Annotated in this window: 49 protein-coding genes and 1 tRNA gene (1 of these 50 only partly in view); 21 read left to right on the top strand and 29 right to left on the bottom strand. The window is 72.7% G+C overall.

Annotation, left to right across the window (positions count from 1 at the left end):
- Positions 1-215: 215 nt before the first annotated feature.
- The gene (locus tag VT52_RS24500) at positions 216-1,265 is read left to right on the top strand and encodes a 1-phosphofructokinase family hexose kinase (RefSeq protein ID WP_167377738.1); all 1,050 of its coding nucleotides are present in this window, start codon (positions 216-218) and stop codon (positions 1,263-1,265) included.
- 221 nt (positions 1,266-1,486) lie between these two features.
- Positions 1,487-1,978 (top strand): CBS domain-containing protein, encoded by a 492-nt coding sequence (locus VT52_RS24495; RefSeq protein ID WP_053055558.1) that lies wholly within the window; start codon positions 1,487-1,489, stop codon positions 1,976-1,978.
- A 44-nt stretch (positions 1,979-2,022) separates the two neighbouring features.
- On the opposite strand, the gene VT52_RS24490 is transcribed toward VT52_RS24495, so the two are convergent.
- The 9 genes from VT52_RS24490 to VT52_RS24450 all read right to left on the bottom strand — a co-directional run bounded on the left by VT52_RS24490 (position 2,023) and on the right by VT52_RS24450 (position 11,185).
- Positions 2,023-2,502 (bottom strand): hydrogenase maturation protease, encoded by a 480-nt coding sequence (locus VT52_RS24490; RefSeq protein WP_046422960.1) that lies wholly within the window; start codon positions 2,500-2,502, stop codon positions 2,023-2,025.
- On the bottom strand, positions 2,499-3,851 hold the full coding sequence (locus VT52_RS24485; RefSeq protein WP_046422957.1) for a Ni/Fe hydrogenase subunit alpha: 1,353 nt from the start codon (positions 3,849-3,851) through the stop codon (positions 2,499-2,501). The genes VT52_RS24490 and VT52_RS24485 overlap by 4 nt, the downstream gene beginning before the upstream one ends.
- A 25-nt stretch (positions 3,852-3,876) precedes the next feature.
- The gene (locus VT52_RS24480; RefSeq protein WP_046422956.1) at positions 3,877-4,728 is read right to left on the bottom strand and encodes an NADH-quinone oxidoreductase subunit B family protein; all 852 of its coding nucleotides are present in this window, start codon (positions 4,726-4,728) and stop codon (positions 3,877-3,879) included.
- A 1-nt stretch (position 4,729) separates the two neighbouring features.
- Entirely contained in the window at positions 4,730-5,548 is an 819-nt protein-coding gene (locus VT52_RS24475; protein ID WP_046422954.1) for an FAD/NAD(P)-binding protein, read from the bottom strand.
- The gene (locus VT52_RS24470; protein ID WP_046422953.1) at positions 5,545-6,723 is read right to left on the bottom strand and encodes a 4Fe-4S dicluster domain-containing protein; all 1,179 of its coding nucleotides are present in this window, start codon (positions 6,721-6,723) and stop codon (positions 5,545-5,547) included. The genes VT52_RS24475 and VT52_RS24470 overlap by 4 nt, the downstream gene beginning before the upstream one ends.
- A gap of 334 nt (positions 6,724-7,057) precedes the next feature.
- Positions 7,058-7,459, bottom strand: coding sequence for a cyclic nucleotide-binding domain-containing protein (locus tag VT52_RS24465; RefSeq protein ID WP_107481430.1), 402 nt, complete (start codon positions 7,457-7,459; stop codon positions 7,058-7,060).
- A 327-nt stretch (positions 7,460-7,786) separates the two neighbouring features.
- Positions 7,787-10,117, bottom strand: coding sequence for a heavy metal translocating P-type ATPase (locus VT52_RS24460; RefSeq protein WP_107481428.1), 2,331 nt, complete (start codon positions 10,115-10,117; stop codon positions 7,787-7,789).
- 372 nt (positions 10,118-10,489) lie between these two features.
- Positions 10,490-10,563, bottom strand: a tRNA-Pro gene (locus VT52_RS24455).
- 85 nt (positions 10,564-10,648) lie between these two features.
- Positions 10,649-11,185, bottom strand: coding sequence for a hypothetical protein (locus VT52_RS24450; protein ID WP_046429224.1), 537 nt, complete (start codon positions 11,183-11,185; stop codon positions 10,649-10,651).
- A gap of 131 nt (positions 11,186-11,316) precedes the next feature.
- Between VT52_RS24450 and VT52_RS24445 the strand changes: the two genes are divergently transcribed.
- The 3 genes from VT52_RS24445 to VT52_RS24435 all read left to right on the top strand — a co-directional run bounded on the left by VT52_RS24445 (position 11,317) and on the right by VT52_RS24435 (position 14,001).
- On the top strand, positions 11,317-11,661 hold the full coding sequence (locus VT52_RS24445) for a cupin domain-containing protein (RefSeq protein WP_071387652.1): 345 nt from the start codon (positions 11,317-11,319) through the stop codon (positions 11,659-11,661).
- Positions 11,662-11,779: 118 nt separating this feature from the next.
- Positions 11,780-12,928: a Gfo/Idh/MocA family protein gene (locus VT52_RS24440; RefSeq protein WP_276207968.1), complete on the top strand. Its 1,149-nt coding sequence runs from the start codon at positions 11,780-11,782 to the stop codon at positions 12,926-12,928.
- 68 nt (positions 12,929-12,996) lie between these two features.
- Positions 12,997-14,001 (top strand): Gfo/Idh/MocA family protein, encoded by a 1,005-nt coding sequence (locus tag VT52_RS24435; RefSeq protein WP_071387651.1) that lies wholly within the window; start codon positions 12,997-12,999, stop codon positions 13,999-14,001.
- A 23-nt stretch (positions 14,002-14,024) separates the two neighbouring features.
- Here VT52_RS24435 and VT52_RS24430 read toward each other — a convergent pair whose 3' ends face one another.
- The 6 genes from VT52_RS24430 to VT52_RS24405 form a co-directional block, all read right to left on the bottom strand.
- Positions 14,025-14,219, bottom strand: a complete 195-nt coding sequence (locus tag VT52_RS24430; RefSeq protein ID WP_046429038.1) for a hypothetical protein — start codon at positions 14,217-14,219, stop codon at positions 14,025-14,027.
- A gap of 129 nt (positions 14,220-14,348) precedes the next feature.
- Positions 14,349-14,825, bottom strand: coding sequence for a nucleotidyltransferase domain-containing protein (locus VT52_RS24425; protein WP_079175227.1), 477 nt, complete (start codon positions 14,823-14,825; stop codon positions 14,349-14,351).
- Between the two features lie 12 nt (positions 14,826-14,837).
- Positions 14,838-15,740 carry a sugar phosphate isomerase/epimerase family protein gene (locus tag VT52_RS24420; RefSeq protein ID WP_071387650.1) on the bottom strand — a complete coding sequence of 301 codons (903 nt, stop codon included), beginning with the start codon at positions 15,738-15,740 and terminating at the stop codon, positions 14,838-14,840.
- 2 nt (positions 15,741-15,742) lie between these two features.
- Positions 15,743-16,639 (bottom strand): ATP-binding cassette domain-containing protein, encoded by an 897-nt coding sequence (locus VT52_RS24415; RefSeq protein ID WP_071387649.1) that lies wholly within the window; start codon positions 16,637-16,639, stop codon positions 15,743-15,745.
- A gap of 3 nt (positions 16,640-16,642) precedes the next feature.
- On the bottom strand, positions 16,643-17,716 hold the full coding sequence (locus VT52_RS24410; RefSeq protein WP_071387648.1) for an ABC transporter permease: 1,074 nt from the start codon (positions 17,714-17,716) through the stop codon (positions 16,643-16,645).
- Positions 17,716-18,735: a sugar ABC transporter substrate-binding protein gene (locus VT52_RS24405; RefSeq protein ID WP_071387647.1), complete on the bottom strand. Its 1,020-nt coding sequence runs from the start codon at positions 18,733-18,735 to the stop codon at positions 17,716-17,718. The genes VT52_RS24410 and VT52_RS24405 overlap by 1 nt, the downstream gene beginning before the upstream one ends.
- A gap of 539 nt (positions 18,736-19,274) precedes the next feature.
- Between VT52_RS24405 and VT52_RS24400 the strand changes: the two genes are divergently transcribed.
- The 9 genes from VT52_RS24400 (at position 19,275) to VT52_RS24360 (ending at position 27,959) form a co-directional block, all read left to right on the top strand.
- The gene (locus VT52_RS24400) at positions 19,275-20,468 is read left to right on the top strand and encodes a cytochrome P450 (RefSeq protein WP_167377737.1); all 1,194 of its coding nucleotides are present in this window, start codon (positions 19,275-19,277) and stop codon (positions 20,466-20,468) included.
- A 37-nt stretch (positions 20,469-20,505) separates the two neighbouring features.
- On the top strand, positions 20,506-21,636 hold the full coding sequence (locus VT52_RS24395) for an acyl-CoA dehydrogenase family protein (RefSeq protein ID WP_046428848.1): 1,131 nt from the start codon (positions 20,506-20,508) through the stop codon (positions 21,634-21,636).
- Positions 21,637-21,691: 55 nt separating this feature from the next.
- On the top strand, positions 21,692-22,942 hold the full coding sequence (locus VT52_RS24390) for a GNAT family N-acetyltransferase (RefSeq protein WP_071387645.1): 1,251 nt from the start codon (positions 21,692-21,694) through the stop codon (positions 22,940-22,942).
- The gene (locus VT52_RS24385; RefSeq protein WP_046428216.1) at positions 22,929-23,396 is read left to right on the top strand and encodes a type II toxin-antitoxin system RatA family toxin; all 468 of its coding nucleotides are present in this window, start codon (positions 22,929-22,931) and stop codon (positions 23,394-23,396) included. The genes VT52_RS24390 and VT52_RS24385 overlap by 14 nt, the downstream gene beginning before the upstream one ends.
- Positions 23,393-24,673 (top strand): aspartate aminotransferase family protein, encoded by a 1,281-nt coding sequence (locus VT52_RS24380; protein WP_079175226.1) that lies wholly within the window; start codon positions 23,393-23,395, stop codon positions 24,671-24,673. Before VT52_RS24385 ends, VT52_RS24380 begins: the two co-directional genes overlap by 4 nt.
- A 47-nt stretch (positions 24,674-24,720) precedes the next feature.
- A complete protein-coding gene (locus tag VT52_RS24375) occupies positions 24,721-24,981 on the top strand; it encodes an acyl carrier protein (RefSeq protein WP_046429417.1) in 261 nt (86 codons plus the stop codon).
- Complete coding sequence (locus tag VT52_RS24370) at positions 24,978-26,228, top strand: beta-ketoacyl-[acyl-carrier-protein] synthase family protein (RefSeq protein ID WP_071387644.1); 1,251 nt, start codon at positions 24,978-24,980, stop codon at positions 26,226-26,228. Before VT52_RS24375 ends, VT52_RS24370 begins: the two co-directional genes overlap by 4 nt.
- Positions 26,229-26,256: 28 nt before the next feature.
- Positions 26,257-27,273 carry an SDR family oxidoreductase gene (locus VT52_RS24365; RefSeq protein WP_071387643.1) on the top strand — a complete coding sequence of 339 codons (1,017 nt, stop codon included), beginning with the start codon at positions 26,257-26,259 and terminating at the stop codon, positions 27,271-27,273.
- Between the two features lie 104 nt (positions 27,274-27,377).
- The gene (locus tag VT52_RS24360; protein WP_240509862.1) at positions 27,378-27,959 is read left to right on the top strand and encodes a GNAT family N-acetyltransferase; all 582 of its coding nucleotides are present in this window, start codon (positions 27,378-27,380) and stop codon (positions 27,957-27,959) included.
- 21 nt (positions 27,960-27,980) lie between these two features.
- Here the strand turns inward: VT52_RS24360 and VT52_RS24355 are convergent, their stop codons facing one another.
- Together VT52_RS24355 and VT52_RS24350 are read right to left on the bottom strand one after the other, a co-directional pair.
- Entirely contained in the window at positions 27,981-29,201 is a 1,221-nt protein-coding gene (locus VT52_RS24355) for an ATP-grasp domain-containing protein (protein WP_053055670.1), read from the bottom strand.
- Between the two features lie 66 nt (positions 29,202-29,267).
- Positions 29,268-30,584, bottom strand: coding sequence for an MFS transporter (locus VT52_RS24350; protein WP_071387641.1), 1,317 nt, complete (start codon positions 30,582-30,584; stop codon positions 29,268-29,270).
- 112 nt (positions 30,585-30,696) lie between these two features.
- Here VT52_RS24350 and VT52_RS24345 point away from each other — a divergent pair, with 112 nt between their 5' ends.
- Positions 30,697-31,596, top strand: a complete 900-nt coding sequence (locus VT52_RS24345; RefSeq protein WP_071387640.1) for a phytanoyl-CoA dioxygenase family protein — start codon at positions 30,697-30,699, stop codon at positions 31,594-31,596.
- A 102-nt stretch (positions 31,597-31,698) separates the two neighbouring features.
- Here VT52_RS24345 and VT52_RS24340 read toward each other — a convergent pair whose 3' ends face one another.
- From VT52_RS24340 to VT52_RS24310, 7 genes are all read right to left on the bottom strand, one after another.
- Positions 31,699-32,817 (bottom strand): GNAT family N-acetyltransferase, encoded by a 1,119-nt coding sequence (locus tag VT52_RS24340; protein WP_143070910.1) that lies wholly within the window; start codon positions 32,815-32,817, stop codon positions 31,699-31,701.
- Positions 32,818-32,866: 49 nt separating this feature from the next.
- A complete protein-coding gene (locus tag VT52_RS24335) occupies positions 32,867-34,036 on the bottom strand; it encodes a GNAT family N-acetyltransferase (RefSeq protein ID WP_071387639.1) in 1,170 nt (389 codons plus the stop codon).
- Between the two features lie 50 nt (positions 34,037-34,086).
- Complete coding sequence (locus VT52_RS38135) at positions 34,087-34,638, bottom strand: P-loop NTPase family protein (protein ID WP_167377736.1); 552 nt, start codon at positions 34,636-34,638, stop codon at positions 34,087-34,089.
- Positions 34,635-35,447: an HAD family hydrolase gene (locus VT52_RS24325; RefSeq protein WP_071387637.1), complete on the bottom strand. Its 813-nt coding sequence runs from the start codon at positions 35,445-35,447 to the stop codon at positions 34,635-34,637. Before VT52_RS24325 ends, VT52_RS38135 begins: the two co-directional genes overlap by 4 nt.
- Positions 35,444-36,139 (bottom strand): hypothetical protein, encoded by a 696-nt coding sequence (locus tag VT52_RS24320; protein ID WP_143070909.1) that lies wholly within the window; start codon positions 36,137-36,139, stop codon positions 35,444-35,446. The genes VT52_RS24325 and VT52_RS24320 overlap by 4 nt, the downstream gene beginning before the upstream one ends.
- 23 nt (positions 36,140-36,162) lie before the next feature.
- Positions 36,163-37,965, bottom strand: a complete 1,803-nt coding sequence (locus VT52_RS24315) for a B12-binding domain-containing radical SAM protein (RefSeq protein ID WP_053055499.1) — start codon at positions 37,963-37,965, stop codon at positions 36,163-36,165.
- Positions 37,966-38,052: 87 nt separating this feature from the next.
- On the bottom strand, positions 38,053-39,045 hold the full coding sequence (locus VT52_RS24310; RefSeq protein WP_046420933.1) for a thymidylate synthase: 993 nt from the start codon (positions 39,043-39,045) through the stop codon (positions 38,053-38,055).
- 290 nt (positions 39,046-39,335) lie between these two features.
- Here VT52_RS24310 and VT52_RS38130 point away from each other — a divergent pair, with 290 nt between their 5' ends.
- The 4 genes from VT52_RS38130 to VT52_RS24290 are packed head-to-tail and all read left to right on the top strand — an operon-like array spanning position 39,336 to position 42,623.
- Positions 39,336-40,145, top strand: coding sequence for a hypothetical protein (locus VT52_RS38130; RefSeq protein ID WP_046420931.1), 810 nt, complete (start codon positions 39,336-39,338; stop codon positions 40,143-40,145).
- Positions 40,142-40,927 carry an energy-coupling factor transporter transmembrane component T family protein gene (locus tag VT52_RS38125; protein ID WP_046420929.1) on the top strand — a complete coding sequence of 262 codons (786 nt, stop codon included), beginning with the start codon at positions 40,142-40,144 and terminating at the stop codon, positions 40,925-40,927. Before VT52_RS38130 ends, VT52_RS38125 begins: the two co-directional genes overlap by 4 nt.
- A complete protein-coding gene (locus VT52_RS24295; RefSeq protein WP_046420926.1) occupies positions 40,924-41,793 on the top strand; it encodes an energy-coupling factor ABC transporter ATP-binding protein in 870 nt (289 codons plus the stop codon). Before VT52_RS38125 ends, VT52_RS24295 begins: the two co-directional genes overlap by 4 nt.
- On the top strand, positions 41,790-42,623 hold the full coding sequence (locus tag VT52_RS24290) for an energy-coupling factor ABC transporter ATP-binding protein (RefSeq protein WP_046420924.1): 834 nt from the start codon (positions 41,790-41,792) through the stop codon (positions 42,621-42,623). Before VT52_RS24295 ends, VT52_RS24290 begins: the two co-directional genes overlap by 4 nt.
- Positions 42,624-42,845: 222 nt before the next feature.
- Here the strand turns inward: VT52_RS24290 and VT52_RS24285 are convergent, their stop codons facing one another.
- Together VT52_RS24285 and VT52_RS24280 are read right to left on the bottom strand one after the other, a co-directional pair.
- Complete coding sequence (locus VT52_RS24285; protein WP_046420922.1) at positions 42,846-43,793, bottom strand: pyridoxamine 5'-phosphate oxidase family protein; 948 nt, start codon at positions 43,791-43,793, stop codon at positions 42,846-42,848.
- 86 nt (positions 43,794-43,879) lie between these two features.
- The gene (locus tag VT52_RS24280; protein WP_240509861.1) at positions 43,880-44,584 is read right to left on the bottom strand and encodes a hemerythrin domain-containing protein; all 705 of its coding nucleotides are present in this window, start codon (positions 44,582-44,584) and stop codon (positions 43,880-43,882) included.
- 247 nt (positions 44,585-44,831) lie between these two features.
- Between VT52_RS24280 and VT52_RS38120 the strand changes: the two genes are divergently transcribed.
- On the top strand, positions 44,832-45,008 hold the full coding sequence (locus tag VT52_RS38120) for a hypothetical protein (RefSeq protein ID WP_167377735.1): 177 nt from the start codon (positions 44,832-44,834) through the stop codon (positions 45,006-45,008).
- Positions 45,009-45,047: 39 nt separating this feature from the next.
- On the opposite strand, the gene VT52_RS24275 is transcribed toward VT52_RS38120, so the two are convergent.
- Together VT52_RS24275 and VT52_RS24270 are read right to left on the bottom strand one after the other, a co-directional pair.
- A complete protein-coding gene (locus VT52_RS24275; RefSeq protein ID WP_240509860.1) occupies positions 45,048-48,056 on the bottom strand; it encodes an AfsR/SARP family transcriptional regulator in 3,009 nt (1,002 codons plus the stop codon).
- A 219-nt stretch (positions 48,057-48,275) separates the two neighbouring features.
- Entirely contained in the window at positions 48,276-49,178 is a 903-nt protein-coding gene (locus VT52_RS24270; protein ID WP_046420917.1) for a LysR family transcriptional regulator, read from the bottom strand.
- Between the two features lie 99 nt (positions 49,179-49,277).
- Here VT52_RS24270 and VT52_RS24265 point away from each other — a divergent pair, with 99 nt between their 5' ends.
- Positions 49,278-50,021 carry an SDR family oxidoreductase gene (locus VT52_RS24265; protein ID WP_046420916.1) on the top strand — a complete coding sequence of 248 codons (744 nt, stop codon included), beginning with the start codon at positions 49,278-49,280 and terminating at the stop codon, positions 50,019-50,021.
- Positions 50,022-50,228: 207 nt separating this feature from the next.
- On the opposite strand, the gene VT52_RS24260 is transcribed toward VT52_RS24265, so the two are convergent.
- A protein-coding gene (locus VT52_RS24260; protein ID WP_046420913.1) for a phospholipase D-like domain-containing protein crosses the window boundary here: on the bottom strand, positions 50,229-51,551 show its 3' portion. Its footprint extends 291 nt past the window's final position; the window shows 1,323 of its 1,614 coding nt (coding positions 292-1,614); the start codon falls outside the window, past its right edge; the stop codon is at positions 50,229-50,231.

The raw sequence follows: 51,551 nt of genomic DNA, 5'->3' as shown, positions 1-51,551 counted from the left end.
TGCGCGACGTCGCCGAGAACCGCCGACTCGGAGACGTCACCACCCTCACCGACTCCAGCGTCATGGACCTCATCCAGGCCGAACTCCCCACCACCCCCAGCGAGGACTGACCGGGGCGGCAGCCCGCCCGGCCCCGCGCGTGCCGGGGGGCCGGGCGGGCGAGCGGCGCGTCCACCGGCATGCGGCCGACGGCGGACTGTTCCAGCATGGAAGGCGTGCCAAGGAGTACGGGCGAACCGCCGTCCCGCGCCGCGGCCGGCGGCACCGGCGGTACGAGGGACCCGCGGCGTGCCGAGGGGCCGTCGATCCTCACTCTGACGATGAACCCCGCCGTGGATCTGTGCTGGGAGGTCGAGCACCTGGTGGGCGTCGGGAAGAACCGTGCCCGGGTCAGGTCGGTGAGCGCCGGGGGCGGAGGGATCAACGTCGCCCGTGACGTGCTGCGGTTCGGAGGGCGGGCCACCGCCGTGCACACCGCCGGAGGCGAGGTCGGCCGGCGCCTGGACCGGCTGCTGGACGAGGAGGGTGTCGACCACGTCGCCGTCGGGATCGACGGCGAGACCCGTGAGGCGCTCGTGCTGTTCGAGGCCGGGTCGCGTCGCAGCTACCACGTCGTGCCGCCCGGACCGCGGCTCCTGGCGCAGGAGGGCCGACGGTGCCTCGACGTGCTGGGGCGGGCCGCCGGCGGATTCAGCTACGTCGTGGCCAGTGGCAGTCTGCCCGCGGGGCTGCCCGGGGATTTCTACGCGGCCGTCGCCCGCCGGGTGAAGGAAGCCGGATCGCGGCTGGTCCTGGACACTTCGGGGCCGGCGCTGCGCGGAGCGCTCGCGGAGGGTGTGTTCCTGCTCAGGTGCAACCGGAAGGAGGCCGTCGGCCTGCTGGGCCGGGAGGTCCGCGACTTCGACGACGCGCGGGCCGTCAACGAGCGCGTCCTCGCCGCCGGGCCCACCGAGATCGCCGTCACCGCCCTCGGCGGACTGGGCGCGCTGTGCTCGACCGGCCAGGGGCATACGGAGTTGTACGCGCCACCGCTGCCCGGCGAACCACTGAGCGACGCCGGGGCGGGGGACAGCATGGTGGCCGCCCTCGTCGTACGGCTGGCCTGCGGCGACGACCCCGTCAGCGCCTGCGCGCTGGGAGTGGCCACGGCTGCCGCGTCGATGCTCACCCCCAGTACGGAGCCCTTCGACAGGTCGGTGGCGCAGGCTCTCCGGCCCGAGGTGAGGACCAGGTTCCAGGAAGGCGCGCGGACGGATCGGGACTGAGGAGTCCAGCGGCGGGAGCGACGGGCCGCGGAAGTGCTCCGGGACCCGTTCCGGGCCCTTCCGAAGGGGGCGCGGGCCCGGCGACCGGCCCTGGGTGGACCCCGTCCGGCCCATGGCAGGGCGCGCCCGGCCGGGGAACGTGGAAGAGCACGGCGAGCTTCGGCGGCGCCGCGGCCGTACACGGTCAGGTCGGCCGGGGCGCCCGGTACAGGGAGGCAGCGGTGGAAGAGCGACCCGCGGTGCGCAGCCTGATGGACGCCGCACCGTACTCGATCAACGAGGACGAGAGCGTGCTGATCGCCTGGGAGGTCATGGAGAGATCCGAGCAGCGCCATCTGCCCGTGGTGCGCCAGAACGGTTGTTGCGCCGGGCTCCTGGAGCGTGCGGAACTCGCCGTCGTCTGCGCCGGCCCGGCCTCGGAGCTGTCCCGGCGCAGGGTGTGCGAGCTCGTCCACGAGCGCCGGACGGCGACCGTCCAGCCGGAGGACTCCGTCGCACGGGCCGCGGCCGTCATGACGACCGAACACCTCGACGCCCTGCCCGTCACCGACCGGCACGGACGACTGGTCGGCCTGCTCACCGCGCGGGCCTACGTCGCCTTCGCCGCCGGTATGCCCGGCCGGACCAAACCGCCCGCCGAGGGTCCCGCACGATCCGCCCTGTCCGGGCTGCCGCCCCACCGCGCGAGGGACCACGGGATCGTCATCCCCTGACCCCTCTGGCGGCAGCGTGGGGCGCGCCTCCGCCGCCCGGTCCCCTACCGCGCGTGGTCCCGCTCGTGAGCGCGTCGCACGGACGCGGCGACCCGGCCGATCAGCTCGGGCAGGGCGGTTCGCACCGCTTCGCTCATGGGTGCGCCGAGTCGGGTGTCGGCGACCTCCATGACGTGCACCACGAGCCTCGGCGGCAGCAGGTCCAGGGCTTCTGCGAGGGCGAGGCACTCCCCCAGTCCGAAGGCGTGCGTACTCGCCGTCCCCGCGGGTCGGGACGCCGCCTCCGCCGCCGTGAGCGTGTGCAGCTCCCCCGGCCTGCCCGGCCTGGCCCGGAGGGCTTCCACGACGACCGCCGTGTCCGCGCCGCGCCACAGTTCGAGTACGCGCGCGAGTTCACCGTCACTGACCGCGAGGACGGTTCCGTCGGGAACACGGCCTCGCAGGGCGTCCACCGCCGCGGGACCGACTCCGTCGTCGCCGCGCAGGGGGTTGCCCACACCGATCACCACGACCCGGCCGCTCATGTGCGTTCCACGGTCACATCGAGGAAATGGGCGGCGCAGGAGATGCAGGGATCGTGGTTGCGGACGGCCCGTTCGCACAGCCCGGTGAGCTCCTCGTCGTCGGGGGCGGGCCCGGCCCGGTCCAGGCGCGACTGCACGGTCCTGCGCACGTCCTCCTCGATGGCCGTCTGGTTCTGCGCCGTGGGCGCGACGATGCGGGCCTCGGTGACGGTGCCGTCCTCGGCGAGCGCGTAGCGGTGGTACAGCAGGCCCCGGGGTGCCTCGGTGGCCCCGAAACCGGCGCCCTCGCGTGGCGGGACCTCGACGGCCGGCCGGCCGGGGCGTTCGTATCCGTCGATGATCCGCAGGCCCTCCTCGACGGCCTGTACCACCTCGACGGCCCGTACGACGATGCTGCGGAAGGGGTTGTCGCAGCGGGCGCCGGCGGCCGGGTCGCCCAGGCCGGCCGCCCGCGCCGCCTCGGCGGCCACGGGGTGCAACCAGCGGCCGTTGACCGCGTAGCGGGCCAGCGGGCCGGTGAGGTGACGGCGGCCGTCGAGCGTGGCCGTGAGGGCGGTGGAGTGGGGCACCTGCCCTTCCACGACGTGCCGTTCGAAGTCGGGGAGGGGGAACCGGCGCAGCGCCGGGCCGTGGCCGTCGCCGGGGACGGTCATGACCGCCGGGGTTCCTGAGTCGATGGCGTAGCGGCCGGGGTCACGCAGGGCGAGGAGGTCGTGGTCGCACATCCCGTCGGGGAACTCGAACGCCGCCACCCAGCGGACGGTTTCCAGCGCGTCGTCCCGGGCCTGCCGCAGCCGCTCCGCCAGCGGCCGGAGTTCGTCCGGCCGCGGGGTCCGGTAGAAGCCGCCGGTCCGGACGTTGACCGGATGGACGGGACGGCCGCCGAGCTGTTCGAGGATCGCGTTGCCGGTCTGTTTGAGGCGCAGGCCGCGCTCGACCGCGGCACGCCGGCCGCGGGCCAGCTCCACGACGTCGGCGCACCCGAGGAAGTCCGGGGCGTGCAGCAGGTAGATGTGCAGGGTGTGGCTCTCGATCCACTCCCCGCAGTACAGCAGGCGGCGCAGTTCCGCGAGGGGCCCGTCCACCTGGACACCGCAGGCGTCCTCGATCGCCCGGCAGGCGCTCATCTGGTAGGCGACCGGGCAGATGCCGCAGATGCGAGCGGTGATGTCGGGAGGCTCGGTGTGGCCCCGGCCGGCCAGCAGTGCCTCGAAGAAGCGCGGCGGTTCGTAGATGCGCAGCCGCGTCCCGGTGACCCGGTCCCCCTCGACGCTCAGGTGGAGGGCGGCCTCGCCCTCCACCCTGGCCAGCGCGTCCAGCCGCAGGACGCGGGTGCCACGACGGTTCATGCGAGCCTTTCCGGCCGGGGGTCCGTCAGGCCGGAGGAGGACCTCGCCGATCCTCGGCCGCGAGGTCGGGTACGGGTGCATACTCCGGTGACGCGGCGTTGAAGGTGCGGAAGACACGCTGGATGTCACGCTCGCTCATCCCGTCGCGCCGCAGCTGAGCGACCATCGAGGGCAGGTCGGGCTGGTCCGAGGGTCCGAAGCAGCCGTAGCAGCCGCGTCCGTAGACGGGGCAGAGGGCGCCGCACCCGGCGTGGGTCACCGGGCCCAGACAGGGGGTGCCGTGGGCGACGGTGACGCAGGTGGTACCGCGTCTCTTGCACTCGAAGCAGACGCTCTGGCCGGAGATCCGGGGCGCGCGTCCGGCCAGGTACGCGGTGACGACTTCGATGAGCTGGCGACGGTCGATGGGGCAGCCGCGCAGTTCGAAGTCGACCGGTACGTGGGCGGAGATCGGCGTGGAGGTGCTCAGCGTGGCGATGTACCGCGGCTGCGCGTAGACCGCGGCGAGAAAATCCTCGACGTCGGCGAAGTTGCGCAGTGCCTGGATGCCGCCCGCGGTGGCGCAGGCCCCGATGGTCACCAGATACCGGGACATGCGGCGGATGTGCCGGATCCGCCCGATGTCCTCGGCGGTGGTGATCGACCCTTCGACCAGGGAGAGGTCGTACGGTCCCCGCCCCTGGAGCCGGGCGCGCTCCCGGCCGGCTCCCTCGACCGGGGTCATCTCCAGGAAGTGGTCGATCCGCACCCGTTCGGTGAGGCCGAGGAGTTCGTCCTCGCAGTCCAGGAGGGTCAGCTGGCAGCCGTCGCAGGAGGCGAACTTCCACACCGCGAGCGTCGGCCGTGGGTCGGTGGGCGGTCCGGGGCGGGTGGCCATGTCACATCTCCCTCACCAGAAGCAGCCGTGCCGCGCGGTCGTAGCCGACCACCGGCCCGTCACGGCACAGCAGGAGCGGGCCGAGCTGGCAGTGCCCGCAGTGGCCGGTGCCACAGCGCATGTTCCGCTCCAGGGACACCTGTACGCGGTGCGGGGCCAGCCCACGCGCCACGAGATCGCGGGCGGTGTGGCGCATCATCACCTCGGGTCCGCACACCAGGGCATGGGTGCGTCCGGGGTGCGGATCGAGGTCGTCCAGGAGGGCGGTGACCACACCCACCGCGCCCCGCCAGCGCGGACCGGACCGGTCGACGGTCACCGCCACCCACGCCGATTCGCCCCAGCCGGCGAACTGGTCCCGGTAGATCAGGTCGGCCGGGGTACGGGCGCCGGCCAGGACCGCGAGCCGGCCGTACGCATCCGGTCGCCCCAGTACTTCCTGGATCACCGGTCGCAGCGGAGCCAGCCCGATGCCGCCGGCGACGACCAGTACGTCGTGGCCGGCCGCCGCGTCGAGGTCCCAGCCGGTGCCGTACGGCCCCCTGAGCCCGACGGTGTCACCGGGGCGCAGCCGGTGCAGCGCGGACGAGACGGCTCCCACCGCGCGGACCGTGTACACGAGCCCTCCGTGGGCGCCGCGCAGGGAACTGACCGAGATGGGGACCTCGCCCACTCCGAACGCGTAGATCATGGCGAACTGCCCGGGTGCGAAGGGCGGGAGTTCCGCTCCGGCCGGTACCAGCTCGATCGACCGGGTGTCGTCGGTCTCCTCCCAGGTGCCGGCGACGTGGTACGGCAGCGGGGGCGCCACGGTGCTCATGACGGCTCCGGCGTCGGCTGCCCGGACCGCGTCCAGTCGTGCAGGGCGGCCGCCTCCTCGGTGATGTCGATGCCCACGGGGCACCACACGATGCAGCGTCCGCATCCCACGCAGCCGGACGATCCGAACTGGTCGTACCAGGTGCCGAGTTTGTGGGTCAGCCACTGCCGGTAGCGGCTGCGCGCGGAGGCACGGACCGGGCCACCGTGGAGGTTGGAGAAGTCCAGGTCGAAGCAGGAGTCCCACAGGCTCCAGCGCTCCGCGTGATCGCCGGTGAGGTCGGTGACGTCCTCGGTGGTGGTGCAGAAGCAGGTGGGGCAGACCATGGTGCAGTTGCCGCAGGTCAGGCAGCGCCCGGCGACGTCGTCCCAGCGGGGCGCGTCGAGCGTCCGGGCCATCAGTTCCCGCAGGTCGGTCTCGGGCATGGACCGGCCCATGCGGTCCGCGGCGGCGGCGACGCCCGCGCGGGCCGTCCGCCGGGTTTCCGGGTCGGCTGGACGAGCGGGCAGTTCGGCCAGGATCTCCGCGCCTTCCCGGCTTCCGGAGCGGACCCAGAACCGGTGGCGGTCCGCATCGACCACCTCGGTCATCACCAGGTCGTACCCAGGGCCCGTCGCGGGTCCGGTGCCCATCGAGACGCAGAAGCAGGTGGCTCCGGGCTCGGTGCACTCGACCACGATCAGCAGGGCGCCGGAGCGCCGTCCGGCGTAGCCGGGATCGCGGTACGCGCCGCCGGTCAGTACCCGGTCCTGGACCGCGATGGCCCGCAGGTCGCAGGGGCGCACCCCCAGGAAGGCGTACCGGGGCGGCGCGACCCGCTCGGCCGTGACGACCAGCTCGCCCGCCACCCGGTCGGCGGTCCACTCGCGCACCCGCGGCGGGTGCAGGAAGGGCTTCCAGGACTGGGGGCCCGCCGCGTGGGCGAAGGCCGCGCCGTCCGCGCGTTCCCGCAGCCGGTACCGGCCCGCCTCCAGTTCCACCCCCCATCCGTAGGGCAGCTCGTCGGCGGAGCCCAGTTCCGCGAGCACGATCGCGCCTTCCCGCACGGTGGGTCCCACGGGCGTGAATCCGCGCCGGATCAGCACGTCCACGAGCGCCGCCAGACCGTCCTTGCCCATGACGAGCCCGTCGGGCCCGGACGGCCGGGAGGCGTCCACATCGGCGTCGGCCCTCATGACCGGCCTCCTTCAGCGCAGCGCCGCCGTCCCCCGAGCCCACCATCGCAGGATTTCCGGTACGACGTCGCGCCGAGACGGCCGTGCGGGCGCGCACGCGGGCGGTGCCGGACCTCCCGCGACCCTCGCGGGCCGCGACGGCGGGTTCCGCCGGGGCTACGCGCCGGCCGTGCCGCCGTGCCGTCGCAGGGCGGCACGGCGGCGCGGGACGGCCGGATCCGCACCGACGCGTCAGGCCACCCGTGCGGCGGACTCCCGCCGTGCCGCGCCGGGCCGTGCGGCGTCGCGGACGGTCCGCTCACCGTCCGCTCACCGTCACCGTGGGGGACGGGGGTCACGGCCCCGGCCCCGTCTCCCCCGGTCCGTACAGATCGAGGAGACGTGTCCGGGTCGCGCGCAGACGGTGCCCGATCGTCTCGGCGACCAGGGTGACCAGTGCGAGGCCGAGGTCCGGATGCGCGGCGCACAGTTCGCCGACCGCGGCGGCGTCGAACTCCCACGCCGTCACCGGGTCCCTCGTCTCCGCTCCGAGATGCCACTGCCGTGGTGGGCACAACCAGGACCAGCCGAGGAGCATGCCCGCGCCGACCGTCTCCACCACGGCGGGGCCGCGTCCGGGAACGTGGATGTCGAGGGCGACCGTACCGGTGCGGATGATCCAGAAGCGGTCGGCCACCCCGCCCTCCTCGAACACCCGGGTGGCACCAGGGTATTCGGCCTCGCGCGCGAGACGCATGAGCCGCTCCCGGTGCTCCGGCGACAGGGCCGCGAGGAGACCGGGCGAAGGCTCGGGGTGCGCGCGGGCGATCACCGCGGAGCCCGCTTCCGCCTGGCTCCACGGGGTGGCGCGTGGACGCGCCGGTCCCCCGTACGGCCTCGCGAGGGGTCGCTCATCCTCGCTCCTCTCGGGTCCGGCCTCCGGCCCGAAGCCCCTTGAGCCACGGCACGGGCCCGCACGGTGCGCGGCCTGCCCGCAATATACTGACAGGACGTCAGATATCGTTCGTAGGCGGACCGGCACCGAACCGTGTGTCCCGCCCGGCGGGCGCTCTCCTGCCATCGTTCACGGCGCGAGGGAGAAGTAGTTCTCCTCCTCCTGGGTGAAGTGCAGGCGCAGGACGGTGTTCAGGCCGTAGAGGCAGGAGCGCAGGTCGTCGAGTTGCTCCGGGGAGAGGCCCGCACCCTCGTGGGCCAGTCGCAGGTGGATGGCGATCCGGCGGGAGAGGCGTTCGATCTCGGTGTGGGCGCGGCTCATGGTGGCGGTGGCCTCGGGACCGCCGAGCGTCGGGGCGAGGGCGGGGTAGAGCTCGTGTTCCTCGGCGTACTCGTGCGGCAGCAGCCGCTCGCTCAGCAGCCGGTGTGTCTCCTCCACGGCCGCCAGAGCCGTCGGGCCGGAGCTGTCGGAGAGGCGGTCGGCAGCGTCGCGTACTGCTTCCAGGACGTCCTGGAGGTCGTCGTGTTCGGCGGCGAAGCGGTGGATGAGGGCTTCGGCGACCGGTGTGAGGGCGGGCCGCGCGGCCTGGTCGACGCGCAGTGCGCGCAGGGCGTTGAGGATCACGGCGATGTCGATGCCCTCCTGGAGCAGGGCGCCGGCGGCGGGCGGGAGAAAGCCGAAGGCGGCCGCGGCCATGGCGGCCAGGGACATCAGCATCCCGCCGAATGCGCTCTGGACGGCGATGCGCCGGGCCCGCTGGGCGATGGTGACGGCGTCGGCGAGGCGGTCGACACGGTCGGTGGTCAGGACGACGTCGGCGGCTTCGGAGGAGGCGGTGGAGCCGCGGGCGCCCATGGCGACGCCGATGTCGGCGGCGGCGAGGGCGGGGGCGTCGTTGACACCGTCGCCGACCATCACGGTGACGGCGTGCTCGCGTTCGGCGCGGACGGCGGCGACCTTGTCAGCTGGTGTGAGTTCGGCGCGGACGTCGTCCAGGCCGAGGACGGCGGCGACCTCGTGGGCCGGTGCGGCGCGGTCTCCGGTGACCATCAGCAGCCGTTCGATGCCTGCCGCGCGCAGGTGGCGCAGGGTGCGTGGGGCGTCGTGGCGCAGAGGGTCACGCAGGAGCAGGGCGCCGGTCAGGTGTCCGTCGACGGTGAGCCAGGCGACGGCCGCGCCGTCCAGCAGCGCGCGGGTGTCGGCCGCCTTCGCCCAGTCCGGCCTGGCGGTCGCAGCCCCTGTACGGCCGATCGAGATCTGGTGCCCGTCCACGGTCCCGGTGGCGCCCCGGCCCGGCTCCTCGGTGACGTCCGCCGGATCCGAGAGCGTCAGTCCGCGTTCCCGGGCGGTGTCGACTATCGCCTGGGCGAGGACGTGCGGCGAGTACTGGTCGAGCGAGGCCGCCAGACGCAGGACCTCCGCCGGCTTGATGTCGGGCGCGGCGATCACGTCGAGGACGCGAGGGCGACCGCGGGTGAGGGTGCCGGTCTTGTCCAGCAGGAGCGTACGTGCGCGGCCAAGATTCTCCAGCCCGCCACCGTCGCGGATGACGACACCGAGGCGGGAGGCGCGGGAGAGGCCGGAGACGATGGCGACCGGAGCGGCCAGCAGCAGCGGACAGGGCGTGGCGACCACCAGCACGGCGACCGCGCGCACGGCGGAACCGCTGATCAGCCAGGCCAGTCCCGCCACCACGAGCGAGAGCGGCAGGAACCACGCCGCGTACCTGTCGGCCAGCCGTACGACGGGCGCGGACTCGGCGCCGGCCTGCTGCGCCAGCCGCACGATCCCGGCGTAGGTGCTGTCCTGCTCGGTGGCGGTGGCGCGCAGTTCGAAGGCGCCTCCGGCGTTGACCACGCCGCTGCGTACCAGCTCGTCGCGAGCACGCTCGACCTGGAGGGACTCCCCGGTGAGCACCGACTCGTCGAGAGCCGCGGCGGGGCTTTCCACCCTGCCGTCGACGGGGACGACCTCGCCGGGGCCGACGACGAGCAGGTCACCGACGGCGACGTCGCCGAGCGGTACCGTGGTCACCCCGGCGTCGGTGCGGCGTCGCGCGAAGCGCGGCGCGTGTTCCAGCAGGGCCCGCAGGTCGTGGGAGGCACGTCGCTGGGCCGCCGCTTCCAAGGTGCGCCCGGTCGCGAGCATCAGGGCGATCAGCGCGCCGGCCAGGTACTCGTGCACGGCCAGGGTGCCGCCCAGCGCGAGGACCGCGATGAGATCCACGCCCGCGCGTCCATGCCGCAGTGCGGAGACCACCCATCCCACCGCGGGGAGCACGGCGGCCAGGGTGCCCAGGCCCCACAGGAGGTCGGCGATGTCGCCGGCCCCCGTGAGCCAGGCGACGCCGCCGGCGGTCAGGGCCGCCGCGGTGACGGCCAGGAGAGCGGGTTCGAGCCGTGACGAGACGACCGCCGAGGTCAGGCGGCGCAGCTGGGCGGTGAACGTGCGGTGGGTCATGACGTACCTCGGTCCTCCGGCGCGGCGGTCGTCCCCCCCGATCGTCCCTCCTCCAGCACATCGCGCCACCGGGTGTCGGCGAGAGAGGACCTCCGGCCCTGGTTCAGGGCCATACAGACGGTGCCGGTCGGTGTGGAGGGCAAGGCGGGGGCGGGCGGCTACGGCTTGGCGGGCGTGGGCGCAAGATCACGACCGCCGACGCGGCGCTCTCGGCCCGCTCGAGCGTGGGACGCGCACCACGCACCTGCCGAGTCCGGTCGTGGTCACTCGCTGACGCCGGTCGAGGCCGCCGGTCCCAGGCGGGCCCCGGAAAAGATCAAGGGCCGGTTTCGGATGCTCCCGAAACCGACCCTGAACTGCGACTCTCTCAAGTCGGGACGACAGGATTTGAACCTGCGACCCCTTGACCCCCAGTCAAGTGCGCTACCAAGCTGCGCCACGTCCCGTTGCGGCCTCACGCACTGTCTCGCGTGATCACGCACGTCAACACTACCGTATGCGCGCGGGTGCCCCGCGACATCGCGGGCGGGGTCACTTGATGAGGGCGTTGGCGACGACCACGACCAGGCCGAGGAGGGCGTCGCCGAGGCCCATGAGGACGGCGGCGGGCCAGGGGCGGGCCGCCCGGCGGGCGGTGGTCAGGCCCAGGGTGAAGAGGATCAGGATGTTCAGGGTGAAGGCGGGGTATTCGACGCCCTTGGCCGGCCACCATCCCCAGCCCGCGCCCGCGAGCAGGAAGACCGTCGGCAGTACGGCCACCACCAGCGGCCACTCGTTGCGCAGGGCGCGCAGGCCGTCCCAGCGGCGGTGCGGGGCGCGCTCGGCGATGTAGTGGGCGTAGCCGTGGGCCAGCGCGGAGGCGAGGGAGGTCACCAGCAGCCAGAGGGCGTCGTAGCGGCGGGTCGCGGGCGTGCTGGCGCCGTAGCGGGTGAGGGCGGCGACCATCGAGCTGGCGAGGACGGCGCCGTACACCCCGCCGAAGAGGAGCGCCTCGCGGGTGCTGTGCCCGCCGGGGCGCGACCCGTCGTCCACATGCCCGTGGGCGTCCGCCGCGGTCGAGTCGGCCATGTCTTCCACGATCACCCCCGCCCCGCGCCCCCGCCAGTCAGCGCGGCCCGACGAAGTGTCCTCCGACCAGGTCCGATGCCCCACACTCTGTCCACGGCGGCCGGGGCACGGGCCCCGTTAGGGTCGGGCCCATGACGCACAGCTTCGCGCTCCACATCCCCGACGCCGACCTCGAACCCGACCCCCTCGATCCCGGGCAGATCGTCTCCGGGAACCCCGAGGTCACCGGGAAGGTGGTCTGGGAGTCGGCGGACGGCCGCCAGATCCGCGGGATCTGGCAGATCACCCCGGGCGTGGTCACCGACACCGAGGCGGACGAGCTGTTCGTCGTGATCAGCGGCTCCGCCACGATCGACTTCGAGGACGGCCCGACGCTGCGGGTCGGACCGGGTGACATGGCGGTGCTGCGCGCGGGTGACCGTACGACCTGGACCGTGCACGAGACGCTCCGCAAGGCGTACGCCATCAATCTATAGGGGGCGATTCCGGCATCCGGCCCGTTCGGGGCGTTGACAGCACCGCCATGTCAGGACAAAGGTGGCCGGGCGGGGTGATGGGCCGGCTCCGCGGCGCTGACGCGGAGAGGCGGGCAGGGTGGAGGAACTGGGTGTCGCCGTCGTCGGGTTCGGCTGGATGGGCCGGGTGCACACCCGGGCGTACGCCCGTCTCCCCCATCACTACCCCCGGCTTCCGCTGCGGCCGCGGCTGATCGCGGTCGCCGACGAGGTGCCGGGCCGGGCCGAGGAGGCCGCCGGGCAGTTCGGCTTCGCCACCGCGACCCGCGACTGGCGGGAGGTGGCCGCCGACGCCCGGGTGCGGGCGGTCAGCGTCACCGCGCCGAACTTCCTGCACCGCCGGATCGGGGTGGCGATGGCCGAGGCCGGCAAGCACCTGTGGATCGAGAAGCCGGTGGGGCTGTCCGCCGGGGACGCCCGCGCGGTCGCGGACGCCGCCGCACGGGCCGGTGTGCAGGGCACGGTCGGTTTCAACTACCGAAACGCGCCGGCCGTGGAGACCGCCCGGGATCTGATCGCGGCGGGCGAGATCGGTGCCGTCACCCATGTGCGCATCCGGCTGTTCAGCGACTACGCCGCCCATCCCGACTCCGCGCTGACCTGGCGCTACGAGCGGGAACGCGGCGGCAGCGGGGTGCTCGGCGACCTCGCGTCGCACGGCGCCGACCTGGCCCGTTTCCTGCTCGGCGACATCACCGCGCTGATCGCCGACACCACGGTCTTCGTTCCCGAGCGCGCCCGCCCGGCCGGCGCCACCGCCGGTCACACCCTCACCGACGGCGGCGAGCGCGGACCCGTGGAGAACGAGGACTACGTCGGCTGCCTGCTGCGCTTCGCCTGCGGCGCGCGGGGTGTCCTGGAGGCCTGCCGGGTCTCGGTCGGCGAGCAGAACGCCTACGGCTTCGAGGTGCACGGCACCGCCGGCGCGGTGATCTGGGACTTCCGGCGGATGAACGAACTGGCGGTCAGCCGGGGCACCGCCTTCCGGGACCAGCCGGTGAGCACGGTGTACGCCGGACCGGGCGACGGGGAGTTCGCCGCGTTCCAGCCGGGCGCGGCCAACGCGATGGGCTACGACGACCTGAAGGTCATCGAGGCACACCGGTTCCTGCGCTCGATCGCAGAAGGCACGCCGTACGGCGCGACGCTCACGGACGCGGTGCGCGGCGCGGTCGTCCTGGACGCGATGGCCGAGTCCGCCGCCACCGGCAACTGGGTCGATGTGTAGGCGGGCCGTACGGCACCTCCCGGCGTCCCGTCCCCTTTCGTACGAACCCCTCAGGAGCGGCAACGGTCATGCGTATCGGAATCCTCGGCCTCGGCCGCATCGGCGTCTTCCACGCCGAGACCCTCTCCGGGCTCGACGTGGTCGAATCGCTCGTGTTCGCCGATCCGTTCGCGGAGGCCGCGAAGGCCGCCGCCGAGCGGTTCGGGGCACGGCTCGCAAAGTCGCCGGGGGCGCTGCTGGCCGCCGGGGTGGACGCCATGGTCGTGGCGGCGGCCACGGACGCCCATCCCGCGCTGATCCGGGCCGGTGTGGCGGCGGGTGTCCCGGTCTTCTGCGAGAAGCCGGTGGCCCGCACCATGGCGGAGGGCGTGGCGGTGCGCGACAGTGTGCGCGGCAGCGGGGTGCCGATCCAGATCGGCTACAACCGCCGCTTCGACGCGGGCTTCGCCGCCGCGCGGGCAGCCGTACGCTCGGGCGAACTGGGGGCGCTGCACACCGTGCGCTGTACGACGCTGGATCCCGCGCCGCCTCCGGCCGCGTACGTCGCCGCCTCCGGTGGCATCTTCCGGGACTGCTCGGTGCACGACTTCGACATCATCCGGTGGGTGACGGGGCGCGAGGTCGCCGAGGTGTACGCGGTCGGCGGCAACCGGGGCGCCGGCCACATCGCACGGGCCGGCGACGCCGACACCACGGGCGCGGTCCTCACCCTGGACGACGGCACGATCGCGATGGTGTCCAACTCCCGCCACAACGGGCGGGGTTACGACGTCCGCATGGAGCTGCACGGCTTCGCCGACGCCCTCGCCGTGGGCCTGGACGACCAGTTGCCGCTGCGCTCGGCCGAGCCCGGGGCCGTCTTCCCGTCCGGCACCCCGCACACCTTCTTCATGGACCGCTTCGCCGACGCCTACCGGGCCGAACTCACCGCCTTCACCGAGGTGGTGGCCGACACCAGGCCGTCCCCGTGCACCGTCGAGGACGCCCTGGAGGCGGGCTGGATCGCCGAGGCCTGCACGCTCTCCCGCGCCGAGCACCGCCCGGTGGCGGTCGCGGAGGTGCGGCAGGCCTGACGGGCGCGGTACCGGGACCTTCGTCAGCCGCAGTACCGCACCAGCCACTCGTCCGCGTGGTACCGGTCGCGGGCCGGGTCCGGCAGGGTCGCCGGGCTGGTCTCGACCGTGTCCTCGGGACGTATCCGCTCGGGCAGGGTGCCGAAGCGCTCCCGGCGCCGGGCCGCCGCCTCGGCGGTGTCCTGCTCCGTCTTCCGGATTTCCGTACGGTCCGTCATCCTTGTCCTCCCGTCTGCGCGGGCGCCCCCGTTCATCTCCACAACGCCCGCGTGCCTCCCGTTGGTTCCCGGCCGCGCCTGGCCTGAATCCGTCAGGGTTGCGCAGGAACGCCGCCCGGCCCGGTGGGGTCAGGGCCGGCAGTGCCGGACCAGCCCGGCGAGGATGCGCGAGGGGTCGTACAGCGTGAGCGCGCCGTCGGCGACGACACGACGGGTGCCGGGGTCGACGGGATCGGTCCGCGCCCACCGCGGGCCGCCGATGCCGAACTCGACCTCCAGACCCGGGGCCAGGGTGTAGCGCCGCTCGGTGACGGGGCCCCAGGCGCGGGTGCGGACCAGGTCGCCGAGGCCGAGTCCGCCGGCCCGGCCGGCCCACGGGGCCGCGGCATCGGCGAGGTACGGCGCCGGATCGGTCGTCAGCAGTACGACGTCCACGTCGGAGTCCACGCGCGCGGCGCCGCGCGCGTAGGAGCCGACGAGGAGGAGGCCGACGATGTCCTCGCGGGTCGCGGCCCACTTGGTGAGGCGGTCGAGGAACCCCTGCACTTCGCGCAGGCGTTCGGGTGGGACGCCGGTCTGGTCCGGCAGCCGCTCGGTCCCGGCCACGTCTGTCACCCCTCATGCCCCGCAGGACCGCAGAAACCTTCGCGTCCGCTCCGCGATCGGCAGCGGCTTGTCCGGCGCGCAAGGGTACATGTCCTGTTCCACGATGGCGAAGAGATCGACACCCAGCTTCTGCGCCGCCTCCAGTACCGGCCGCAACTCCGGTACACCGTGCGGCGGTTCGCTGAACACGCCGCGCGCCACGGCGGGACCGAACGGCAGTTCCCGCGCGACGACCTCGGCGAGAACGACCGGGTCGACCTGCTTGAGGTGCAGATAGCCGATGCGCTCGCCGTACGTCTCGATCAGCCTGACGCTGTCGCCGCCGCAGTAGGCGTAGTGGCCGGTGTCCAGGCAGAGGCCGACCGAGGCGGAGTCGGTCGCGTCGAGGAAGCGTTCGACATGGGCCTCGGTGTCGATGTGGGTGTCGGCGTGCGGGTGGACGACGATGTCGAGTCCGTACGTCTCCTTCACCTGGCGGCCCAGCCGCTCCATGCCCCGCGCGAGGTGCCCCCACTGCCCGGTGGTCAGCTCGGCGGGCTCCAGGATCTCGGCGGTCCTGTCGTCGCGCCAGAAGGACGGGATCACCACGAGGTGCCGCGCGCCCGTCGCCCGGGTGAGCGAGGCGACCCGGGAGACGTGGGCCCAGGTGTCCGCCCAGACGCCGGGGCCGCGGTGCAGGCCGGTGAAGACCGTTCCCGCCGAGACCTTGAGGCCGCGGCGGGCCACCTCCTCGGTGAGCCGGGCGGGGTCGGTGGGGAGGTAGCCGTAGGGGCCGAGTTCGATCCAGGCGTAACCGGCCTCGGCGACCTCGTCCAGGAAGCGCTCCCAGGGCACCTGCCGCGGGTCGTCGGGGAACCAGACGCCCCAGGAGTCGGGGGCGGAGCCGACCCGGATGCGGTCGAGGTCGTGCGGCATGATCAGGTGGTCCCTTCGGGGAAGGTGTCGCCGAGGCCCTCGGGCACCGCGTCGAGGTCCACACCGTGCACCTGCGACAACTCGTGCTTGAGCGTGGCGAGTTCGGCGCCGCCGGCCATGTGGTCGGTCAGCTGGTCGAGAGTGGTGTCGCAGCGTTCGGCGGACAGCTCCAGGGTGCCGAGGCGCAGCACGCTGAAGTGGTCGCCGACCATGTAGGCGTGGTGGGGGTTGTGGGTGATGAAGACGACTCCGAGGCCGCGCTCGCGGGCGGCGGCGATGTACTTGAGCACCACGCCGGACTGTTTGACGCCGAGCGCGGCGGTGGGTTCGTCCAGGATGAGGACGCGGGCGCCGAAGTGGACGGCGCGGGCGATGGCCACGCACTGGCGCTGGCCGCCGGAGAGGGTGCCGACGGGCTGCTCCAGGTCGTCCAGGACGATGCCCATGCGGCGCAGTTCCCGGTCGGCGGTCTCCTTCATGCGGGGGATGTCCAGGCGGCGCAGCGGCCGGCGGCCCCGGGTCAGCTCGGAGCCGAGGAAGAAGTTGCGCCACACCGGCATCAGCGGGACGGTGGCGAGGTCCTGGTAGACGGCGGCGATGCCCTGGTCGAGGGCGTCGCGCGGGGTGCCGAAGCGCACCGGGCGGCCGTCGACCAGGAAGTCGCCCTCGGTGTGCCGGTGCAGCCCGGAGATGATCTTGATGAGGGTGGACTTGCCGGCGCCGTTGTCGCCCAGCACACAGGTCACCCGGCCGGCCCGCACGACGAGGTCGACGCCGTACAGGGCGCGGACGTTGCCGTACGACTTGCCCGCCCGGCGCAGTTCGACCAGGGGGGTGTCCTTCGGGGCGGGGGCGCCGGGGAGGGCGACGCCGGGGATGCCCGTTCCGTCGTGGTTCATGGGTTACCTCCGGGTCGCCGTACGCCGTACCCACAGATTGATCAGGACGGCGCCGAGCAGCATCACGCCGAGGAACGCCTTGAACCAGTCGGGGTTCCAGCCCGCGTACACGATGCCCTGGTTGACCATGCCGAACATGAAGGCGCCGAACAGGGAACCGATCGCGCTGCCGTAGCCGCCGGTGAGCAGGCAGCCGCCGATGACGGCCGCGGCGATGTAGATCAGCTCGTTGCCGACGCCCTCGCCGGACTGCACGGTGTCGAAGGAGAACAGGTTGTGCATGCCGACGAACCAGGCGCCGAGGCCGACCAGCATGAACAGGGTGATCTTGGTGAACCGCACCGGGACACCGACCGCGCGGGCGCTGTCCTGGTCGCCGCCGACGGCGAAGATCCAGTTGCCGTACCTGGTGCGCAGCAGCACCCAGGTGGCGAGGGCGGCGAAGACCAGCCACCACAGCACGGTGATCCTCACCTGGACGCCGGCGACGTCGAAGGAGGAGGCGAAGACCTTCTTCGCCTGGCCGAAGCCGTCCATGTCGCTGACGTCGTCGGTGGCGACGTTGCCGGTGACCAGCTTGGTGACGGCCAGGTTCACGCCCTGGAGGATGAGAAAGGTGCCGAGGGTGACCAGGAAGCTGGGCAGTCCGGTGCGCACCACCATCCAGCCGTTGAGGGCGCCGACGGCGAGCGAGGCGGCCAGGGCGGCGAGCACGCCGGTCCACACGTTCAGGGTCAGCTGGTAGCTGAGCATGCTCGCGGTGAGGGCCGAGGTGATGACGGCGACGCCGCAGGACAGGTCGAACTCGCCACCGATCATCAGCAGCGCCACGGGCAGCGCCATGATGCCGATGGTGGAGGACTGGTAGAGGACGGTGGCCATCGAGCCGCCCTGGCGGACCGCGGGCGCGGCGATCAGGAAGAAGACGAGGACGGCGACGGCGCCGAGGAAGACGCCCACCTCGGGCCGGGCCAGCAGCCGCAGCGCGGGCGGCCGCCGGGTCGTTCGGCCGTCCCGCGGGCCGGCCCCGGGTGCGGGCGCCGGCGGTGCGCCGACGGTCCGGCCGCCCCCGCTCATCAACGGGTCCCCTTCGCGGCGAACCCGGCCACCTCGCCGACGTCGGACCTGTCGACGAAGGCCGGCCCGGTGAGCACCGGCGCCACCCCGCCGCCGCTGTAGTTCCCGTTGTACTTGTAGAGCCAGAGCGCGTCGACCGCCAGATAGCCCTGGAGGTACGGCTGCTGGTCCACGGCGAACTCGACGCTCCCGTCGCGCACGGCCGTCACGAGGTCCTTGTTCAGATCGAAGGTGGCCACCTTGGCCTTGCTACCCGCATCGTCCACCGACCGCACGGCGGTGGCGGCGAACGGAGCACCGAGGGTGACGACCGTGTCGATCGAGGTGTCCTGCTTCAGCTTCGCCGTGATGGTCGCCCGCACGGAGGGCATGTCGGCGCCGTTGACGTACAGCGTCTCGGTGGTGCCCTCGAAGGTCTTCCTCAGTCCGTCGCAGCGCTGGGTGAGACCGACGTTTCCCTGCTCGTGGACGACACAGACGACCTTTTCGGCGCCGGCCGTGTTCAGCTTCCTGCCGAACGCCTCCCCCGCCACGCTCTCGTCCTGCCCGAAGAACTCCAGCAGGCCGAGCCGCTTCCAGTCGGCCAGTCCGGAGTTCAGGCCCACCACCGGGATGTGCGCCCGCTCCGCCCTGGCGAGCACGCTCTTGAGGGCGTCCGGCTTGGCCAGGGTGACCGCGATGCCGTCGACCTTCTGGTCGACCGCGTTCTGCACCAGGTTCGCCTGGTTTCCCGCGTTCGGGTCGGCCGAGTAGACGAGTTTGATGTTGTCCTTGGCCGCGGCCGCCTCGGCACCCTTGCGGACGGTGTCCCAGAAGGTGTCGCCGGGCGCCTGGTGCGTGACCAGGGCGACGGTCATCCGGGGGGTGTCCGCCTTGCCCGCGGCGGCGTTCGCCTCGGCCTGTTCGGCCTTCTTGCCGCCGTGGCCGCTGGAGCAGCCCGTGAGGGCGAGCGCCGCGGCGGCGACCACGGCCACCAGCGGCACCGACGTGCGCGAGCCCGAGCGAGAAGAGCGATCCATCGTTCTTTGCACCTCACTGTGCGTGCGACGGGAAGAGCGCTGTTGCGTCGGGACGCGATACAAGTCCCCACCGGAGCCACTGTCAATACTTTGTCCAGACATAGTCACGCGGCCAGGTCCGGATGTCCGCACAAATCGCCCACGCACGAGGACGGCGCCGGACGGCGGCGACCGCCTCGCGCTCCAGCGGCAGTTCGCCGTACGGGCTGACGCTCGGCTCGAACAAGGGGTGAACTCCGGGGACACGGCAAAGCCCCGATTCACCGTTCACAGCCCCCAGGTTATCCGCACACAAAGCCCGCTTATATGACTTCCAAATTCGCCCTCTTCACCACCCGGTTGCACCCCGGGGTGGTGAAGAGGGCGCATATTTCGCACCTCTCGTGCGATCCGGCCAGAGGTGGATCATAATTGGCCGCAGAATTAACCGGCATGGCCGCCGGACCAGCTGAGGGACATACTGGCGACGTGCCACTCCGCTCCCGGACCGGATGGCCGGAAAGGCCGCAACGGTGGATTCGGAAACACTGCTTTCGTCGATGTTCACGGCCGAGGGGAAGGAAGACCCTTATCCGGCCCTGGCCGAACTGCGCCGTATCGCCCCCGTCTATTACCACGAGGAGCTCGACACCTACTTCCTCACCCGGTTCGCCGACTGCCAGCAGGTCCTGAGCGACCCGTCCTGCCTCACTCCCGATCTCACCTGGTGCGAAACGGAGTTGCCTGACTGGCGGGACCATCCGGCCGCCGTGTTCTTCTATTCCTCCCTGCTGCGCGCCAACGGCACCGACCATGTACGGCTGCGGCGGCTGGTCGCCGACCGGTTCAGCGCCCGCCGGGCCGCCGTCCTCGCGGAGCGCATCGAGGACACCACCGCGGAGCTCCTCGACCGGTTCGCGGACGCCACCCGCGACGGCGGCGCGGCCGACTTCCAGGAGCTGGTGGGATACCCGCTGCCGGTGGCCGTCGTCGGCGACCTGATCGGGGTCCCGCGCGCGGACCAGGACCGCTTCCACCACTACGGGCAGGACGCCAGCAGGCTGCTGGAGCCGGTGCGCACCGACGAGGACTGGAAGCGTGCCGACGAGGCCGTGACCGCCCTGCGCGGGTACTTCGCCCGGCTGGTCGCCCTGCGCCGCCGCCGGCCCGCCGACGACCTGGTCTCCGCGCTGCTCGCGGTGTGCGAGACCGACGACGGCAGACTCGGTGAGAGCGAGCTCCTGGACATGCTGCTGCTGGTCTTCGTGGCCGGCTTCGAGACGACCACCAGCCTGCTCGGCCTGACCGTGCACGCCCTGCTCAGCCATCCCGGCCAGCTGGCGCTGCTGCGCGAGGACCCCGCCCTGGTGCCCAACGGCGTCGAGGAGTCCCTGCGCTGGGACACGCCGGTGCGGATGACGGAGCGGATCGCCACCCGCCCGCTGACCGTGGGCGGCGTCGCGATCCCCCAGGGCGGCAACATCACCACCGTGCTCGCCGCCGCGGGCCGCGACCCCGCCCGGCATCCGGACCCCGACGCCTTCGACGTGCTGCGGCCCGACATCCGGGTGCTCAGCTTCAGCGCGGGCGCCCACTACTGCCTGGGCGCGGCCCTGGCCCGCGTCGAAGGCGCCGCCGTGGTACGGCAGTTGCTGGCGCGCTTCCCCCGACTGGCCCACGCCCGGCGCCCGGTGCGCCGGGACAGCGTCAGTCTGCGGGCCTTCACCCGGCTGCCCCTCGTCACCTCAGGCTGAGCAGCCCCGCCGGCCCCGGCCCACAGAAGGGACGTCCGTGAACTTCCTGCAGACCGAACGCGCCGTTCTCGACCGGCTGCTCCCCGGCCTGGACTCCGCGCTCGCCGCCCATCCGCTGACCGATCTGGAGCGCGCGCCGAGCCCCGCGATCCAGGCGTTCCGCGAGGCGGGCGGCCCGGGGCTGCTGGTGCCCGCGGAGCACTCCGGTGCCGGTGCCACCGCGCTCCAGGCGGTCCGGGCGCAGCGAGCCGTCGGCGCCCGCTGTCCGTCCCTCGCGGTCGCCACCACCATGCATCACTTCTCGGTCGCCGGCCTGGTGGAGACCGCCAGGCGCGGCACCGGCATGGAGGGCCTGCTGCTGACCGCCGTCGCCGGGGAACGGCTGCTGGTGGCCTCCGGGTTCGCCGAGGGGAACACCGGCCAGAACATCCTGCGCCCGCACATCAGGGCCGAACAGCGGGACGGACGGGTGGTGCTGAACGGCTGCAAGAAGCCGTGCAGCCTGTCCCGTTCGATGGACCTGCTCACCGCCTCCGTCACGCTCACCGGCGAGGACGGGGTGGCACGTCTCGCGGTCGCGGTCGTACCGGCTAAGACCCCGGGGCTCACCGTGCGGCCGTTCTGGGGCAGTCCGGTGCTGGCGGGGGCCGAGAGCGACGAGGTGGTGCTGACCGAGGTGGAGCTCGACCCGCAGATGCTCGTCGCCACCGAGGTCACGGCCGACGCGGTGCCCGACTCGCTCAATGTCGCGGGCTTCCTCTGGTTCGAACTGCTGCTGACCGCCGGGTACCTGGGGGTGATCAGCGCCCTGGTCGAACGGGTGCTGACGAGGCCCGGCGGCTTCGGCGGCGATCCGACGCCGTTCCTGGTCGACGTCGAGGCCGCGATGCTCGCCGTGGAGGCCGTGGCGATGGCCATGGAGAGCGAGGCATGGGACGACACGCTTCTGGTGCGGGCGCTGCACGCCCGCTACGCGGCGCAGGACGCCATCGCCCGCACGGCGCCCCGGTGCCTGTCCGCCCTCGGCGGGACGGCGTTCATCGGCTCGCCCGACGGCACGTACCTGGCCTCGGCCGCCTCCGGGCTCACCTTCCATCCGCCGTCCCGCACCCGCATGGCCCAGCCACTGCGGGAGCACCTCGACGGCGCCCGGCTGCGCATCGGCTGAGCGGCGCGGTCCGCACGGGCTCCGGCCGTCGATCCCACCCGCCGAGGAGGCACCCATGAGGCGAGAGCACCGCGCGGCGGCGCGGCCCGGCGGACCGTCGCCCACCCGGGCGTCCTACCGGGTGGAGATCGCGGACACCGTCGACGCCGTACCGCCGGCGGTCTGGCGGAACCTGGCCCCGGCGGACGATCCGCTGTGGTCCCAGGGGGTCTTCGCGGCGATGGAACGCGGCCGCCTCGGACCCGAGGGCTACCGCTATCTGCTGCTGCACCGGGACGAGGAGACGGTGGCCGTGCTGCCGCTGTGCCTCTTTCCCGGGCTGCGCCTGGACGACGTGGTGGGCCCGCGCGAACGCCGGCTGCTGCGCCCGCTGCGCGCCGTGAGCCCCGGACTGCTGCGCGTGCCCATGCTGTTCTGCGGCCACCTGCTGGGCCAGGGCCACATCGCGACGGCAGGACCGCTGCCGCCGGAGGCCGTGCGGCTGCTCGTGTCGGCGGCCGGGACCGTGGCGGCCCGGTCCGGACTCGGCACCGTGGTGTTCAAGGACTTCGGCGACGCGGAACTCACGCTCCTGCGGCCGGAGCTGGAACGCGCCGGGTACTTCGTCACGCGCAGCATGCCGGACACCGAACTGCGGCTCGGACACGACTCGTTCGAGGCGTACGTGCGCGCGCTGCCCGCCAGGCCGCGGCGCAACGCCCGGAGCAAGCTGCGCAAGTTCGCGGCCTGGCCGGGTGCCCGCGTCGAGATCGTCGAGGACTTCGCGCCCCTGCTGCCCGACGTACTCGCCCTGTACGAGCAGGTGATGGCCCGCGCGGACCAGACGCTGGACCGCCTGGACGCGTCCTTCCTCGCCGCCCTGGCGGAGCGCGCCGAGCCCCGGCGGGCGCTGGTCGCCGCCTTCGAGGGCGACCGCCTGGTGGCGTTCCTGCTGTGTCTGTTCCGGGGCACCGGCGCGACCGGGGCGCGGATCGGCCTCGACTACCGGATCGCCCACGAGGCACGGCTGTACCACGCCGTGCACTACGCGGCGATCCGGCTGGCCATCGAGTCGGGCTGCACCCACATCCGGTTCGCGCAGACCGCGTACACGCCGAAGGTGGAGCTGGGCTGCGGCCTGGTCCCCCAGTCCTACGCCCTCACCCATCGGCGCCCGCTGCCCCGCGCCCTGTTGCGCACCCTGCTGCCGCGTGCCCTGGACACCGCCCTGGCCGAGTCCCTCGGCCCGCACGCCGATCTGCTGCCCGCGCCCGTCGCCGCCCCGTCGTCCGCGCCCGAGAAGAGGACCTCGCATGCCCCGAGTTGACGTGGAACTGCGCATCGCCGCCCCGCCCGACCAGGCCTGGGCCGCCGTGGCCGACGTCGAGTCCTATCCGGGCTGCATGGACAACGTGGAATCCGTGACGGTGATCGAGCGCGGCGACACCCGGCACCGTACGACGGCGTGGTCCGTCCACCTGAAGGGCTCGGTCCTGCGGTGGACCGAGGCGGAGGTGCTCGATCACGGGGCGCGGCGCTTCGACTTCCGGCAGGTCACCGGTGACCTCGGGGACTTCTCCGGGTACTGGGCCGTGGCGCCGGCCGGCCCGGCGCACAGCACGGTTTCCCTGCGCGTCGACTTCGACATCGGCATCCCGCTGCTCGCCGAGATGCTCAACCCGGTGGCCTCGGACGCGCTGCGGGAGAACGCGGAGCAGATGCTGCGGGCCCTGGAACGGCGGCTGGGGGCCGCGGACACGGACGCGGGGGCGCGGCGGTGACGGGGAGCCCCGCCGCGGGGACCGGGCAGGACCGCGAAATCCCCGACGCCCAGCACACGTTCGACCTGGTCCGCCGGCACTTCTCGCCCCGGCTCGCCCTGACCGGAAGCCTCGCGGGGCGGGGCGCCGTGGAAGTGCGCGCCGAGGGGTGCCGGGTCACCCTCTCCGACGGACGCAGCGTGCTCGACTTCGGCTCCTACGCCGTGCCGCTGCTCGGGCACCGGCATCCGGCGGTCGTGGCGGGCGTGCACCGGGCGCTGGACAACCTGCCCACCGCCACGCGCAGCCTCGCCAACCCGGTGACGGCGCGGGCGGCCGCCACCCTGGTGCGGTACTTCGAAGGCGCCCTGCCGAAGGTGTACTTCGGGCTGAACGGCGCCGACGCGGTGGAAGTGGCGGTCAAGCTGGCCCGGCTGGCCACAGGGCGCGGCCGGGTCCTCGCGGTGCGCGGCGGGTTCCACGGCAAGTCGACCGGCGCGCTCGCCCTCACCCACAGCCCGCTCTTCCGCACCGGGCTGCGCGGCAGCGTGGTCGACGTGGTGCACGCGGACCCGGAGGACGCCGAGGCCGTCGGGCGCGCCGCCGCCTCCGGCGAGCTGGCGGCCGTCGTCTTCGAACCGGTGCAGGGCGAGAACGGCGTCGTGGCGCTGTCCCCGGCCGTGCTGCGACGCTGGTGCGCGGACGCCCGGCGGCACGGCGCGTTCGTCGTCGCGGACGAGATCCAGTGCGGGCTGCGGCGCTGCGGCGAGCGGTCCGTCGCGCTCGCGCAGGGGCTGCCGGTGGACGCGGTGCTCGTGGGCAAGCCACTGGGCGGAGGCGTCGTACCGCTGTCGGCGGTGGTGTGCTCCGAGGAGCTGTACGCACCGCTGGAGGCGGACCCGTTCCTGCATTCGGCCACCTTCGGCGGTCATCCGCTGGCGTGCGCCGCGCTGCCACCCGCCCTGGCGGCGGTCGAGGAACTGGCGGACCATGGCGTCGAGTTGGCCGTAGCGATGTCCGAGGGGCTGGCCCGGCTGCGGAGCCGCCATGCCGGTGCGGTGCGCGAGGTGAGGGGCCGCGGGCTGCTGTGGGGGGTCGACTACGCCTCTCCGCGTCTGGCCGGCGATGTCGTCCTCGGCCTGGCCGACGCCGGTCTGCTGGTCTCCCCCTGCCTGAGCCGCCCCACCACTGTGCGCCTGCTGCCCTCGCTCGCCTGCGGCCGCCCGGAGGTGGCGGAGGCGCTGGGCGCCCTGGCGCACGCCACGGCCGAGGCCGAGGCCCGGTGCACCGAGAGATGACCCCCAAGCCCGTCCGTGCCGCGCCGCCGAAGGAGAACGGAACCCCCATGCCCACCCGGACCCGCGAACAGCTCGACCTCCTGCTGCGTACCGTCGTCTCCGATGTGATCGGGACCGAGCCGCAGGAACTCCACGGCGCCACCAGCCTGGTGGACGACTTCGGGGTCGACAGTCTCGAACTCATGGAGATCGGCTCCCGATTGGAGTCCGCACTCGGACGGCGCATCCAGGTGACGGACCTGACGGCCGCCGAGACCCTGGGCGAGGCCGTGGACCTGCTGGAGACGCGCCTGGCGGAGCCGCGGTGAGTGCCCGGGACGCCCAGGGCAGGTTCCGGGTGGCCGTCACCGGCATCGGCGTGAAGTCGCCCGCGGGCAATACGCCCGAGGAGGCGTTCCGGACGTTCCTGGCGGCCATGTCCACGGCGGCGGCGGTCGACCGGCTGGCGGCCGAATCGGTGCCCGTGCGCTTCGCCTGCCTGGTGCCGCCGTTCGAACCGGAGGCGTATCTGACCCGCCGCGAGGCCCGGCAGATCGACCGGGTGACCATGCTGGCGCTGTGCGCGGCGGCCGACGCGGTGACCGACGCCCGGCTGCCCGGCGATCTGGTGGCACCGGAGCGCACAGGGGTGCAGCTCGGCACCGGGATCGGCGGCCTGCCCAGCATGGAGGCGACCGCGCTCGACCACGGCGGCTTCCCGATGGGCATGCCGGTGCACACCGTGCCCCGCACCATGACCAACTCCCCGGCGTGCCGGATCGCCATGCGGTTCGGGTTCCGCGGCTCGTGCACCACGTACGCCACCGCGTGTGCGAGCGGTACCACCGCGCTCGGCGAGGCGGCCCGCAAGATCCGGCACGGGGAGCTGGACGTGGCGCTCGCGGGCGGCGCCGACGCGCCGGTCACGACCGTCATCATGAGCGGCTTCGCCCGGATGCGGGCCCTCTCGCTGCGCAACGAGGAGCCCCGGCTGGCCAGCCGGCCCTTCGCCGCGGACCGCGACGGGTTCGTGGTCGGCGAGGGGGCGGCGCTCATGGTGCTGGAGCGCTGGGACCTCGCGGTGGCGCGCGGGGCGAGCATCCACGGGGAGATCACGGGCTACGCGGACAACTGCGACGCCTTCCACATCGTGGCCCCGCACAGGGACGGCTCCGTGGCCGCCGCCTGCATGCGCTCGGCGCTCGCCGACGCGGGGCTGTCACCCGCGGACATCGGCCATGTCAACGCGCACGGCACCTCCACACTCCTCAACGACCGTGCCGAGGCCGCCGCGATCCACCACTGCTTCGCCGGACAGTCCCCGCCGGTCACCGCGCTCAAGGGTGTCACCGGCCATCTCATCGGCGGTTCCGGGGCGTTGGAGGCGGCGCTGGCGCTGCGCTGCGCCGCCGCGGGCCTGGTCCCGGCGATCGCCAACACCCGTACCAGCCCCGAGGCCGGCCTCGTGGACCTGGTCACCGGCGCGCCGCGGACGGTGCGTCCGGCTCCCGTACTGTCCAATTCCTTCGGATTCGGCGGCCAGAACGCCTGCCTCGTCCTGTCCCCCGCCCACTGATCCCACACGCCCGCCGGGAGGCGGAACCATGCGCATCCTCGTCACCGGTGCCACCGGTGTGATCGGCACCGAGACCGTCGGCACCCTGCGCGCGGCGGAGGCGCCGCCGCACGTCCTGGTGCGTACGGCACGGCGCGCGACGGACGCGGGAATCGTGCCCTGGCCGCTCGGACGGGGTCCCGGGCCGGCGGAGCTCGGCGGCCACTGGGACGTCATCGTGCACACCGCGGCCTCCACGCGCTGGACGATGACCCGTGCGCAGGCGCTGGCCGCCAACGTGGAGCCGCTGCGCGCGGTCCTCGCCCTCGCCGGCCGCGACACCCATCTCGTGCACGTGTCCACGGCGTACGTCGCCGGGGAACGGGTGGCGGCCGGCTCTGAGTTCGACGGCTACCGCAACGGCTACGAGTGGTCCAAGGCGGTGTGCGAGGAGGTGGTGCGCGAGGAGCATCGCGGGCCCCTGACGATCGTCCGCCCGCCGCTGGTCGTCGGCCGGCGCCGCGACGGCGGGATCGCCCGCTTCTCCGGCCCGTACACCCTGCTGCACGCCCTGGTGTCCGGACTGGCCGCGGTCGTCGTCGGCGATCCGGACGGCTACGCGGAGATCAGTCCGGTGGACGAGGTCGCCCAGGCGATCACCCGCGCGGCGCTCTCCGCCCCGCCCACCGCGTCCCGCACCGAGATCGTGGCGGCAGGTCCCGCGAGCCTGCGCCTCGCCACCCTGATCGACGTGACCTGCGCGGCGCTGAACGCCTTCCGCGCCACGCACGGCGCCCCGCCGATCGCCCGCCCCCCGATCGTCCCCCCGGACGCCTGGACCCGCTTCTTCCTGCCCCTCGCCGACCGCCACCTCTCACCCTTCCAGGCCGAGGCGGTCAAGCTCCTGGCCATGTTCCAGAGCTACACCAGCATGGCCGCGCCCTTCACCCCGACCTGTCCCGTACGGGACCCGGCGTCCGCGATGACGACGGCGGTCCACCACTGGGCCGCGCGCAAACCCCGGCTCGCACTGGCGGACCCGCGGCCCTGGACGCTGCGCACCTGAGGACGTGGCCGGTGTACCCGGCCCGACGCACGAGGCCAGGTGTGCGAGGGCCGCGTGCTCCTGGGTGCCGCGCGGGAGACGTCGTACCGTGGTTTCATTCTGGGGTGGAACGATCGGCACGGCCCACGGCGGCAGAGGCTCCCGGCCGCTGTGTCCGGCGGCGCGAGGGCGCGGACCTCGACGCCTGTGTGGAGCTGCTGGCCGAGGTGCACCGGCGGGACGGCTATCCGGAGAACTGGCCCGAGCGACCCGGTGACTGGCTGGCCCGGCCCTCGCTGTTCGCCGCGTGGGTGGCCGAGCTGGAGGGCCGGATCGTCGGTCATGTCGGCCTGTCCGACGGCGGGGCGGAGGACCGGGCGCCCGGTCTGTGGAGCCGGCGGGCCGGGGTGCCCGTGGAGGCGACCGCCGTACTCAGCCGTCTGTTCGTGTCCCCCGCGGTGCGCGGCCGGGGGGTCGGCGCCCTGCTGATGGAGCGGGCCGCGGGCGAGGCCCGGCGGCGCGGGCGCCATCCGGTCCTGGACGTCCTGACCTCCGACACCTCGGCCGTCGCCCTGTACGAACGGCTGGGGTGGACCCTGCTGGACACCGTCGACCAGCGGTGGAGCCCCACCGAGACGGTGACGGTGCACTGCTACGCCGCGCCCGCCGCCCCCGGCCCGGAGCGGCCGGCCCCCTCCGGGCCATGAACCGGCTCCCGCCCGCGCGGGTCACTCGAAGGTGAAGGTGAAGACCGAGCGGACCTGTTCGGCGATCTCGTGGAGACCGGCGACGTCCGCCGCGAGGATCATGGCCTCGGCGAAGAAGTTCTCCCGATCCATCGTCACCACCCGGAAGTCCTCGAACAGGTAACCGTCCACCACTCCGGGAATCCGCTTGAGTTCCTCGACGGAGGTGGCGCTCACCAGGGTGCCGACGCGGTCGGCCTCGAAGGGGAGCATGGCCAGCAGCTCGGTGCCGCCGCGAGCCGCCCCCGCCGGGGCGTCGTCCGGTCGCTCGCCGAGCGCCATGCGTACCGACATGTCGATGGGGTCGACACCACAGGTCCGCCGGGTGGCCGCCCGGTACATCCGGCCACCGGGGCGCGGGTTGATCTCGACCAGCTCGCAGCTGCCGTCCGCGCGCACCCGCCCTTCGACATGGAGCCAGCCGGCCCCCAGACCGAGGGAGGCGCACAGGGCCCCGATCCGCTCCGACAGGTCGCGCACGGCCTGCCGGACGTGTGCGGAGGGCGGGGGCGAGACGAGGAGTCCGGCGTCGTGGTGGCGCAGGTTGTCGTGCTCCGTCTTCTCGACCTCGAAGAGCGGGTGGAACAGGCCGTCCAGCACCGGACCGTCGACCGAGAACTCGACGCCGTCGATGTACTCCTCCACGAGGGCGTCCGTGTCCGGGCCCACGGTGTCGGCCAGTTCCTTGAGGCGGGAGCTGAGTTCCCCGGCGTCCGCGGCGCGGCGGACGAGCCGTGAACCACCCGAGTCCTGGTCGGGCTTGACGATGACGGGGTACGAGGTGACCGCCCCGACGTCGAGAGCGGCGGCGGTTCCCGCGACGAACGGCAGCGAGGACAGGCCCAGGTCCGTCATGGCCGCCCGGACCCGGGCCTTGCTCAGCAGGACCTCCCGGCCGCTCTCCCCGCCCGCCAGCCCGTAGTGCCGCGCCGTGCGTACCTGCCAGGAGATCAGCGAGTCGACGAAGTTGACGACGGCGGTCGGTTCCACGCCCGCCGCGTCGACCGCCGCCACCAGCTCCTCCAGGCTCGCCTTCGCCCAGTCGACGACGATGTGGGCCGCGCAGTGGTCGCGGTTGACGTCCTCCGGCTCGTCGGAGACCAGGACGGGACGGCGGCCCATCTCCGAGAGCATGCGCGAGACCAGGCGCACCCCGCCCTCGAAGCGCTTGGAGTAGATCAGGACGTCTCGCTCGACAGCCACGGCGTTTCTCTCTATCTGTGTCCGTACACGGGGGCAGGAGGTGGCGCGGTCCGGGCGCGCGGCCGGTCAGGAGGCGGAGGACTGCTCGTCGGCGGTGTCCGCGGTCCGCGGCCCCTCGCCCAGCACACGGGCCTGTTCGAGGGTGGCGGCGGAGCGCAGCGGCGAGAACATCAGCCAGAAGGAGACGCACAGGTACGAGACCCCGACGATCCAGATGGCCCGGCCGGGCCCCAGCGCGTCGGCGAGGGCCCCGCCGGCGAAGGCGCCGAGCGGCAGCGTCCCGAGGGCCACCAGCCGGTAGCTCGCCGTGACCGCGCCCAACTGGTCCTCCGGCGGGATGGTCTGCCGCAGACTCACCGCGAAGACGTTGAAGAGCGCCACCCCGAAGCCGTTCACGACGAAGGCGAGAGCGAGGAGGGCCACCAGTACGACGGCGCCGAGGTCGACGGCGGCCACGGCGGGGACGAGGAGCAGACCCACGGCGGCCAGGACCACACCCCCGGTGAGCGCCCTGCCCACGGTGATCCTGGCGCCGATGCGCGCGGCCACCAGCGAGCCGGCCAGCGCGCCGACGCTGCCGATGCCGATGGCCACACCGACCGCGGTGCCGCCGAGGCCCAGCTCGCGGACGGCGAAGACCAGGAAGACGGTCAGGAAGCACTGCTCGTGCAGATTGGACAGGCCCGCCTGGGTGCAGAGGTCGCGCAGGGGCCGCAGGGACCATGTGTACCGCAGCCCGGATCCGATCGAGCGCAGCGCCGACTGCCGCGGCACGCCGGGGGCCTTGACACCGCGCAGGAGCGATCCGCTGAACGCGGCGCCCGCGAAGAGGGCGGCGGCGACGGCGAAGGTCGGCGAGAGTCCCGTCCTTCCCACCAGGAAGCCCGCCGCCGAGGGGCCGGCGAGCTGGCTGATGGAGTAGGTGGCCTGGTGCAGTCCGTTGGCCGAGGAGATGGAGTCCACCGGGACGATCTTGGGAAGGGTGGACTGGTAGGCGACCTCGTAGAAGACGGTGGCCGTGCCGATGACCGCGGCGGCCGCCACCACCTGGGTGGCCGTCAGCCCCCCGGCGGCCTGTGCGAGGCCGAGGAGCCCGAGCGCGGCGCCCCGGACCAGGCTGGTGAGCACCAGCGTGCGGCGGGGCGGATGGCGGTCGACCACCATCCCGGCGACCAGGGACAGCAGGACGACCGGGACGAACTGCACGGCGGAGATGAGGCCCACCTCGGTACCGCTGGCATGCAGGGCGGTCACCGCGACCAGGGGGAGCAGGAAGTTGGTCAGCTGGGCCCCGAAATGGGCGGCGGACTCCCCTGTCCATACGTTTCGGAAATCCCTGTTCTCCTTGAGGAGAACTCGGATTTCGTCGTCTAGGATCGCCATCTCGTCCTTCGGTCGAACTAATCAGGAAATGAACCTAGCACACGCCTCATCCATACGCTAGAGTGCGTCGCGGACCGACGGTTCGACGGACGTCCAGAGAGACGAGGATGCAGTGTCGGAATATTCGGTATTGACGGAAGAAGAATTAAGGCTGCTGCCGTCGGACGACGATGTCCTGCGCTATGAGGAAACCGGGTGGTATCTTTCACAGAAACTGCTCAGCGATGCCGAGACCGAGGCCCTCACCGAGGCCAGCGAGCGCTTCTACGCAGGTCAAAGGGGTCGCGAGCTGCCCGTTCGACCGGAGCGACTGGCCGACTGGTCACCCGCCGACGGCGAGATCCAACGCAACAGCGACTACATTCATTACCGGGACGAGACCATCGCCGGAATTCTCCGTAAACCCCTCGTCGCGGCCGTGGCCGCGCGATTGGCGAGAACACCGGAGATACGCACCTTCCAGGCGACCCTCATTTACAAGCCGGCGGCTCCGGAAGAAACGTCGAACATTGTCTCCTGGCATTTCGACAAATACTTCTGGCCCACCTGCTCGTCCGACAACATGCTGACCGCCTTCATTCCTTTCCATGACTGCACGGAGGAGGCGGGCACCATCACGATGGTGCCGGGGAGCCATCGGTGGGAACGGCGGCACGGCGCCGAGCGACCGGTCGGCGATCCCGCCGACAAGGCCCGCGACTACCTGCTGGAGGGGGACGCGGAGCGCAACGGAGCCGCCATCGAGCGGGTCCCCGTGCACATTCCGCGGGGTCACATGACCTTCCACCACTGCCTCCTGTACCACGGCAGCGGGCCCAACCGCAGTCCGCACCCCCGCCGCGCGATCTCGTTCCACCTTCAGGACGGGTCCAACGCCTACCGGCACTACCGGAACTCCGACGGCCGCCAGCAGCCGTACAAGCACGACGTCCTGGTACGGCGGACCCCTTCCGGGGAGCCGGACTACACGGACCCGGAGTTCTGCCCCACCCTCTGGCCCGCCCGGAGGTGAGGGCTCCCGGCCCCGGGGCGCACCCGGGCTCAGGAGCCGGGGCTCGCCCGGGGTGCCGTGCCGGCCGGCCGGCACGGCACCCCGGGGAGACCGTCACGGGGGTCACAGCGGGGTGATCCGGCTCAGCTCCCACTCCCCCTCGTCCATCCCGCCGCCCGCCTCGGCCCGCACCGAGTCGGCCAGGGCCTGGTCGGCGGTGGTGTCACGGGTCAGTCCGGCGCCCCGGACCAGCGGCAGCGGCAGCGCCGCCGCCCAGACCGGATGGAGCCGCGCCCCGCGCCTGACCTTGGCCTCCACCGCCGACAGGCCCAGGTGCAGGGTGTCGAGCCCATGGCGCTCCATGTGCCGCAGCGGGCCGTAGTACACGGCGTTGAAGTACTCGTACGCGTCCCGGGTCCGGGTGTAGTCGAACCCGGCCACCCGGGCGTAGCACATCTCCCGCCAGGCGAAGGCGACATGCCCGCCGACCAGGCCGCCTTCCTCGTCGACGACACGGAAGACCGTGCTGAGGCCGTCGAGGTGATCGGCCTGGAGCTTGAGGAACGCCCGGATCTCCGCCAGGTCCAGGGAGGCGTCGTACCGGTCCATGGTCTGGCCGATCAGCGGCGCCAGTTCGTCCACGCACTCCGACAGGGGTGCCGTCTCCAGCCGCAGCCCGGCCTGTTGGAACTTGCGCACCTCGTAGTCACGCTTGCGGACGTTGCGTCCGAGCAGCCGGCGGTACGAATCGAAGGTGCCCCCCTCGTTGTGGATCACGGCCTCGGCGCTGCGCAGCTGGGCCCGGACCGGGAACAGGCCGGCGAGCAGCCGCAGGCTGTCGGTGGTGAGGAAGTCGAAGAGGAGGGCGTCGCGGCCGAGACGGGCGGCGTGCTCGGCCAGCCCCTCCACCAACTCGGCCAGGGCGTCCCGCCGTTCCGCCTCGGTTCCGGCGAGCAGGAACTCGTTGTGGTAGCCGGTGCGGGTGCCCACGCGCAGGACCGCCCGGTCGGCGGCGATCGGCGGGAGGGGCGGGGCGTTCTCCACGGGGAAGTCGTAGGAGGGGGTGGCGGCGAGCAGCTCGCTGCCCGACGAGACCACGGTGTAGGTGGCCGTGGCGAAGTCGGGGCGCTCCTGCCCGCCGAGCCAGCCGTGGCTCTGGTAGAAGCAGGAGGCGGGCACCAGGGAGTCCCAGGTGTCGCGTGCGATGTCGCCGATCGATGTCAGATGCCTGGTCTCGGTCACGGCCGGGGCCTCCTTGAGCACCGTCCGGTCCGCGGGGCGGTACACGTGTTCACAGCTGCCATTCCTTCGTGTCGACTCCGCCGACCACGTGCCGCGCGTACGCGGCCCCGAACGCCTCGGTCTCCGCCCGGTTGCGTTCCCGCACTGCGTCGGGATCGGCCCCGAGGGGCCGGTCCACGCCCACGAGCACCGTGTACAGGGGGACCGGCTGGGCGCCCCGGCTCAGCTTGGCCTCGAAGGTGCCGAGGCCGAGGTGGATGGCGCGGGTGGACCGCCCCGTCCCCTGCGCGACCGGATGGTAGACGACCAGGTTGAAGTAGTCCGCCTTGTTCTCGTAGCCGTAGTCGAAGCCGGCCACCCGGGCGTACAGCATGTCCTGGTGGCGGTAGCGCAGGGCGAAGCCGACGGGGTTCTCGCCCTCCTCGGCCAGCAGCAGGGTGCTGCGATCGCCCAGGTGCCGTCCCTGCCGACCGTAGACCTCCGCCGCCTTGGCGACCCCGTAGTCGTGGCCGTGCTTGCGCATCAGCGCGCTGTTGAGCGGGGCGATGCGCTCCACGACCTCCGGCAGTGCCACCTCGCGGACGGTGCGCCCGCTCTCGCGGAAGGTCCGCACCTCGCGCCGGGCGCGGGGGCGCCGTTTCGCCGGGAGCCAGGCGTAGTAGTCGTCCAGGTCGTCCCAGAGACCGACCGGGAGCACCGTCTCCACGTCGTGGAAGAGGACGACGGCGTCCTCGTGGGCGCGGGCGATGTCGAGGGCGTCCTCGCGGGGAAGGTAGTAGTAGGCGAGGACGGATGCCTCCGCCTTCTCGGCGAAGGCCAGGGCCTCGGAGGTCAGGGCTCCGACGGCCGCCGCCCGCCGCTTCGGCCCGGCGTCCGGGTGGTGGACGACCTGGCCCCGGAACTCGGACCAGCCCGCCCCGATCGCCAGCGGCCGCGAGGCGACCGCCGCGTGGCGCTCCTCGCCGACGAGTCCGGCGAGGAGATCGGCGGGCGTGTAGAGCGCGTGCGGGGGCCGGGCGAACGAGTAGACCTCCAGACCGGCCGCCATGGCGCCCTGGGCATCATGGGCCGTGACGCGCCGGGCTCGCGCCCCGGGCGGAAGCTCTTCCTCACGTACGCCCTGGAAGCCCGCGGTCGAGTAGATGGTGGACCCGGACGTGAGAGAGTCCCAGTCGGCGTCGGGCAGCGCGCCGACTGTGTCGTAGGTGCGGACATCCATGGGTAACTCCCGACATTCACAAGAGGGTTGGTGCATCGGCCTGGAGAAGGTCAACGAGGGATCCGGGCGGCGAGGTCGCGTACGTCGCCGTCGCGGAACCGGATGAGGCGCACGCCGGACTCCGACAGGCGCTCGAACAGGTCCTGGTTGGCGCGCTGTTGCTCGGCCCGGACCTTGAGGGCGTACCAGAGGATCGAGCGGGGGCCGACGACGGTCCACAAGGTCTCCCGGGTGCCGCCCCAGAGCTTCTCGCGGCGTATCCAGCGGCGCAGGGTGCGGCGCAGCAGCCGGGGCCAGGCCACGCGCAGCGGCGGGTCGACCCAGACCACGCAGTCGGCGGTGTGCGCGTAGGCCTCGACGGCGGCGGGGAACTGGCCGTCCACCACCCAGCGTTCGGCCTCCAGTGCCTTGCCGACCTCGGCGAGGAACGTGTCCTGCGGCACCGGCGTCCATCCGGGTCCCCAGAACAGGGCGTCCAGGCAGACCGGGGGCGCCTCGGACCGCGTCAGCAGTCCGGCGAGGGTCGACTTGCCGCAGCCAGGACCGCCGACTATCCACACCTTCCCCGCCGGTGGGCCGCCGGAAGGGTTCACTTCACTCACAGCAGGTTCCTCTCCACCCACATGGCCACCCCGTCCTCGTCGTGGGAGGCCGTCAGTTCCGTCGCCGAAGACCGTACGTCAGAAACGGCGTTGGCCACGGCCACCCCCCTGGCGGCCGCGCGCAGGAGGCTCAGGTCGTTGGGCGCGTCACCGAAGGCGACGACGGTGCTCCAGTCCAGCCCCCAGCTGTCGAGGAGCCATGAGACGGCGGACCGTTTGTCGGCCCCGGGCGCCGAGACCTCGACCAGTCCGGCGTCCGAGGAGGTCCAGCCGAGCCCGGCGGGCGCGAGGAGGGAGGGCGGGGGCGGGACGGCGCGCAGGGCCATGAGGCAGAGGACGTCCTCGTCGTCCGGCACCTCCCCGACCCGGGGCGCGTCGGCGCCGCCGCTGCTGAGGACGTCCGGCCAGTCGGGTCCCAGCAGCCGCCCGGAGGGGCGGTCCAGGGCCCAGGGCACCGGGCCGAGGAGGGTGAGCGCCTCGCGCACCCGGGCCGGCGCCATGGCGCGGACCCGCCGCGGCCGGGGATCGTCCAGGTCGCCGGTGACGGCTCCGTTCGACGAGACGAGCGACGCGCCCAGCCCGCGCAGCGGCTGCAGCACCTGCCGGGCGGACCAGGCGGGCCGGGCGGTGGCGAGCACCAGGTGCACGCCGGCCGCGGCGGCCGCGGTGAGGGCCCCTCGGGTGCGCTCTCCGACCTCGTGGTCCGCGTTCAGGAGGGTGCCGTCCAGGTCCGAGACGACGACCGTCGGGCGGGCGCCCCCGGGAAGATGGGGGCGCCCGCCGGTCCGTGCGGTGTCCGTGGAGGTCACGGGGCCGGTTCGGGGGTGGTGGGCAGCGGCATGCGGTGCACGATGGCGGCGGCGTATCGGTGGTAGTGCCATTCTTCGTAGCCGAGGTGGCTCTCGCCGCGGATGCCGAGGTCGGCGTTCTCGAGGAGCTGCCAGCCGGGCCTGGCGACGATGCGGTCCATCTCCTCCCGCGGCGGGTAGTAACCGCACCGGCGCTCCTCGTCGTTGAGCCCGATCAGGTACTCGCCGAAGAAGATGCCGCCCGGCGCGACCATGTCCATCGCGTGGTGGATGAGCGCCTCCAGGGTGTGGGCCCGGTTGGGGGGCATCGACCACAGGCCGCTGCCCATCACCAGCTGGAAATCGCCCGTGGCCGGGAGGGTCATGTAGTCCTGTTCGACGATGGTGCAGTCGTCGGTGAGGCCCTCGGAGGCCAGCCGTTGCCGAAGGCCGACGACCTCGTGGTGGCCGTCGACGAGGTCGAACTCTCCCCCGTTCAGGAAGAGCGCGTCGGTCTCCACACCGACGACCTCCCAGCCGGCGCGGAGCAGGGGGAGGGCGAACTTGCCGTCCGAGGCACCGAGCACACAGGCCCTCGGGCGGACCCGGCGGGCGTACTCGCCCAGCGGGATGTAGCGGGCGAGCGCGGGGAAGTACGAGTAGTACGGCCCCCAGTAGCTCTTCTCGTCGACGTCCAGCACATGGTCTTTCACGGGAATCCTTCCGCTGGTGGGCGTCATGCGCCCACGGGGGTCGCCGATTCGGCGGCGCTGTTGCGGGTGCTGCCCCATCGCTTGGCCGACACCTCGTGGATGAACCAGATGTCGTCCTCGTCCAGGAGCCGGGAGACCACCTCGGGGTACGCCTCTTCGAAGTACGTGTAGGGCGGCCGGTTGTCCTTGCGCGAGTGGTAGTCGAGCCGGTCCTGCCCGTGTGCCGCGGTGATGGCGGTGCCGGGGTGGTAGGTGAGGATGTTGGGGCTGGCCATGACGAGCAGTCCGTCGTCGATGAGGCGGCCTATCTCCTCGATCGTCTCCTCGATGGTCTCCCGGTTCTCGCCGTCGAGGCCGAAGAGGACGGAGCTGCCGACGCGGATCCCGTGGTCCCTGATGGTGCCCAGGGCCTCCCGCACCTTGCTGACCCAGGCCTCGGGGTTGCGGCGCAGCAGGTTCTTTCCGACGTTGCGCATGACCCGCTGGGCCATGCTCTCGATGCCGATGTAGACGTACGTGCAGCCGTTCTCCCTCATGAGGTCGAGGGCCGCGTGGACCTCCTGCGCCTTGGCGCGGTTGAGGACGACGTCCACGGTGAGCTGAGCGCCCCACTCGAACGAGCCCAGCTCCGGCCGGCGGGCGCGCAGTCGGGCCAGCTCGTGGCAGAAGTCGGTGATCGCCTTCCAGTTGCCGCCCCAGAAGACCGGGTCGTCGAAGAAGGCCGCCTCCGTTCCCCAGTCGACGAGTCGCTCGATGCGCCGGGCGACGTGCTCGGTCTCGGAGACCGCGAAGCGGGTGGGGCGCTGCGACACCTGGATGCTCTCTGAGCAGAAGGTGCACTTGAAGGGGCAGGCGTCCAGTGTCATCACATGGGCGGTCCGGCTGCCCAGGGGGGAGCTGCCGGCACGGGTGAAGATCCCGAACCGGGCCCGCACGGAGAAGGCCTCGTACGGCGAGGGGAGTTGCGCCGCGTCGATGCGCTCCCCCCGCACGGGGACGAGCACGGCATCGTCCGCGGTGAGGCCGACGATGTTGCCGGCCCCTCTGGTCGTCCCGTCGTGTGCGGCGACGGGCGCGAGGGCGTCGAGGACCTCCCGGACGGGCGTGGGGCCTGGCCCGGGGGGCATGACCAGTGCGACCGCGCGTAAGAGCAGGTCGAGGAGGGGAGATCCGTCCCCTGCCACCACGAAGTCGACCACGGGCCGGGCGCGCCCGTCGCGGATGACTTCCACCGTGCTGCTCCAGGACAGGTCGGCGGTGCCGGTGGCGTCGCGGTAGCGGACGGTCTCGTCGGCGTGCCGGCCGCCGACGATCACCAGGCAGCCGGGGGCGTACTCCTTGGCCAGTTCGGCCATCTCCAGCGCGTAGCGGTGGCCGGCCGAGACCGAGCTGAGCAGCAGCACCTTGGGGCGCAGCGCCCGGAGTTCGGTGATGAACGCCGTGCGGGCCACGTCGTCCCAGATGCGTGGGTCGAAGACATGACCGTCGGTGGTACGGCTGTCCGCCACGAGCACGGAGCGGGGGCCGTCCTCGGCGCGGCGGTAGGCGTCGTCCGGGTAGTGGCCCCAGTCGGCGGCGACATCGTCCAGCGACGGCTGTGCGGGGAGTCCGTGTGCCAGGCGGTTGACGGAGCGCTCGATGGTGAGGGAGAGCGCCGAGTAGAGGCACATGGGATCGCCCGGGTAGGCGACCTCTCCGCCGCGGCTGGTGGCGACGGGGACGAGGGCGGCCATGACCGGGAAGAGGTAGGGGTCCCGGGCGGGCCGGGGGGCGGTGTCGGCGGCTCGCTCGAAGAGTTCGCGGCGGCGGGAGAGGCGGTCGGCCATCTCCTGCCGGGCGGCGGAGTCGGGACGTCGGGTTTCCAGGGGTGGACGGATCGTCAGTATCACGTGGGATGCCTGCGATTCCGGTGATCAGATCGAGGAGATCAGATCGGCCACGGCGGGCTCGGCCGCGCGGCTGGTCACCAGGGAGGTGGTGTCGCCGAGCTTGCGATAGGCGTGGGTGGCCAGGCAGGCGCGGGCCACGTCCGCGAAGTCGGTGACGGCCGGTGTCGCGGCTATCTTGTCGACCGTGGCGGTGTCCTGCGCCTGGGCGGCCACGCGGAGCCGGGATTCGAGGTCGACGAGTTCCCGCGCCGCCTCGCGGGCGCCCTCCGGGTCCGTGGGGAAGGCCGGCAGGGAGGCCGGGAGCGCCGGGTCGTCCGCGATCTTCCGGGCGAGCGCGGTCTCGTTGTCGTAGAAGTGGAACGTGCCGGCCTGGTGGATGTACCGGCCGACGGGTACGCCGAGCAGACCGGCGGCGTACTGCTGCATGCCCATGAACAGGAAGGCGTCGTAGGGCAGGACGGTCAGCGCCTGCTGGGCACGCATCATGGTGAGCCAGACGAGGGCTCCGTCCCGCAGGAAGAGGTGCACGCCCACGGCGCAGGGGTACTCCCGCGACTGCCGGAAGTTGTCCTGCGGCTCCAGGACCAGGGCGAAGGCACGGCGGTGGGCGGGGTCGCGCTCGATGCGGCCGACGACCTCCTCCAGCTGGTTCCCGTTGGCCGTGATGAGCCGGTGGCCGAAGGCGCCGCTGAGGGTGTGCTGGTCGTCCGAGTACTCGTGGGCGCCCCGGCGGTAGTACGCGGGGGTGTCCACGTCGTTGCGCCCGTCGAGGGACCAGGCGAGGAGACCGAAACAGTAGGAGAGGTTCACCGGCAGGTGCGGGGTGACCGCGAGACAGGAAGTCGGGTTCTCGATCGTGCTGCGGTGGGCGATGACTTCGCGGTAGGGGCGGTCGTTGCGGCCGAAGTCGGACGCCTTGGAGAGCGGGTCGCGGACAGAGGGGATGTCGCTTCCCTCGTCGAGGACCGCCTGGAGGCCGGACGTATAGGCATCAGCAAAAGAACGGAAAACATCCATGCCGCGTTCCTTAATTCTGAGAGCTGTCCGGGAGATGGCGGGGAGTTCACCTCCCGTCAACCCGGACAAACCGTCGTGACCTGTTGGCCAGCTACCCGAGCGATCCCACACCAGCCACCTGATCGTTGTCAACCAGCCCCTGAAATAGGTGAGTTACGGTGCTCCGATCGCCTCGGTTGCCCAGGAATCGGTAAAGTCACGGAGCGTTGACACGCATTGGAGAGGCCCTGCTAGTGTGCGCGCTTGAATTTCCGGTAATTACCTGGCCGTCGGTGGAATGAGGTCAAATAATGGCTGGTTTCAATCGCTCCGCCCCACCATGGCTGGACGAGCGATGGCGCATCGGGTGGGGCACCGGCGTGGTGCTCGCGACCTACGCCGGGCTCATCGCCGTCCACCCCACCTCGAAGCACGGCGTGGGTGGCCCGATCGCGCTGCTCGCGCTGGTGGGTTACACGCTCGGCGCCCTGCTGATCGTCTCCGGCGCGGTGGCCCGCCTGCCTCCCACCACCGTCGCGCTGTTACCCGTGGCCATCACGGTGAACATCGTGATGGGCAAGATCGTCTACTTCAGCGGCCTGCCGCTGCAGCTGGACTCCATAGGGACCGTGCTGGTCGGAGTGGTCGCGGGGCCGGCCGCCGGGGCCGCGACCGGGGCGCTCGCCAGCGTCATCGTGGGTATGACGATCACGCCCGGCGCCCTGCCGTACGCCGTGACGGCGGCCATGATCGGCTTCACCGCGGGGCTGCTGGCGCGCGCGGGGATGTTCCGGCGGCTGCCCACGGCGGTGCTCGCGGGTGGCTTGATCGGAGTGGTGGCGGGCATCATCTCCGCCCCCATCACCGCCTTCGTCTTCGGCAACGCCGGCGGATCGGTGGGCCAGTCCGCGCTCATCGCGACCTTCCAGGCGTTCGGGAACGGCATGCTCAAAGCGGCCACGCTGCAGGGGCTGGTGGCCGATCCTCTCGACAAGGCGTTGACGGTGCTACTCGCGATGGCCATTCTCAGGGGCCTTCCGCCGGGATTCCTCCACCGCTTCCCGTTCGTCCGGGACCGGCACATCCTGGCGCCGCGGGCAGATCTGGTGAGGGCCGTATGAACGCCGTGCGGGACACCGCCCACGCGACCGGTGCTTCCGGCATTCACCGGCTCAATCCCCTGACGAAACTCGCCTTCGCCGTCACCGTGACCGTATGCGCTTTCGCCGTGGTGGATTACCGGTGGCCCCTGCTGCTCTTCGGTGCTCTCCTCCTTCCGGCCGCGATCGGCGCGGGAGTGTCACGCCGATTCCTCCTGCTGCTCGCCACGTTCTGGGTTCCGGCGGCCGTGGTGCTGTTCCTCATCCAGGGATTCTTCCTTCCCGGCGCCCATGACGTCATTGCCCGGCTCGGCCCACTGGAACTGAAGCGCGAGGGCGTCTCCTTCGCCCTTCAGACGGCGCTGCACATCCTGGTGCTGATGAGCGGGTTCTTCCTCCTACTCCTCACCACCCACGCCGGGGCCTTCATGAGCGCCCTGAGCGAACGCAAGGTGTCGCCGAGCCTCGTCTACATCGTGTCGGCGTCGCTGCAGATCGTGCCGGCGCTCAACCGCCGCGCCACCCGCATCCTGCACGCCCAGCAGGCACGCGGCCAGGTGATCCACGGCCTGCGCGGCCGGGCACGGGCGCTGGTACCGCTGATGGGCCCGCTGATCCTCGGCGCCTTCACCGACGTGGGGGAACGCGCCGCCGCCATGGAGACCCGGGGCTTCGGCGCCACCCGCCGTCCCACGAGCCTCACCGAGGTGCCGGACAGCGGGGCCCAGCGTTTCCTCCGCGCCGCCATGCTGCTCTGCGCCGTCGCCGCGGTCACCGTGAACGTGTGGGGAGTACTGCGTTGATCGAAGTAAAGGGTTTCTCCTTCACCTATCCCACCGCCTCCCGGCCCGCCCTCGCCGACGTCGCCTTCGAGGTCGCCCCCCGCGAACTGTGCGCGGTGGTGGGCGGCGGCGGCGCGGGCAAGAGCACCCTGGCCGGCGTGGTGAGCGGCACCGTCCCCCATCTCACCGGCGGTACGGCGCATGGGGTGGTCCGGGTCAACGGCCGGGACCTGGCCGAGACTCCGCTGTCCGGACTGGTCGGCGAGGTCGGGCTCGTCATGCAGAATCCGTTCAACCAGATCTCCGGCGCCCGCTTCTCCGTGCGCGAGGAGATCGCCTTCGGCCTGGAGAATCTCGGCGTCCCGCGGGAGGAGATGGCGGCCCGGATCGACCCCGTCCTGGACGACCTCGGGCTCACCGGGGTGCGCGACCGGTCGCCGTACGAGCTGTCGGGCGGGCAGCAGCAGCTGCTGGCCATCGGATCGATCCTGGTCATGCGGCCCACCGTCATGGTGCTCGACGAACCGACCTCGCAGCTCGACGCGGCCGGGAACGCGCTGGTCTTCGAGGCGCTCGGCACCCTCAGGGAACAGGGCGTGACCGTCCTGCTGATCGAACACCGCATGGAGCGCCTGGCCGGCGCGGCCGACCGCGTCCTCGTGCTCGACCGGGGAACGATCGTGGCGCAGGGCACGCCCGGGGAGGTACTGGCGGACGAACGGCTGGAGGAGTGGGGGGTCGCCCCGCTGCGCTACACGGTGGCCGCGCGCCACGCCGCGGCGCGGGGGCTGTGGCCGGACCGGCAGCCGCTGCCGGTGACGCTCGACGCCGCCGCCGAGGGCTTCGGCGAGACGACGGACCGCCTCGCGCGAGGAGACCGGCGATGATCATAAGGGTCGATTCCCTGACGTTCCGCTACCCCACCGGCACCACCGCCCTGGACGGGGTGTCCTTCCAGGTCGCGGCCGGTGAACGGGTCGCGATCGTCGGCGCCAACGGGGCGGGCAAGAGCACTCTCGCCCGCCATCTCGTCGGCATCGAACGTCCGGCCTCCGGAACCATCGAGATCGACGGGCGCCGAACCGACGGGCTCGGCATCGCCGAACTCGCCCGTACCGTGGGATTCGTCTTCCAGAACCCGGACGACCAACTGCACGCGGCGAGCGTCGTCAAGGAGGTGGGCTTCGGACCGCGCAACCTCCGCTTCCCGCCCGCCCGCCGCGCGGAGCTGGTCGAGTCCGCCCTGCGGCTCACGGGCCTCACGCAGTGGCGTGACACCCATCCCCACCACTTGTCACTCGGCGTACGCAAGCGGGTCGCCCTCGCCTCGGTCCTGGCCATGGACACCCCGGTGGTCGTCCTGGACGAGCCGACGACGGGTCAGGACCACGCCTCGGTCGTCCTGTTGGGGAACCTGGTCGACGGCCTGGCCGCCGACGGCCGGACCGTCCTCACCGTCACCCACGACATGGACTTCTGCGTGGAGCACTTCGACCGCGTGATCGTCCTGGCGGGCGGCCGCATCGCCTGGGACGGCCCGGTCGCCCACTGGCCCGCGTACGTCGCCGACGCGGCCGACGGGAGCCTGGAACTGCCCCAGATGACACGCCTCGGCCACCGGCTGGGCTGGGAACGCCCGGTGACGACGGTGACGGGCTTCCTCGATCGTCTGTCCCCCGGGCCCGGCCCCGCACCGGTCCCGTCCACCTCTCCCTGACCCGGAAGCCGGTCCCGGGAGCCCGGTGCCCTTCCTCGCCAGGGTCTCACCGACGGTGGACCGAGGATGCCTCCCCGGCAATGACGTGGCGGAGGAGCCGCGGATGTCCGGCGGCGGTCCGAGGACGGGGCGCGGAAACCGGCACACAGGGGTGCCTCGGCCGACGCCCACGGAGGCCGTGGCGGCAGGGGACCCGTCGGGACGGATCCCGACGGGTCCGTCTCAGCCGGCGCTCTCCGGCTGGGCGAGGTCCCGGAAGCGGTCCCACCGCACACGTGGGCGGGCGATGCCGCGGGCGCGCAGATAGCGGGATGTCGAGCGGCGGGCCGTACGCAGTGTGCGAAAGGCGTCCCGGGGGCCGCCCGAGCCGGCCGGTTCGACCACCCGCTCGGGAACCAGTGTCCACTCGTCCCCGCGGGACACGAGTTCTCCGCAGACCAAGGCGTTGTGCATGCCGTCGAGCAGTTCGTCGTGCCGGTGCACCAGCAGACTGGCCCGTCCCGGCTCGGCGCCCTCCAGCGCCGTCGCGGGAATGCCGAAGCCGTCGGTCGTGATGCGGGGCCGCACACGGGCCAGCAGCGGTGCGCGACCGGCGTCTCTCGCACCGAGCACGGCACTCGGGTAGCGGGCGATGAGATCGGCCCCCGGGATGTCCGCCGATGCGGCCGACGCGGCCCCGGCGGACCGGTCGTCGTGGGAGCGCGTGTCCACGGCATGGGCGAGCGGTGGGCGTACTTCGACATGCTCGGGCGTGACGGTGATGAAGAACCGCAGGTAGTACCAGTCCATGAACCAACGGCCCGGTCTGCGTACGAACGCCCGGGAGTGCGGCTGGCGCCGGAACATCGTGCGCCAGTACTCGGCCGCCTCGTCGGGTCCGGTGTGGATCTCCTCCGGGCAGTCGGCCGTGCCGCTGACGAAGACCTGGGGCGCCTCGCGGGCACCGCTCCCGGTGGGATCGGAGAACAGCAGGGCCACCCGGCCGTCACGGCGTACGTTCAGCGCCTTCTGCGCGAAGGCGAGACTGGTGGTGATCAGGAACGTCCCGTCCGGATTGCGCGAGGCGGCGGTCGGCCAGGTCAGCGGCGTGCCGACGGAGCCGAGGGTGGTGAACTCGCAGGTGCGGTAGGAATCGATGACGGCACCGAGGGCTGCGTCGATCGGGTGCATGGTCCGGGACTCTCCGACGGAGGAACCGGCTCGGCCGCGACGAGCGGGAGCCAGGGGGTGCGAAGGACTCAGGGGGGCGGACATGGTCAGTCGGTCCCCGGAGCCCCGCGCAGGGTGCGGCAACGTGCCGCGTACCGGCGTCGGCCGACGAACCGCCACAGCAGGCGGCCGGCGAGCGGCGCCCTGCCGAGGAACCATGCCCGCTCCTCGGCCGTGGCGTCCTCCAGGATCGCGCCCAGTGCCGGCAGCACCTTGTTCCTCGGCAGGGCTTCCAGCCCGCGCCGGCCCACCAAGTCCCACTCGGCGACGGTGAGATGATCGGCCACCAGGGGAAGGACCAGACGCTCCTCGTCGTCCAGGTGCTCGGTCAGCGCGTCGCGGTGCTCGTCCAGGAGATCGGCCAGCGCCCGTGTCGTCGCCGGGGCCGCGTCGGCGCGCCACCGGCCGAGCATGCCGGGCAGGCGTGCCAGCGTCGCGTCGATCACCTCGTGCTGACCTGTCATGCGGTCCACCGACTCCTGCCGGGCACCCGCACGGGTGCGCAGCAGCGGCCAGATCAACTCGTCCTCGAGGTGGTGATGGTGGCGCAGACCGTCCGCGTACTCCTGCGCGTACTCAGCGACCACCCGTGCCCGCACGGTGTCACCCACGGGCACGGCGCGCACGAGCCGGGGAAGGAGGGCGGCCTCGCGCCGGAACACCCGGTGGACGATGACCATTTCATGCGTGTACGGCCGGTCCGGGACGACGGCGGGCATAGCGGGCCGGACGGGTTCGGTGCTGGGGGGCAAGGCTTTTCTCCAAGTGGGAGGAGCAGTTCCCGCACAGCGTCGCAAGGCGCGCTCCACAGCCGTTCTACGGTGCGTCGACGGCCGTGTCCCGGCGCGAACCCTTGCGCCACGGGCGATGTCACGGACCGTAGAATCGGCGTCGATCGCGCATAGATCGGATGCCGCGACCCTGGGCACGTCACCACCGACCGACTCGACCGGCGCACGATCGCGCCGGCTGCCGTCCATGAGGGAGATCGGGCCGCCGATGGCCAGAAGCAAGCGTTACCGGAACACCACCATCCGCACCGTCGTAGCCGTGGCGCTGTCGGGCGTCGCCGTGCTGCTCGTGGGGGTTCGCATCACGTCCCAGCCGACCGCCGCGGTGCGCGCGAACGGCTGGGTGAGCTGGAACAGCATGGGGACGGGTTACGACCCCTCTTGATCCGCGCCCCGCGGGCGTCGTGCCGGCCCCCGACCGATGTCAGGCGGCCGGTACGGCGTCCAGCAGCGCGGCGATCCCCTCGGTGTCGGGCAGGCCCAGGCGCAGGCTGCTCTCCCTGGCCCGCTCCAGGCAGCCGCGGGCAGCGGTGAAGTCGCCGAGGTCCGTCCAGATCCTTCCCAGCACCACGAGACACTGTGCGACGTCCCGGGCGGCCCCCGCCTCCTCCAGCGCCGCCAGCGACTCCCGCGCGTGCTCCAGTGCCGTCCGCCGGCTCCCCAGGGCCCGCAGACTGTCGGCCATCCGGAAGCGAGCCTGGGCGGTGTGGCTGCGCAGGCCCGCGTTCCGGGAGACGGTGAGGCAGTCGTTGAAGGCGGTGACTGCCTCCTCGTAGCGGCACAGCGCGTGCAGGGCCAGACCCAGCACGTAGTGGGTGAAGGCTCGTACGACGTCGTCGGGGCGGGACCGAAGCCCGCGCAGGACCGATTCGCAGGCGGAGACGGCCTCGGCGGCCTGCCCGCCGCGCACCCGGGCGAGTGCCGCGTTGACGGTCGTCACCAGTTCGCCCGAGCGGTGTCCCAGGGCGCGGGCGAGTGCGATCGCCTCGTCGTAGTGGCCGACGGCTTCGCCGGGGCGCCCCAGGTAGGAGGTGATCAGCCCGAGGTCGTTGGCCGCCTGGCGCAGGACGACCAGGTCGTCGCTCTCCCGGCACGCCCGCGCCGCGGCACGTGCCTGCGCCTCGGCCCGCACCGGCTCCCCCGCCGCCAGGTGATAGGTACCGAGCAGGAACCGTGCCCGGCCCTCGGTGCGGCGGTCCTGGAGACCCACGGCCGCCTCCGCCAGCCGCCGCACGGTCGGCAGCCCCTCCCCCAGCCGCGGATCGGGGCCGAACGGCGACAGCGCGATCAGCAGGTCCACGGCCCGCCGGAGAGCCGGTACACCGTCCGCGCCGGGCCGTGCCGCCGGGTCGGTCGCACCGTCCGGCCGGTCCACCGGGCGGCCGGGGCCGAGGATGCCGTCGGCGATCCGGCCGGCGAGGGTGAGCGCGGCCTCGCTCTCGTCCACCGCCCACCGTCGGGCGGACCTGGAATCGGCGAAGGCCCGCCCCGCGGTGCCCGTCTCCGCGAGGGCCCCGCCGACGGGGTCGTCGGGGACCGCCCACCGGAACGCCTCGCGAGCCGTGGCGAGGAGGAAGTCGAGCTGACGATGCCTCACGGCAACCGTCTCGCCCGGGTGTTCCGTCCGGGACTTCTGCCGGGCGAACAGCCGCAGCAGGTCGTGAAATCGGTAGCGCCCGGGATGCGGTGCCTGGAGGACGGCCAGATCGACGAGGGACTCCAGCAGGTCCTCCGCGTCGGGCTCCGGCACTCCGAGGACCGCGGCCGCCGTGGACACCGCGACGACGGGGCCCTCCAGGAGCGCCGCCTGCCGGAAGGCCCTCGCCTGGTCGGACGTCAGTTGCCGGTAGCCCAGCTCGAACGTGGCCCGTACCGCGAGGTCGCCGGTGCGCAGCTCGTCGATGCGCCGGTGCTCGGCCCGGAGCCGCTCGCCGAGCGTGCCGATGCTCCAGCCGGGACGCGCCGACAGCCGGGCGGCCACGACGCGTACGGCCAACGGGAGGTGCCCACAGGCGTCGAGCACCTCCCGGGCGGCGACGGGCTCGGCGTCGACGCGCCGCCGGTCCGTGGTGCGCGCCAGCATCCGCAGCGCCTCGACCGGGGTCAGCACGTCGAGATCCCGTTGGAAGCAGGCGGGCAGAGAGCTCAGCCGGGTCCTGCTGGTGATCACCACGGCACAGCCCGGCGTGCCCGGCAGCAGCGGCCGCACCTGGGCGGCGTCGTGCGCGTCGTCCAGGACGAGAAGCAGGCGTCTGCCGTCGACGGCGGAGCGGAACAGGGCGGACCGGGCCGCGAGCGCCTCGGGCAGGGACCCCGGGTCGGTGCCCAGGGCCATGAGGAAGTCGGCGAGGACCGTCTCGGCGGGCACCGGACGGCCGGCGTTGCCCCGCAGGTCGGCGTAGAGCTGACCGTCGGGGAAGGAGCGGCGCACCCGGTGGGCCGTCTGCACGGCGAGGGAGGTCTTGCCCACGCCGCCCATGCCCGACAAGGCGACGACCGCCGGCGCGGGCCGGTCCTGCTCGGTGAGCGCCCCGGCGAGCCCGGCCAGGAGTTCCTCACGGCCCGTGAAGTCCGGCAGGGCGGGGGGAAGCTGGGCGGGCGGGGGCGGCAGCGGCCGGAGGCCGGGCGCGGCTCCGTCGTGGTCGTCGTCGGACCGGCCCCGCTCCGGTGCGGCGGGCTCCGCCGGGGCACCGGTCAGGATGTTCTGGTGCAGTGCGGCCAGTTCCGGGCCCGGTTCGACACCCAGTTCGTCGACGAGGATCTCGCGGGCGTGCCGGAACGCGGCGAGGGCGTCGGCCCGCCTGCCCTCCCGGTGGAGCGCCTCCATGAGCAGGGCGTGGGAGCGTTCACGCAGCGGATCGGCGGCCACCAGTTCGGTCAGGTCCCGGACGCACTGTTCGGTGCGGCCTCCGCGCAGGTCCAGGGTGATCCGCTGTTCCGACAGGTCCAGCCACAGCCCGCGCAGGCGCTGCCGCTGGCGCTCGGCGAACGGGCCGGGCACACCGAGGAGGGGTTCGCCGCGCCACAGGTCCTGCGCCTGCCGCAGCAGGGTGCGGGCCGCGTCCGACTCGCCGCGTCGCAGTGCGCGCCCGGCGTCGGCGATCAGGCGCTCGGCCACCAGCGCGTCCACGCGGTCGTCGGGGACGGCCAGTTCGTAGCCGTCCCCGCGGGCGACGAGCACGGAGGGACCGGCGGGATCCGGCTCCAGCAGCTTGCGCCAGCGCCACGCGTAGGTGCGGATGGTGTTCATGGGGCGACCGGGCGGGCGGTCGCCCCACAGCGCCTCCAGCAGGTCGCACGCGGTCGCGGTCTTGTTCCGGCTGAGCAGGAGCACCGCGAGCATCGCCTGCTGCTGGGGAGGCCCGGCGGCGAGGACGTCCGCTCCGCGATGCACGCCCAGAGGTCCGAGCACCGAGAACCGATGTATCGCCACGCACGCCTCCCGAAGGCCCTGCCGGGCCTTCCTCCGGCCCCGAGGGCGCAGAGCCTACCGACGCTCGCGACCGACTCCAACGCGCTACCGGCACGGGCGGGTCGGTCACGGAGAGTTCCGGGGCGCAGGAGGCGAGGGAGTGTGCCGTGGGGTGCGCCACAGAGACGGGGCCGGCCGAATACCGCCGGAGCGACCTGTCTCGGACACGGGCGCGAGGGGTCAGCCGACCGGCAGCGCGCTGCTCTCCTGCGAGGGGACCGTGCCGAGCACTGTACGTGCGACGTCCTCCAGCGATGCGAGCAGCGGGTTCGGGTCGTCGGCGCGCGTGACGAGCACCACCTGGCAGGGATCGGTGTCGGTGACGGGAACCAGGGCGATGTCCTCGTGTACCGCGGCGCGCCGATCGCCGGCAGGGAAGAGCGCGACGCAGTGGCCGGTGGCGACGAGCTCCAGCTTGTCCTCGAAGCTGTCGTCGACGGCGGGCTGAAGTGGCGCCGGCCGGCCGCCGGCCGGCCTGGGAGTGCTCCAGACAACCGGGGTGCTGACGCAGGCCACCAGTTCCTCGTCCGCCAGGGCCCGCAGGCTGACCACCTTCTCGTTCGCCAGAGGATGGCTCGTCGATGTGACGAGCACCCGCGGTTCCTCATGGAGCGTGGTCACCCGGAAGCCGTGCGTGGGGAAGGGCAGGGGTTCGTACGCGATGAGGGCATCGACCCGTCCCTCGGTGAGAGCGCGCGTGTCCCGCCAGTCGAGGTGCCGGGTGCGGACCTGGCCTTCAGGATGCCGGCGGCGCAGTTCCCGCATACAGGCGGTGATGAACAGTCCTTCGGCGCAGCCGACGATGACGGTACGAGGGCGCACGGCGGCTCTGGCCGTGCGAGCGGCTCGCTCGGCGTCATGGAGCAGGATCCGGGCCCGGGGAAGGAACGCCCGACCGGCGTCGGTGAGGCTGCTGCCCTGCGGCGAGCGGTCGAAAAGCCGGACACCGAGCTGAGCTTCCAGTCGCTGGATCTGGCGGCTGAGCGACGGCTGCGCCAGGTGCAGCCTGGTGGCGGCCCGGCCGAAGTTGCCGTACTCCGCCACGACCGTGAAATAGCGCACGAGCCGCAGATCGACGTCCATCCGCCCAGCCTACGTCGCGCGCTGTCATGCGCCGGGCGCATGACGGCATACGGAACGGGTCTTGGACAAGGTGTGCCGGTGGCTATTTGGCTTGAGGGCATGACCACTTACGACGGCAAGAAGATCGTGATCACGGGCGGAAGCAGCGGTATCGGCCTGGCTGCCGCCCGGTTGTTCGCGGACGGTGGGGCGCACGTACTGATCACCGGCCGCACCCGATCCACCCTGGACACCGCGCTGGAGCAACTGGGTGACAAGGCGATAGCCGTTCGCAGCGACGCCGCCTCCCTGAAGCAGATCAGGGCGCTGGCCGACACGGTCCAGGAGCGGTTCGGCACGGTGGACGCGCTGTTCGTCAACGCCGGCGTCACCGCGTCCGCGCCGTTCGACTCGACGACGGAGGAGATGTACGACGCGCTGTTCGACATCAACACCAAGGGCCCGTACTTCACGGTGCAGGCGCTGGCGTCGCTGATGCGCGAGGGAAGCGGCGTGGTCCTCACCACGTCGGTGGTGAACGTCCTGGGCCTCGACGCGCTCAGTGTCTACTCGGCGAGCAAAGCGGCCCTGCGGTCGATGACGCGCACTCTGGCCCGCGAGCTGCTGCCGCGCAAGGTGCGTGTCAACGCGGTGAGCCCCGGCCCGACCGACACGGGCGTCCTGGACCGCTCCGTCCCCGCCGGTGTCGCCGAGACGGTGAAGGAGACCTATCGGAGCACCATCCCGATGCAGCGGCTGGGGACGTCCGAGGAAGTGGCCGCCGCGGTGGCGTACTTGGCGTTCGGCGCGACCTTCTCGACGGGCACGGAGTTCCCTGTCGACGGAGGGGCGTCGCAGCTCTAGGCCGTGTCCTGACGTCGCGTCGTCGCCCGAGGGGCGGGCGGGACTTCGAAGACAGGCCCCGGTGGCGTCCAGGGCGCGTGCCCTGGCACCAGCGGGTCCGTGGTGACGCGGGGGTGGACGCCGAGCCCCCGCAGCACCACCCCGCCGAGCACCCGGCGGCTGCGGCGGCGGGCCCCGACACGCGTGGTCCGCCGCCCGGACGGGGCGTCAGATGCGGCACACGCCCCGCTCGTAGTCGACCGTGGCGGTCTCCTTCGAGTAGGTCCACTGAGGACTCAGCAACCGCGCGTCGAGCTGCTGGGCCGCGCCGGGACTCTCCACGATGTACCCGAAGTCCTGCAACCACGCCGGGTAGAGGTTCTTCGATCCGATGTAGAAGGCCGAGCCGTCGACCGAGACCAGCTTGTGGTGCTGGGCGTAGGGATGCCCGTCCGCCCAGCGCGCGCTCGGGGAGCTGCGGAAGGCCGCGAGCTGGAGGTTGGAGCAGAGAGCCGCCCTGGCGCTGGTCTCGTCACCGGTGATCCGGGCGAGTCGGTCGCGCAGCACGTCGCTGACCTCGGAGAGGGACTTGATCTGCGAGTAGCCTCCGCTTCCGACGGCGCCACGGTTGGCGGGGTCGCTGACGACGATCCGCACCTTCACGCCGTCGGCGAGCTTGGTGGCGAGAGCGTCGTAGACGCGGGTGTCGTAGCGGGGCAGCGGCGGGCAGGTCCCGTTGAGGTCCTGCTGTGAGATCTCGATGTGCCGGGTCGCGCTGGAGATCAGCGACCGCAGGGCGCTCTCCTCGGGGTTGACCGTGTCGTAGGCGCGGTCCCCGTTGGTGTTGTCGTGCAGGCCGACCACGCACCGGGTGTCGGAGGTGGCGGGCAGGGCCGGTCGCCAGGCCGAGGCGGGGTCGGAGTCCTCGATGCCCACGCCGAGTCCGCCGACCGCGATCACCGGCACGTCGCCGGTGGCCGGGACGGCGCGGGGGTTCGTGTCCTGCTCCATGCCGGCCATGCAGTCCGATCCGCCCGAGGCGGCGTACCACACGTTGGCGACGTTGGCCTTGTTGCGGCAGGTCCAGCCCCACAGCTGGTCCAGGTAGCGCCCGGCCGTCCCGGCGGCGGGGCCGGTCAGGGCGAGGTCGACGTCGCTGACCGGATGGTCGGTGTCGAGGTAGTCGCCCTTCCAGTCGTTGACGCCGCCGGTGACCACGGACTCGCCGTCCACGACGAGGAGTTTGGAGTGGTTCCAGGAGAGGGCGGTCTTCGACGTGGTCATCGAGGCGACGTTCAGCGTGATGGCGTCGGCGGCCGGCCCCAGCTTGTCGCGCAGGTCGTCCCGGTACTTCGAGGGCAGCACGGTCATGTGGTAGACCGGAGCGGCTCCGACCAGGACCCTGACCTTGAGCCGGTGCCCGGAGGCCACGGACGACTTCAGGCCCGCGACGATGGCGTCCTGGAAGGCGCCGTCCGGGAAGGGGGCGAGACTGGAGATGTCGACGGTCCGCGTCGCCCGCGAGATGTTCTCGGTCATCCTGGCCAGCAG

Source organism: Streptomyces malaysiense, assembly GCF_000980885.2.
Taxonomy (GTDB): Bacteria; Actinomycetota; Actinomycetes; order Streptomycetales; family Streptomycetaceae; genus Streptomyces; species Streptomyces malaysiense.
Note: the sequence above shows the minus strand (reverse complement) of the source record. Positions and strands in the feature narration are given on the sequence as shown.

Bases quoted from the DNA above. Each gene is read 5' to 3' on its own strand.
- VT52_RS24490 (WP_046422960.1), bottom strand. From the start codon at position 2,502: ATGAGCGGCCGGGTCGTGGTGATCGGTGTGGGCAACCCCCTGCGCGGC.
- VT52_RS24485 (WP_046422957.1), bottom strand. From the start codon at position 3,851: ATGAACCGTCGTGGCACCCGCGTCCTGCGGCTGGACGCGCTGGCCAGG.
- VT52_RS24480 (WP_046422956.1), bottom strand. From the start codon at position 4,728: ATGGCCACCCGCCCCGGACCGCCCACCGACCCACGGCCGACGCTCGCG.
- VT52_RS24475 (WP_046422954.1), bottom strand. From the start codon at position 5,548: ATGAGCACCGTGGCGCCCCCGCTGCCGTACCACGTCGCCGGCACCTGG.
- VT52_RS24470 (WP_046422953.1), bottom strand. From the start codon at position 6,723: ATGAGGGCCGACGCCGATGTGGACGCCTCCCGGCCGTCCGGGCCCGAC.
- VT52_RS24465 (WP_107481430.1), bottom strand. From the start codon at position 7,459: ATGCGTCTCGCGCGCGAGGCCGAATACCCTGGTGCCACCCGGGTGTTC.
- VT52_RS24460 (WP_107481428.1), bottom strand. From the start codon at position 10,117: ATGACCCACCGCACGTTCACCGCCCAGCTGCGCCGCCTGACCTCGGCG.
- VT52_RS24450 (WP_046429224.1), bottom strand. From the start codon at position 11,185: ATGGCCGACTCGACCGCGGCGGACGCCCACGGGCATGTGGACGACGGG.
- VT52_RS24445 (WP_071387652.1), top strand. From the start codon at position 11,317: ATGACGCACAGCTTCGCGCTCCACATCCCCGACGCCGACCTCGAACCC.
- VT52_RS24435 (WP_071387651.1), top strand. From the start codon at position 12,997: ATGCGTATCGGAATCCTCGGCCTCGGCCGCATCGGCGTCTTCCACGCC.
- VT52_RS24430 (WP_046429038.1), bottom strand. From the start codon at position 14,219: ATGACGGACCGTACGGAAATCCGGAAGACGGAGCAGGACACCGCCGAG.
- VT52_RS24420 (WP_071387650.1), bottom strand. From the start codon at position 15,740: ATGCCGCACGACCTCGACCGCATCCGGGTCGGCTCCGCCCCCGACTCC.
- VT52_RS24415 (WP_071387649.1), bottom strand. From the start codon at position 16,639: ATGAACCACGACGGAACGGGCATCCCCGGCGTCGCCCTCCCCGGCGCC.
- VT52_RS24410 (WP_071387648.1), bottom strand. From the start codon at position 17,716: ATGAGCGGGGGCGGCCGGACCGTCGGCGCACCGCCGGCGCCCGCACCC.
- VT52_RS24405 (WP_071387647.1), bottom strand. From the start codon at position 18,735: ATGGATCGCTCTTCTCGCTCGGGCTCGCGCACGTCGGTGCCGCTGGTG.
- VT52_RS24400 (WP_167377737.1), top strand. From the start codon at position 19,275: ATGTTCACGGCCGAGGGGAAGGAAGACCCTTATCCGGCCCTGGCCGAA.
- VT52_RS24390 (WP_071387645.1), top strand. From the start codon at position 21,692: ATGAGGCGAGAGCACCGCGCGGCGGCGCGGCCCGGCGGACCGTCGCCC.
- VT52_RS24385 (WP_046428216.1), top strand. From the start codon at position 22,929: ATGCCCCGAGTTGACGTGGAACTGCGCATCGCCGCCCCGCCCGACCAG.
- VT52_RS24375 (WP_046429417.1), top strand. From the start codon at position 24,721: ATGCCCACCCGGACCCGCGAACAGCTCGACCTCCTGCTGCGTACCGTC.
- VT52_RS24365 (WP_071387643.1), top strand. From the start codon at position 26,257: ATGCGCATCCTCGTCACCGGTGCCACCGGTGTGATCGGCACCGAGACC.
- VT52_RS24350 (WP_071387641.1), bottom strand. From the start codon at position 30,584: ATGGCGATCCTAGACGACGAAATCCGAGTTCTCCTCAAGGAGAACAGG.
- VT52_RS24335 (WP_071387639.1), bottom strand. From the start codon at position 34,036: ATGGATGTCCGCACCTACGACACAGTCGGCGCGCTGCCCGACGCCGAC.
- VT52_RS24315 (WP_053055499.1), bottom strand. From the start codon at position 37,965: ATGGCCGACCGCCTCTCCCGCCGCCGCGAACTCTTCGAGCGAGCCGCC.
- VT52_RS24310 (WP_046420933.1), bottom strand. From the start codon at position 39,045: ATGGATGTTTTCCGTTCTTTTGCTGATGCCTATACGTCCGGCCTCCAG.
- VT52_RS38130 (WP_046420931.1), top strand. From the start codon at position 39,336: ATGGCTGGTTTCAATCGCTCCGCCCCACCATGGCTGGACGAGCGATGG.
- VT52_RS38125 (WP_046420929.1), top strand. From the start codon at position 40,142: ATGAACGCCGTGCGGGACACCGCCCACGCGACCGGTGCTTCCGGCATT.
- VT52_RS24290 (WP_046420924.1), top strand. From the start codon at position 41,790: ATGATCATAAGGGTCGATTCCCTGACGTTCCGCTACCCCACCGGCACC.
- VT52_RS24285 (WP_046420922.1), bottom strand. From the start codon at position 43,793: ATGCACCCGATCGACGCAGCCCTCGGTGCCGTCATCGATTCCTACCGC.
- VT52_RS38120 (WP_167377735.1), top strand. From the start codon at position 44,832: ATGGCCAGAAGCAAGCGTTACCGGAACACCACCATCCGCACCGTCGTA.
- VT52_RS24270 (WP_046420917.1), bottom strand. From the start codon at position 49,178: ATGGACGTCGATCTGCGGCTCGTGCGCTATTTCACGGTCGTGGCGGAG.
- VT52_RS24265 (WP_046420916.1), top strand. From the start codon at position 49,278: ATGACCACTTACGACGGCAAGAAGATCGTGATCACGGGCGGAAGCAGC.